The organism is Prevotella sp. ICM33, from assembly GCF_000517825.1.
Classification (GTDB): Bacteria; Bacteroidota; Bacteroidia; order Bacteroidales; family Bacteroidaceae; genus Prevotella; species Prevotella melaninogenica.
In genome coordinates, this window is the sequence record NZ_JACD01000055.1 from 1 (window position 1) to 57,671 (window position 57,671).

The 57,671-nt window shown below is 41.2% G+C and carries 47 protein-coding genes and 1 pseudogene (1 of these 48 running past the window's edge); 37 read left to right on the forward strand and 11 right to left on the reverse strand.

Features of this window, described 5'->3' with window-relative positions; translation table 11 throughout:
- Positions 1-228: 228 nt before the first annotated feature.
- Positions 229-588 (forward strand): hypothetical protein, encoded by a 360-nt coding sequence (locus HMPREF1505_RS06560; RefSeq protein WP_036923815.1) that lies wholly within the window; start codon positions 229-231, stop codon positions 586-588.
- A gap of 20 nt (positions 589-608) precedes the next feature.
- Here the strand turns inward: HMPREF1505_RS06560 and HMPREF1505_RS06565 are convergent, their stop codons facing one another.
- The 4 genes from HMPREF1505_RS06565 to HMPREF1505_RS06580 all read right to left on the reverse strand — a co-directional run bounded on the left by HMPREF1505_RS06565 (position 609) and on the right by HMPREF1505_RS06580 (position 4,985).
- Positions 609-1,121 carry a hypothetical protein gene (locus HMPREF1505_RS06565; RefSeq protein WP_036923816.1) on the reverse strand — a complete coding sequence of 171 codons (513 nt, stop codon included), beginning with the start codon at positions 1,119-1,121 and terminating at the stop codon, positions 609-611.
- A 9-nt stretch (positions 1,122-1,130) separates the two neighbouring features.
- The gene (locus tag HMPREF1505_RS06570; protein WP_231480362.1) at positions 1,131-1,673 is read right to left on the reverse strand and encodes a hypothetical protein; all 543 of its coding nucleotides are present in this window, start codon (positions 1,671-1,673) and stop codon (positions 1,131-1,133) included.
- A 171-nt stretch (positions 1,674-1,844) separates the two neighbouring features.
- The gene (locus HMPREF1505_RS06575; RefSeq protein ID WP_036923818.1) at positions 1,845-2,105 is read right to left on the reverse strand and encodes a SemiSWEET family transporter; all 261 of its coding nucleotides are present in this window, start codon (positions 2,103-2,105) and stop codon (positions 1,845-1,847) included.
- A gap of 189 nt (positions 2,106-2,294) precedes the next feature.
- Positions 2,295-4,985 carry a 3'-5' exonuclease gene (locus HMPREF1505_RS06580; protein WP_036923819.1) on the reverse strand — a complete coding sequence of 897 codons (2,691 nt, stop codon included), beginning with the start codon at positions 4,983-4,985 and terminating at the stop codon, positions 2,295-2,297.
- A gap of 191 nt (positions 4,986-5,176) precedes the next feature.
- Here HMPREF1505_RS06580 and HMPREF1505_RS06585 point away from each other — a divergent pair, with 191 nt between their 5' ends.
- Positions 5,177-5,668 carry a 3'-5' exonuclease gene (locus HMPREF1505_RS06585; protein WP_036923820.1) on the forward strand — a complete coding sequence of 164 codons (492 nt, stop codon included), beginning with the start codon at positions 5,177-5,179 and terminating at the stop codon, positions 5,666-5,668.
- 658 nt (positions 5,669-6,326) lie between these two features.
- On the opposite strand, the gene pheS is transcribed toward HMPREF1505_RS06585, so the two are convergent.
- On the reverse strand, positions 6,327-7,364 hold the full coding sequence (gene pheS / locus HMPREF1505_RS06590; protein WP_036923821.1) for a phenylalanine--tRNA ligase subunit alpha: 1,038 nt from the start codon (positions 7,362-7,364) through the stop codon (positions 6,327-6,329).
- A gap of 141 nt (positions 7,365-7,505) precedes the next feature.
- Here pheS and HMPREF1505_RS06595 point away from each other — a divergent pair, with 141 nt between their 5' ends.
- The 31 genes and pseudogenes from HMPREF1505_RS06595 to HMPREF1505_RS06750 all read left to right on the forward strand — a co-directional run bounded on the left by HMPREF1505_RS06595 (position 7,506) and on the right by HMPREF1505_RS06750 (position 42,726).
- Positions 7,506-8,363 carry a DUF4348 domain-containing protein gene (locus HMPREF1505_RS06595; RefSeq protein WP_036923822.1) on the forward strand — a complete coding sequence of 286 codons (858 nt, stop codon included), beginning with the start codon at positions 7,506-7,508 and terminating at the stop codon, positions 8,361-8,363.
- A gap of 141 nt (positions 8,364-8,504) precedes the next feature.
- Entirely contained in the window at positions 8,505-9,524 is a 1,020-nt protein-coding gene (murB, locus tag HMPREF1505_RS06600) for a UDP-N-acetylmuramate dehydrogenase (protein WP_255326827.1), read from the forward strand.
- Positions 9,525-9,714: 190 nt separating this feature from the next.
- On the forward strand, positions 9,715-10,545 hold the full coding sequence (locus HMPREF1505_RS06605) for an MBL fold metallo-hydrolase (protein WP_231480363.1): 831 nt from the start codon (positions 9,715-9,717) through the stop codon (positions 10,543-10,545).
- Between the two features lie 801 nt (positions 10,546-11,346).
- Positions 11,347-12,597, forward strand: coding sequence for a GTPase HflX (hflX, locus tag HMPREF1505_RS06610; protein ID WP_004360339.1), 1,251 nt, complete (start codon positions 11,347-11,349; stop codon positions 12,595-12,597).
- Between the two features lie 120 nt (positions 12,598-12,717).
- Positions 12,718-14,571: a DUF4954 family protein gene (locus tag HMPREF1505_RS06615; RefSeq protein WP_036923824.1), complete on the forward strand. Its 1,854-nt coding sequence runs from the start codon at positions 12,718-12,720 to the stop codon at positions 14,569-14,571.
- A 47-nt stretch (positions 14,572-14,618) separates the two neighbouring features.
- Positions 14,619-17,549, forward strand: coding sequence for a pitrilysin family protein (locus HMPREF1505_RS06620; RefSeq protein ID WP_036923826.1), 2,931 nt, complete (start codon positions 14,619-14,621; stop codon positions 17,547-17,549).
- Between the two features lie 96 nt (positions 17,550-17,645).
- Positions 17,646-19,292, forward strand: coding sequence for a fumarate hydratase (locus tag HMPREF1505_RS06625; RefSeq protein ID WP_013265368.1), 1,647 nt, complete (start codon positions 17,646-17,648; stop codon positions 19,290-19,292).
- Positions 19,293-19,902: 610 nt separating this feature from the next.
- Positions 19,903-20,664 carry a GLPGLI family protein gene (locus tag HMPREF1505_RS06630; RefSeq protein ID WP_231480364.1) on the forward strand — a complete coding sequence of 254 codons (762 nt, stop codon included), beginning with the start codon at positions 19,903-19,905 and terminating at the stop codon, positions 20,662-20,664.
- A 10-nt stretch (positions 20,665-20,674) separates the two neighbouring features.
- Positions 20,675-23,227, forward strand: coding sequence for a carboxypeptidase-like regulatory domain-containing protein (locus HMPREF1505_RS06635; protein ID WP_036923828.1), 2,553 nt, complete (start codon positions 20,675-20,677; stop codon positions 23,225-23,227).
- A 49-nt stretch (positions 23,228-23,276) separates the two neighbouring features.
- Positions 23,277-24,011, forward strand: coding sequence for a PH domain-containing protein (locus HMPREF1505_RS13335; protein WP_197017506.1), 735 nt, complete (start codon positions 23,277-23,279; stop codon positions 24,009-24,011).
- Between the two features lie 257 nt (positions 24,012-24,268).
- Complete coding sequence (locus tag HMPREF1505_RS06645; protein ID WP_036923829.1) at positions 24,269-25,015, forward strand: cell division ATP-binding protein FtsE; 747 nt, start codon at positions 24,269-24,271, stop codon at positions 25,013-25,015.
- A gap of 46 nt (positions 25,016-25,061) precedes the next feature.
- Positions 25,062-26,378, forward strand: coding sequence for an aspartate kinase (locus tag HMPREF1505_RS06650; RefSeq protein ID WP_036923898.1), 1,317 nt, complete (start codon positions 25,062-25,064; stop codon positions 26,376-26,378).
- 146 nt (positions 26,379-26,524) lie between these two features.
- The gene (lysA, locus tag HMPREF1505_RS06655) at positions 26,525-27,682 is read left to right on the forward strand and encodes a diaminopimelate decarboxylase (protein ID WP_036923830.1); all 1,158 of its coding nucleotides are present in this window, start codon (positions 26,525-26,527) and stop codon (positions 27,680-27,682) included.
- A 19-nt stretch (positions 27,683-27,701) separates the two neighbouring features.
- The gene (locus HMPREF1505_RS06660; protein ID WP_036923832.1) at positions 27,702-28,940 is read left to right on the forward strand and encodes a glycosyltransferase; all 1,239 of its coding nucleotides are present in this window, start codon (positions 27,702-27,704) and stop codon (positions 28,938-28,940) included.
- Entirely contained in the window at positions 28,941-30,098 is a 1,158-nt protein-coding gene (locus HMPREF1505_RS06665; protein ID WP_036923833.1) for a glycosyltransferase family 4 protein, read from the forward strand.
- A gap of 3 nt (positions 30,099-30,101) precedes the next feature.
- Positions 30,102-32,114 carry a fructose-bisphosphatase class III gene (locus tag HMPREF1505_RS06670; RefSeq protein WP_036923834.1) on the forward strand — a complete coding sequence of 671 codons (2,013 nt, stop codon included), beginning with the start codon at positions 30,102-30,104 and terminating at the stop codon, positions 32,112-32,114.
- A gap of 1,058 nt (positions 32,115-33,172) precedes the next feature.
- On the forward strand, positions 33,173-33,769 hold the full coding sequence (locus HMPREF1505_RS06675; protein ID WP_231480365.1) for a hypothetical protein: 597 nt from the start codon (positions 33,173-33,175) through the stop codon (positions 33,767-33,769).
- 54 nt (positions 33,770-33,823) lie between these two features.
- Positions 33,824-34,504 carry a hypothetical protein gene (locus HMPREF1505_RS06680; protein ID WP_036923837.1) on the forward strand — a complete coding sequence of 227 codons (681 nt, stop codon included), beginning with the start codon at positions 33,824-33,826 and terminating at the stop codon, positions 34,502-34,504.
- 141 nt (positions 34,505-34,645) lie between these two features.
- Positions 34,646-35,245 carry a hypothetical protein gene (locus HMPREF1505_RS06685; RefSeq protein WP_369758971.1) on the forward strand — a complete coding sequence of 200 codons (600 nt, stop codon included), beginning with the start codon at positions 34,646-34,648 and terminating at the stop codon, positions 35,243-35,245.
- 27 nt (positions 35,246-35,272) lie between these two features.
- A complete protein-coding gene (locus HMPREF1505_RS06690) occupies positions 35,273-35,524 on the forward strand; it encodes a hypothetical protein (RefSeq protein WP_036923840.1) in 252 nt (83 codons plus the stop codon).
- 13 nt (positions 35,525-35,537) lie between these two features.
- A complete protein-coding gene (locus HMPREF1505_RS06695) occupies positions 35,538-36,155 on the forward strand; it encodes a hypothetical protein (protein WP_036923841.1) in 618 nt (205 codons plus the stop codon).
- A 243-nt stretch (positions 36,156-36,398) separates the two neighbouring features.
- Entirely contained in the window at positions 36,399-37,025 is a 627-nt protein-coding gene (locus HMPREF1505_RS06700; RefSeq protein WP_036923842.1) for a hypothetical protein, read from the forward strand.
- Between the two features lie 67 nt (positions 37,026-37,092).
- Entirely contained in the window at positions 37,093-37,341 is a 249-nt protein-coding gene (locus tag HMPREF1505_RS06705; RefSeq protein ID WP_036923843.1) for a hypothetical protein, read from the forward strand.
- Positions 37,302-37,436, forward strand: a pseudogene (locus tag HMPREF1505_RS13505) (DUF4280 domain-containing protein); the annotation flags it as partial. The gene HMPREF1505_RS06705 and the pseudogene HMPREF1505_RS13505, both read left to right, overlap by 40 nt.
- A gap of 27 nt (positions 37,437-37,463) precedes the next feature.
- Positions 37,464-38,171, forward strand: a complete 708-nt coding sequence (locus HMPREF1505_RS06710; protein WP_036923844.1) for a hypothetical protein — start codon at positions 37,464-37,466, stop codon at positions 38,169-38,171.
- A gap of 79 nt (positions 38,172-38,250) precedes the next feature.
- The gene (locus tag HMPREF1505_RS06715) at positions 38,251-38,901 is read left to right on the forward strand and encodes a hypothetical protein (RefSeq protein WP_036923846.1); all 651 of its coding nucleotides are present in this window, start codon (positions 38,251-38,253) and stop codon (positions 38,899-38,901) included.
- Positions 38,902-38,925: 24 nt separating this feature from the next.
- On the forward strand, positions 38,926-39,762 hold the full coding sequence (locus HMPREF1505_RS06720) for a hypothetical protein (protein ID WP_036923849.1): 837 nt from the start codon (positions 38,926-38,928) through the stop codon (positions 39,760-39,762).
- 121 nt (positions 39,763-39,883) lie between these two features.
- A complete protein-coding gene (locus tag HMPREF1505_RS06725) occupies positions 39,884-40,438 on the forward strand; it encodes a hypothetical protein (protein ID WP_231480366.1) in 555 nt (184 codons plus the stop codon).
- Positions 40,439-40,506: 68 nt separating this feature from the next.
- On the forward strand, positions 40,507-40,728 hold the full coding sequence (locus tag HMPREF1505_RS06730) for a DUF4280 domain-containing protein (protein WP_231480367.1): 222 nt from the start codon (positions 40,507-40,509) through the stop codon (positions 40,726-40,728).
- Positions 40,729-41,393: 665 nt separating this feature from the next.
- Positions 41,394-41,639, forward strand: a complete 246-nt coding sequence (locus HMPREF1505_RS06740; RefSeq protein WP_036923852.1) for a hypothetical protein — start codon at positions 41,394-41,396, stop codon at positions 41,637-41,639.
- 178 nt (positions 41,640-41,817) lie between these two features.
- Positions 41,818-42,726 (forward strand): Abi family protein, encoded by a 909-nt coding sequence (locus HMPREF1505_RS06750; RefSeq protein ID WP_036923857.1) that lies wholly within the window; start codon positions 41,818-41,820, stop codon positions 42,724-42,726.
- A 326-nt stretch (positions 42,727-43,052) separates the two neighbouring features.
- On the opposite strand, the gene nqrF is transcribed toward HMPREF1505_RS06750, so the two are convergent.
- From nqrF to HMPREF1505_RS06780, 6 genes are all read right to left on the reverse strand, one after another.
- The gene (gene nqrF, locus HMPREF1505_RS06755) at positions 43,053-44,321 is read right to left on the reverse strand and encodes an NADH:ubiquinone reductase (Na(+)-transporting) subunit F (RefSeq protein WP_036923860.1); all 1,269 of its coding nucleotides are present in this window, start codon (positions 44,319-44,321) and stop codon (positions 43,053-43,055) included.
- A gap of 7 nt (positions 44,322-44,328) precedes the next feature.
- Positions 44,329-44,955 (reverse strand): NADH:ubiquinone reductase (Na(+)-transporting) subunit E, encoded by a 627-nt coding sequence (nqrE, locus tag HMPREF1505_RS06760; protein WP_004360385.1) that lies wholly within the window; start codon positions 44,953-44,955, stop codon positions 44,329-44,331.
- Positions 44,956-44,957: 2 nt separating this feature from the next.
- Positions 44,958-45,587 (reverse strand): NADH:ubiquinone reductase (Na(+)-transporting) subunit D, encoded by a 630-nt coding sequence (locus HMPREF1505_RS06765; protein WP_004360386.1) that lies wholly within the window; start codon positions 45,585-45,587, stop codon positions 44,958-44,960.
- Positions 45,588-45,614: 27 nt separating this feature from the next.
- Positions 45,615-46,328, reverse strand: coding sequence for an NADH:ubiquinone reductase (Na(+)-transporting) subunit C (gene nqrC / locus HMPREF1505_RS06770; RefSeq protein WP_036923901.1), 714 nt, complete (start codon positions 46,326-46,328; stop codon positions 45,615-45,617).
- A gap of 13 nt (positions 46,329-46,341) precedes the next feature.
- Positions 46,342-47,493 carry an NADH:ubiquinone reductase (Na(+)-transporting) subunit B gene (locus HMPREF1505_RS06775; RefSeq protein ID WP_036923861.1) on the reverse strand — a complete coding sequence of 384 codons (1,152 nt, stop codon included), beginning with the start codon at positions 47,491-47,493 and terminating at the stop codon, positions 46,342-46,344.
- 127 nt (positions 47,494-47,620) lie between these two features.
- Complete coding sequence (locus tag HMPREF1505_RS06780; RefSeq protein ID WP_036923863.1) at positions 47,621-48,970, reverse strand: Na(+)-translocating NADH-quinone reductase subunit A; 1,350 nt, start codon at positions 48,968-48,970, stop codon at positions 47,621-47,623.
- A 201-nt stretch (positions 48,971-49,171) separates the two neighbouring features.
- Between HMPREF1505_RS06780 and HMPREF1505_RS06785 the strand changes: the two genes are divergently transcribed.
- From HMPREF1505_RS06785 to HMPREF1505_RS06805, 4 genes are all read left to right on the forward strand, one after another.
- On the forward strand, positions 49,172-53,644 hold the full coding sequence (locus HMPREF1505_RS06785) for a translocation/assembly module TamB domain-containing protein (RefSeq protein WP_036923865.1): 4,473 nt from the start codon (positions 49,172-49,174) through the stop codon (positions 53,642-53,644).
- 108 nt (positions 53,645-53,752) lie between these two features.
- Positions 53,753-55,537 carry a 30S ribosomal protein S1 gene (rpsA, locus tag HMPREF1505_RS06790; RefSeq protein ID WP_036923867.1) on the forward strand — a complete coding sequence of 595 codons (1,785 nt, stop codon included), beginning with the start codon at positions 53,753-53,755 and terminating at the stop codon, positions 55,535-55,537.
- A gap of 283 nt (positions 55,538-55,820) precedes the next feature.
- Entirely contained in the window at positions 55,821-57,173 is a 1,353-nt protein-coding gene (locus HMPREF1505_RS06795) for a TIGR00341 family protein (RefSeq protein ID WP_036923869.1), read from the forward strand.
- Between the two features lie 401 nt (positions 57,174-57,574).
- A protein-coding gene (locus HMPREF1505_RS06805; protein WP_036923872.1) for a YtxH domain-containing protein crosses the window boundary here: on the forward strand, positions 57,575-57,671 show its 5' portion. Its footprint extends 209 nt past the window's final position; only the first 97 of its 306 coding nucleotides appear in the window; it begins with the start codon at positions 57,575-57,577; its stop codon lies beyond the right edge, outside the window.

Genomic DNA, 57,671 nt, shown 5'->3' on the forward strand with positions numbered 1-57,671 from the left:
ACTCCGTGTGCCTATTATATAAGACTTTTAGTTTATCACTCCATATTTCGGAAGAACCGTATTTTACGACTTTTGTAATCATCAAGAGAAAACAATTCTACTAAGCAATTTTATGGTGGTAATGGCGTTTATTACATAAAAGGGGTATAGACTAAAATTCTGTTTTGGTCAGCCTTTTAGGACATATGCACTTATTCGTGATTGTTGATATTGGTAAATTCGTGAGGTATGAGATACTACTTACTTTCTATTCTCTTGTCAGTTTTGCTCGTTGCTTGCAGCAGGAACGATGGACCCGTTTATCCCAAAGAATTTATAGGGAACTGGGCAGGTGTGGAAAAGACAGACATTGGTATGTATCCAATCCTTGAAGTGACGGATTCTACCGTTGCATACGACCCAGGCATAGGCGATACTTGCAGGTGGTTTAATAGTTATCACTTTGTGAACGACTCTCTTTTTTTAGTCTATGAGGAAGAAGATACCAACCGTTGTAAAGTCATAGAGTTACACGATAGTATACTGATTATCAAAGGCTTGCCATGGAACGAGGAGAAAGCAGTTAGCTTTGTACGACAAAAAAGATAAGTAACGTGTCTAAAATCGTCCTATTCATTTACGATAACTCCTTTATCTAAGTTTATTGTAAGCCTCTTACGTTCCTTGCTAAGGTCCTTCAGAAACTTGAATTTCACCCTATAGTCTTCACGAGTAATCCCTGCAACCCCCTTTTGATAGATGACGCTATAATATGAGAACAAAGCTACATCCGCCATTAAAACACCCTCTTTCTTATAACCTAAGTATTGCTGAAAATAGGAGTCAAAGGGAAGAAACTCATCTTGATGCCCATGAATATACTTCCTTACGACAGCCTTTGCGAGTTCAAACTCCTTGTCACTCAGTTGTTTCGGCACCTCTGTTCGCCTCTTATCAAACAGCGAGTCACCATTAGCCGTTACTGCCTTCTCAGAAACAACATTGTATATTTTCTGTCCTTCTTCGTCCTTTACGTAGACTGACACCGTGTCGTATGGAGAATGAACAGCCTCTGCCTTCCTCGTCCTCGTCGTACAAGAGAGCAGAAAGAAGCAAGAAAAGAGTATTAGAACCGTCTTCATACGTCACAATTACTTACTCTTCAAGGGAATATCCCCTACAAATATCCAAACCGAACCAGTCTTCTCATTCGCACTTTTCATTAATGGCGAGAAGATACTGTCAGCATTTTCTCTTGCGATAGGATACCGCTTATTCATAAACCAAACGGCATCCTTCGTGCGATAAAGATTCATTTTGATATAGGGTTTATCCGAAACATAATAGCCACCATATTCTTTCAAATCCTCATAATTGGGGAAGTCTTGCACCAAGATACCCTCTGTCAGTCCCTGACCTGTTATGGTATGCGAGAGGACTCCATCGGTATATACCCATCCATGCAACAGTGTAAAGAACTTATTTCCGATACCTATTGGAGCCGTGTTGAAGTCGTAATCTCCACATTCCATGATGACTATGTCGTCCTTGAACTCCTTTAGATATTCCCTCTGGTCAGGGAAACGACCTGCTGCGACTCCCGAATCCTTCTGCCCACCAGCCGTCTTTGTCTTGCAAGCAGTCAGTAGAAAGGAGAGAAAGAGCAGTGTTAGTACTGTTTGATATCGTTTCATATGCATCGTTGTTGTTCGTTTGTAGTGTTCTAAAATAGGTGCTATTAGCTACGCCAAAGATAGTAAAAGTTTTGCATACGACAATGTAATTCTACTGATTTTCAGCCATAAAAGAAAAATCCTCTTCACCCGAAAGAATGAAGAGGACGCACATTTTATATTGTTTTGAACTTACAATGCAGTGAAAGCAGCTACAAAACCGAAGATGATACCCGGTGTGTTAGCAATTGCTACTGGCCAATCGCGCTTCTCCTTGAACAAACCGTAAGCAACCCACAAGGTACAGTTTACACCTGCCATAAATGGCTGAATAAAAGATCCTTTGTTGCCTGCGAGGTTACTTTGTATCTGTGGCAGGTAGAAAACATACATTAAAACTGCTGTCACCATACCAACCCATCCCATTGCAGAGAAGAACTTTTCTTTTGTCATATTATCCTGATTTTATTTGTTTATGAATACAAGAAAGATTTAGTTTATATCTTTTCTTTAGCTATCTAACATTTCATTTTAACGCTACAAAGATACAAATCATTTCTTTTTTAAACAAATGATAGACAAAATATATCGTTTCATCTATTACTTTCTTATCTTATATCAGTTATTTGATATAGCTGAATCCTAATTAAAATACTTTTGAATACTATCCATTAGGGGTGTCAAATCACGATTGAAAACCCTTCCGTGGCGGTCAACCCTCTGCAGAGCATAGGCGATGAAAAGCCTACGTTTAGCACGTGACATGGCTACATAGAACTTACGAGCATCTTCTTCGTCTTGCTGTTTCGTCTTGTTATAGGCGTTCGGGTAGCGCCCATCGGCTGCATCAAAGATGATAACATTATCAAACTCCAGTCCCTTTGCCTTGTGAACGGTCGTCACATAGATACGCTCAAGAATACTCTTACTATTGCAGAAGTCGGCTTCTTTCAGCGTATTAATATCCATTACATACTGCGAGAGCTGTGGTGCAAGGGCATTAGCGACCGTCTCATCCGTCAGCATGTCTATGCGGAGATAACGGAGGATATAGTCTAATCGGGGAATGTCATTGATTAAACCATCGGAATGAAAGGCGTTATAAGCAGCGGAGAGCTCGCTGACAAGGGCTGGCTCATGGTCGGTTGATAGCTTATAGAGTCGGTTGACAGCCTCTCGATAGCATTCGCCATAATTGCTACGGAGCACATTGGCAAAGGGTTTCACCTTCGGATGACGGATGAAAGCCTCTTGTTGTGCTTGCTTCTCACGTGCTTTCTCAGCACAGAGGCGTACAAGACTGACCGTTGCCTTCACATCATCAATCGCCTGATGACTATTAACACCCGCCAACTGGAAGGTTTCAAGCAGGCTTTCCAACTTATAAGAATGAAGGCTCGGAGCCAATAGTCTTATCAGTTTGAGCGAGTCGAAGCAACGAATATCATGTGCCTGCATCGTGTCATTGCAGTAACGTTGCAGATTATTGTCCACTATGTTGTAATCATAGTTGGCGTTATGACCAAGGATAGGACTGGTCCCAACGTAGGCAAGGAAACGTCGTAAGGCATCAGAGGGAGAGAGTAATTCGCCAGTAGACATCTTCTCATGATAGATAGCATACATCGGATTCTCCTTATCACCGAGCATTGGTAGAATCGGTTTATCGGTCTCTATGTAGAGGTCAAGCGGTTCGCCAACCACTTCCCCACCCTTGATTCGGATGGCAGCAATCTCTATAATATCATCTTGAAAGACATTCAAGCCTGTTGTTTCAGTATCGAATACAACAATTTCTTCCTCGTTGTAGGCACGAAGAAACTCTGCTGTGTAACAGCTTTCGGGATAGAGAAGGAAGTCGGATGGCGACAGTGCCAACTGCTTTAGCTTCCAATTAAATCGGCGAGCAAGGGCATGAGAAGGGAAGGCACGCACCCCTTTCATGATACGTGTCCACGCTATAGAATTATGTTCATTAGAGAGTACACTCAAATGTGCCAACAATAGCTTGACATCTGGTGTATCGAAGAGGTCGCGACCAGACACCTTAAAGTGAGTCAGCCCTGCTTCCGTCATAGCTTCACTGATACGATCAGCATCCGAATTAGCACTAACGATGACGGCTGTACGCTCCTCCTTATTCTGCTCGTAAAGGGAGAGTGCCTCAGTGGTAATATCCTTGTGTTCGGCTTCTATCGTACTACTATGTATGATTCTCAAGTCTCCCGACGTAGCCTTAGTGTCATTATCGGAAAGAGGGAGTAGTTCGCGGTCTATCTTCAGTTGCTTTTCTGCGTAGTCATTAAAGACGTCAAGTAGATATTTTGGTGAACGGTGGTTACGCTGCAGATGATGAATATTACCCTTACAGCGCATCTTCAAGAGGGTTAGTGTCTCCACTTTCGCCCCCATAAAAGAGAAGATAGCCTGCTGTTCGTCGCCTAAGTACATCACCATCGGGTTGTCTTCTGCTGTCAGTAAGTCGATAATAGCAAGCTGCATACCATTAAGATCCTGCACTTCATCGACCTGTATCCATGGATAACGCTTGCAGGTAGGGTCAGAACGATAGATATCATAAGTATAGAGCAGTAAGTCTTCGAAGTCAAAGAGGTGATTCTCCTCCTTGTATCGGGCATAACAATTAGCGTAATACATCTTCCAAAGGAGTACACGAATCCTATCTGCTGTCTTTCCGTCAAGCCCGGGTGCATTCGCCTCATCCATGTATTCCTGTGCATGATGATAGATATTCACTACTGCCTGCTCGTCGTATTCAATCTTTTGTGAGGCACAGATATGCTTTACAGCTTCTCGATCATCATCCGTGAAACTCTCTGGATGAAGGTAATACTTCCATGGATGCTGGTGTTCCATCTGATAGATGAAATGCTGAAAGAAGATAATCGTCTGATAACCTTTGTATCGATTGAAGTCTCTTGTTACTCCTTCTTCGTCCTCATTGCGATAATCAGCGATAATACTCACCGCCTCTTCGTCGTCAATAATGGCAGAATCGGCTGGTATACGTCCCTGCTCAAAGAGGAACTTAGAACAAAAACGATGCACATTACCCACCATCAGTTCAGAGAAATCACCTCCCACCACCTTTTGAATACGGTTGGTCATCTCTCTTGCAGCACGATTCGTGAACGTAAGACAAAGCATATCCTCATACTTCACACCCCTTTCTCGTGCGTATCTTATCCTCTCTGCGAGGATATGTGTCTTACCACAGCCCGGTGATGCAAGCACAAGATGATATCCCTGACTTGCCTCAACAACTGGAACTTGATATTTATCTAAACTTGGTGTGTAATTATTTGCTTCCATAGAAAGTATTTTTATAGCAGTAGATGCTCCTCCTGCAAAAGTAAGAAAAAGATTGGAAATAACTCGTTATCAAGTTAAAAGAATAGAAATAAAGTTGTAACTTTGCATATAGCAACCTTACGTTATACAACATTGAGCCTCATCTATAAAATTAACAAACGATAGATGGCTCAACCATTTAATATAAAACTATGCAGGACTTTGCAGCGATTGACTTTGAAACAGCAAACTTTGAGCGGTGTAGTGTATGCTCGGTGGGCGTGGTGATAGTAAGAGGAGGAGAGATTGTCGATAGCTTCTATTCTCTTATACAGCCCGAACCGAATCATTATCATTGGCGGTGTACGCAGGTGCATGGACTTACATGTGCAGATACTGACGGTGCACCCGTATTCTGTGAAGTATGGAAGCAGATAGAACCAATGATTGAAGGCTTACCACTTGTAGCCCATAACGCATCTTTCGACAAATCATGTCTGAAGGCATCCTTCTATACCTACCAAATGGATTACCCTGATTATGAATTCCTTGATACACTGAAGGCTGCACGACACCACTTCCCTCACCTCCCCGACCATCAGTTACATACGGTTTCTTCTGCCTGTGGTTATGAACTAACCGACCACCATCACGCCCTCGCTGATGCGGAAGCTTGTGCGTGGATAGCACGAGAAATATTGTAGGGTGATGGGTGATAGGTGTTGGATGTTAGGTGATGATGATCACTTGGGTGGTAGGTGGTGGATGTTAGGTGGTGATGATATGCTACGTGAGAGGTGTTGGTGATAACTATGATGGGCTTTTTCGAGGGGGGTTGTCATCATAGTCTTTATATAAAGTCACCATTATATTTATATAAAGTCATCATCGTCTTTATATAAAGAGGATGTCAAGAATAAGGCTCGCACCCCTCTTCAACGAACGTACAGAGCCCCCGCACGTGTTGTGTTAAGGCTCCGCACATATAGTGTTAAGGCTTAATAGTAATCTTATTAGACAATGACTACATAAAAGAACATTGTTGATACGAATGGTATATGCTGTTAGAAAGAAGTTAGAATAGCCTTAGGAAGTGGGAGACATCTGATAGTTTTGGGGTTATCCATTATCAGAAACGAATCATTGAGCAGAATATATAGAAACGAAAATGGGTGTTGATGAATAGCGTAAAACATCATCAACACCCATTACTTATTATCAAAATTCTATAAAGTCTTTACTTTTACAGCGTATAACTCAAAGATGTCAAGTATAGAAAGGGCAAATCATCAACACCCATTATTCATCAACCAACACCTAAGTGCCCATCAACACCTAACACTTAACACCTTTCACCCAACACTACGCTCCCTCAAACTCGCGAAGGAAGCGAGTATCGTTCTCAGAGAAGAGGCGGAGATCGCTTACACGATATTTGAGGTTAGCAATACGCTCAACACCCATACCGAAGGCATAACCTGTATATACGCTTGAATCAATACCACAAGCCTCAAGGTCGTGTGGATCAACCATACCACAACCAAGAATCTCAACCCATCCAGTGTGCTTACAGAAACCGCAGCCCTCACCGCCACAGATGTTACAGCTGATATCCATCTCTGCACTTGGCTCAGTGAATGGGAAATAGCTTGGACGAAGACGAATCTTTGTATCTGCACCAAACATCTCACGAGCAAAGGTGAGAAGCACCTGCTTTAGGTCGGTAAAGCTAACATTCTTATCAACATAAAGACCCTCTACCTGATGGAAGAAGCAGTGTGCACGAGCCGAGATAGCCTCATTACGATATACACGACCTGGGCAAAGCACACGGATTGGAGGTTCGTGTGTAGACATATAGTGTGCCTCATCATTAGAAGTGTGGCTACGGAGAAGAACGTTCTTCGTAACGTCCATTGTGCTGCTGCGCTCAATGAAGAAGGTATCTTGCATATCACGTGCAGGATGATCAGCAGCAAAGTTCAACATAGTAAACACGTGCTGGTCGTCATCAATCTCTGGACCCTGATAGAGAGTGAAACCCATACAAGCAAAGATATCAATAATCTCGTTCTTTACAAGAGTCAACGGATGACGTGTACCGAGGTTAATAGGATAAGCAGTACGTGTCAAGTCGATATCATCATTCTGTGCCTCACTTGTTTCAAGCTGGTCCTTGAGTTCGTTAATCTTATCCTGTGCACTCTGCTTAAGTTCATTAATCTTCATGCCGACAACCTTCTTCTGTTCGGCTGCCACATTACGAAACTCGCCCATCAACGCATTGATTTCACCCTTCTTACTAAGGTATTTCAGACGGAGTTGCTCCACATCATCAGCACTCTTAGCCGTGAGTGCGCTCACTTCCTTGAGAAGTTCTTCTATCTTGTCTAATAACATAGTTCTTGATTATTTTCCTGCAAAGGTACAATTTATAATCGTAACGGAGAAATTACCCTAATATAAATTTATAAAAATCCTATCTTATTAGAAATAAATATTGTACATTTGCAGGAAATTTGAGATGAATAAAAAGAGAGTATGAAAAAAGCTTTTTTACTTATTGTGTGTGTTTGTGTAGCTATGGTAGCTGTTACTACAGGTTGCACAAGCAAGAAAGTTGATGGCGATGACAGTACAACTACTGATTCTACGGCAGCAGAAGACACTGACACTGTAGATAGCGTTGACTCTGCCACGGAGGTGATTGCTGCTACTCCTATGCCAAAGGCTGCAGACCAATTGTTTGATGACTTCTTCTTTAACTTTATTGCTAATAAGAAGTTGCAGATGAATCGTATTAAGTTCCCACTCCCTGTAGTCAATGGTACAAAGACTACGGAGCTGACTCGTGGAAACTGGAAGATGGATTATTTCTTCCGCAAACAGGGCTATTACACGCTTATCTTTGATAATGAGAAACAGATGAAGTTCTCTAAGTCTACCGACTTGGATAGTGTCATCGTTGAGAAGATACATTTAAAGAGAGGTACGATAGAGCAGTATTGGTTCGATCATCAGGATGGTAGCTGGAAGTTGAATCAGATTCGTAACATCACATTCAAGGATAGTTATAACGCATCTTTCTATACCTTCCTGTCACACTTCTTCGCCAATGGTGGTAAAGGGGCTGTGAAGACTCCATTAGCTTATACTGGTCCAGATCCTAATGGTGAGGAGACTAACGTGGTCAACACCACTATCCCTGCCGAAGAATGGTCATCATTCTTACCAGAACTTCCACACGAAATGATTTATAACATCCTTTATGGTCAGAAGTATTCAGACACAGATCGCAGGATTGTTACCTTCCGTGGGTTGTCTAATGGCGCTGAAACGCAGCTCATCTTTAAGCAGAATGGTAAGAGTTGGCGCTTAGAGAAGGTTGTAGCTTATTAACGAACAGACCCCTGCCTACCTTGGTAGTGGGTCTTTCTTTATTAAGAAGCACCTGCTATTCATGTTATTGTTATGGATTATCTGATTCATAAAGAATAACACCTTTCTATAAATAGGAACAAAGGGAAACGCAAAAACAATATCAGAAACATGAAAATAGAACATAACTATAGTCTACTAAAGCATAATACCTTCGGCATTGACGCCAAATGTCAGCGTTTTGTTGAATACGAATCAGCAGAGGAAGCACAGGAACTTGTGCGCTCCTTGAAGGAAGAGGACTATCCACTACTGATTCTCGGTGGGGGTAGTAACCTTCTACTCACTGGTGATTTCAAGGGAACCGTACTCCACTCTGGCATCTCCTTTATCGAGCAAATCGACGAAGAACGTGTACGTTGTGGCTCAGCTTACGTATGGGATGACTTTGTAGACTATTGTGTTTCTCACGATCTCTATGGTGCAGAAAACCTTTCTATCATTCCGGGTGAGTGTGGTGCGAGTGCTGTACAAAATATCGGAGCCTATGGTGTGGAAGCTAAAGACCTAATTGATGAGGTTGAAGCGGTGGAGATTGCCACTGGTGAAGTGCATCATTTCAAGAATGCTGATTGCGAATACAGCTATCGACAGAGTAAGTTTAAGCATGAATGGCGCAATAAGTATCTTATCACATCGGTGACCTATCGTCTTTCTAAGACTTATCAACCTAAACTCGATTATGGTAATATTCGTGCAGCATTGGCTGAACAAGGCATAGAGAATCCTACGGCAGCAGAACTTCGTCAGACGATTACTGACATCCGTAACGCGAAACTTCCTGACCCAAAGAAGATTGGCAATGCGGGTAGTTTCTTTATGAATCCTATTGTTCCTAAGGCTAAATACGAGGAGTTGGCAGTGCAATATGAACGGATGCCCCACTATACTATTGATGCTGACCATGAAAAGATTCCAGCTGGTTGGATGATTGAACAATGCGGTTGGAAGGGTAAGGCATTAGGTCCTGCAGGCGTTTACGATAAGCAGGCTTTGGTTTTGGTGAACCTTGGTGGTGCAACAGGTGCTGATGTAGTCAGGCTCTACCAGACTATTCAGCATGATGTGAAGGAGAAGTTTGGAATTGAGATACATCCAGAGGTGAATACTTTTCCCAATTAAAGCCTCCCCCAGCCCCTCCGAAGGGAGGGGAGTGCTAAACAAAAGTAACTACTTCTTTAGGTTGTGGTATGGTTTAATATTAAGACTTATCCTAACAACTGCAACATCCAACCATAAACACTCGTTATAAATAAGCTTTTAATTAAGAAATGCTTATAAAGCATCAAACCAACTTTTAAGAACATTCCCTTTGAAGCAAGAAGAACTCATAAACAACGAGCATTCCGTTAGGCACTCCCCTCCTTTGGAGGGGTTGGGGGAGGTCTTCACCTTCCTCGGTACTGGCACCTCCAATGGCGTCCCTGTACTTGGCTGTAGCTGTGATGTTTGTAAGAGTAAGGACCCACGCGACAACCGATTACGCACCTCTGCTTTATTGGAAACGGCAAAGACGCGTATTGTCATTGACAGCAGTCCTGACTTTCGCCAACAAATGTTGCCACAACCTTTCCGTAAGATTGATGGCTTATTGATTACACATATCCACTATGATCATGTAGGAGGGATTGACGACGTGCGCCCTTATTGCGCCTTGGGGGATATAGAAGTGTATGCCAACGAGAACACTTGTGACGGCTTACGTCATAATTTCCCTTATTGTTTCACAGACAATCCTTATCCAGGAGTTCCCAAACTGAACCTTCATAGTATTCAACCGCATGTAAAGTTTACGATTGGTGACATCGAAGTGATGCCTATCTCTGTGATGCATGGCGGACTACCCATCCTCGGTTATCGCTTTGGGAAACTCGCTTATATAACGGATATGAAAACTATTAAGGATGAGGAACTCCCTTATCTTGAAGGTGTTGAGACACTGGTTGTAAATGCTTTGCGCTGGGAACGTGAGCACCACTCCCATCAGTTGATATCTGAAGCCATTGATTTCAGCCGAAAGATAGGAGCAAAACGCACTTATTTAACCCATCTCACCCATAAGATTGGCTTACATGAAGAGGCACAAAAACTCCTTCCAAATGATGTTTTCTTTGCCTACGATGGTTTGAAGATTCACGTTTAATCTTAGTCGTATTAATGAACATATAACTACAAAACAAGTTTGTTTTTAGTTTCCTGTCACTTTTAACATTTAAGGTTATATCATTGTATGATAGCCTGTTAAGTATCTAAAAAGAGTGACAACAGTGACAGGAAAAGTAAACTTTAATATCTTTTTCTCTCCCCTTACCCAAAACCCAAACCAGTAATTAGTGTCCCCTGAGTAAGATACACCCAAAGATAAAGAAATTTATTTACAAAACATTCGAAGAAAAGGTAGAAAAATGGGGTAAACATGAGATATTTTAACACCTATGTAAGTTACTTGTTTTCAAACAGTTGTAAAGAAGCAATCCAAAAGGTGCTTAATAAGGGTTCAAAAGGGCGTTAGTAAGACCTCAAAAGGGCATCTTTTGCAAGTCAAAAGGGCGTTATTTGCAAGCGATTTGGTGGTCTCTAAAAAATCAATATGTGAAAAAATCGGACAAAAAGGAGTCTTCAGAAGTTTGGATTGACAAGCTATGTCTTTTGTGTTTAGGATATTAGAAATATCCCATAGAGCAAATCTATGTTTCTTGCTGCAAATTTAGAGTTGCACTGTGTGCCTTATTATAATAGCTTTTTACCACTCCATATTTCAAAGAAGCAGAATTATACATATTGTGGGGGCATGAGATTTGGGTTAAAGGACATAAAAACAGCGTTTTTCATTAGCATTTTTCAGATTTTATGAGTAACTTTGCCATGTGGCAGTGTATACCTGTTCGAACAATAGGGAAGTACACTTTTCAACACAAAAATAAGCAATAATAGAAATTACTGAATGAAAGAATTTATCATATCTGACGTCAAGGCGGAAACAGCCATCCTTGTGGGTCTTATTACAAAGGACCAGAACGAGGACAAGACGAAGGAATATCTTGACGAATTAGAGTTCCTCGCTGACACTGCTGGTGCTATCACTGTGAAGCGATTCACACAGAGAGTGACAGGTCCAAGTGCTGTTACCTATGTCGGCAAGGGTAAACTTGAAGAAATAAGAGATTACATCAAGATGAAAGAAGACGAGGAGGAGCCTATCGGTATGGTCATCTTCGACGACGAGTTGTCGGCAAAGCAAATGCGCAATATCGAACAGGAACTCGGTGTGAAGATATTAGACCGCACCTCTCTCATCCTCGACATCTTTGCTATGCGCGCCCAGACAGCCAACGCAAAGACACAGGTAGAGTTGGCACAGTACCGCTATATGCTTCCACGTCTGCAACGTCTGTGGACTCACTTGGAGCGTCAGGGTGGTGGTTCAGGCTCTGGTGGCGGTAAAGGTTCGGTAGGTTTGCGTGGTCCAGGTGAGACCCAGTTGGAGATGGACCGCCGTATCATCTTGCAGCGTATGACCCTTTTGAAGCAAAGACTTGCTGAGATTGACAAGCAGAAGGTGACACAACGTAAGAACCGTGGCCGTATGATTCGTGTTGCCTTGGTGGGTTACACGAACGTGGGTAAGTCAACCACCATGAACCTCTTGGCTAAGAGTGAGGTATTTGCAGAGAACAAACTCTTCGCAACACTCGACACAACCGTGCGCAAAGTGGTTGTAGACAATCTTCCGTTCCTGTTAGCTGACACCGTTGGATTTATCCGTAAGTTGCCAACCGACTTGGTTGATTCGTTTAAGTCAACACTCGATGAGGTGCGCGAAGCCGACCTTCTCTTGCACGTTGTGGACATTTCACATCCTGACTTTGAGGAACAAATACAGGTAGTCAACCAGACTCTGTCTGAACTTGGTTGTGCTGACAAGCCTTCGATGATTATCTTCAACAAGATTGATAACTATCATTGGGTGGAGAAAGAGGAAGACGACCTCACACCAGCAACCAAAGAGAATATCACCTTGGACGAACTGAAGAAGACATGGATGGCTAAGGAGCATGACAACTGTCTCTTTATTTCAGCCAAGGAAAAGGAGAATATCGACGAGTTCAGAGAGGTGCTTTACAAGAAAGTACGCGAACTCCACGTGCAGAAGTATCCTTACAATGACTTCCTTTACAATATCGAAGAGGAATAAAGACTATTGGGCATATTTGCCTTATTGGGCTTATTAGGCTAATAAGACTAATGGGGCTAATAAGCCTAATAAACCCAATAAGCCCAATAAGGCTAATAACAACAACTAAAAGAAAAGTTTATGCAATATCGTTCCCTTACCTTTGAAGAGATTGAGATACTCGAGAGCAATAGCTGCTGGGCAGAAGATTGGAGCCGAGTAGAGGTTGCGGAGGACGGATTTCAAGCGAAATTCTTCCACCGTGTCATGTTCTATGGTGACGTACAGTTGGGAAGTGTCCAGAAAGAAGTCGAGATAACAAAAGGCTTCGTCAAGCATTCTGGTATCAATGATGCAACCCTACGTAATGTGACCGTTGGTAACGACTGCCTTATTGAGAAGGTGGGGAATTATATTAATAACTATACTATCGGTGACGACTGCCTCATCTCTAACATCTCTGTCATGGAGACTACGGAGGGAGCTACATACGGAGAAGGTAACCTTATCTCGGTATTGAATGAGGTAGGCGACGGCAATGTGATCTTCTTCCACGACCTTAATAGCCAGTTTGCAGCCTTTATGGTGAAGCATTTCAACGACAAAGACCTCAAGAATGCTATCCGAAGACTGGTAAAAGAGGAGATTGCTCGTACCAATCCAGAACGTGGAACGATTGGCAACAATGTGAAGATTGTCAACACAAGGGAGATTACCAACACGGTTATTCAGGACGATTGTGAGATTTCTGGTGCAAGTCGTTTGAGCGATTGTACCATTCTCAGCTCTGAATATGCCAGCGTTTACATCGGTACAGGTGTCATCTGTGAGAACTCTATCATATCAGATGGGTCAAGTATCGTGAACAGTGTGAAGATGCAAGACTGCTTCGTGGGTGAAGCTTGTCAGATAAGCAATGGCTTCACAGCCTCACAGAGCGTCTTCTTTGCCAATTCCTTTATGTCAAACGGTGAGGCGTGCGCTGCTTTCTGCGGTCCGTTCTGTGCCTCACATCATAAGAGTTCACTGCTCATTGGTGGTATGTTCTCTTTCTATAACGCAGGTTCTGGAACCAACTTCTCTAACCATGCCTATAAGATGGGACCAATGCACTGGGGCATCTTGGAGCGTGGAACGAAGACTGCCAGTGGTAGTTATCTGCTCATGCCAGCAACGATCGGCACGTTCTCTGTATGTTTCGGTAAGCTGATGCACCACCCTAACACGACTGCCCTACCCTTCTCTTACCTCATTGCAGAGGCTGATAAGATGTATCTCGTGCCCGGTCGTAACATCACAACGGTTGGTCTTTATCGTGATATACGCAAGTGGCCAAAGCGTGATATGCGTCCACAGCAGACGCAGAAGAGTATTGTCAACTTCGATTGGCTATCACCTTACTCTGTTGGAGAGATTCTGCAGGGAAAGAAGATACTTGAGAATCTGCGACAGGCAAGTGGTGACAATGTTTCATCTTATAACTATCATGAATACGTTATCAATGCTACCAGTCTGCGAAAAGGTATCAAATATTATGACATTGCACTGCGCATCTACATGGGAGCGGTACTGAAACGTGCACACAAATGGGGCTTCTTTGGTAAGCCACAGACCGAAGTAGGACTCGGACGATGGGACGACCTCTCTGGTCTTCTGCTCCCTGTATCAGAAGAGCGACGCCTCATAGAGGATATCAAGAGCGGTAGCCTTGAAACCATAGAAGAGGTGGTTAACCGCTTCCGAGAGATTAACGAAAACTATCGTATCTATCAATGGGTATGGACCTATCGCATGATTCTGGAATACTACGGCATTAATGAGATTTCTCCCGAGGACGATGCACGCATCAAACAGGATTATATCGAGGCACGGCGTGCATGGATTGCAGAGATTAAAAAGGATGCCGAGAAGGAGTTTGAGATGGGCGATGTAGACAGAGAGGTCTTTGAATCGTTCGTTAATAGCCTTGATCATGAGGTTGATTTTGAGAATTAATCATTACATTCTCTACCCAATTATAACAATAAACAAATACTGATTGTATGAAAAAACATTTCCTTAACAGTACCCTCATGCAGGGGCTAAGCTTAGGACTATTGTTCCTATTTGCATCTGTGACGGCTTATGCGCAGCGTTACAGCTATGAGAGCATACCGAATGACCCGATGCAGACACGTATCTACACACTGAAAAACGGTCTGAAAATCTATCTTTCTGTCAACAAAGAGAAGCCACGTGTACAGACATATATCGCTGTGCGCACGGGTTCTCGCAATGACCCAAAGGAGACAACAGGTCTTGCACACTACTTAGAGCACCTTATGTTTAAGGGTACTACCCACTTTGGTTCATCTAATGTAGAGGCTGAACGCCCTTACCTCGACTCTATAGAGGCTCGTTTTGAGCAGTATCGTCATATCACTGACCCAGCTGCACGCAAGCAATGGTACCACCAGATTGACTCTATCTCACAACTTGCAGCTCGTTATAACATTCCAAACGAGTATGACAAGATGATGACTGCCATCGGTAGTGAGGGTACAAACGCTTATACTTCTAATGATGTAACTTGCTATGTAGAGAATATTCCATCTAATGAGATTGACACTTGGGCAAGAGTTCAGGGTGATCGTTTCCAGAATATGGTTATCCGTGGCTTCCATACAGAGTTGGAGGCGGTGTATGAAGAGTATAACATCGGTCTTTCAAGCGACTGGCGTAAAGTCTATGCAGCCCTCTTTGCAAAGCTCTTCCCTACCCACCCATACGGTACACAGACCACTATCGGACTTGGTGAGCACCTGAAGAATCCTTCAATCACCAACATCAAGAACTATTTTAACAAATACTACGTACCAAACAACATCGCTATCTGTCTTTCAGGCGACCTCGACCCAGACAAGACAGTAGCTTCGATTGAGAAGTATTTTGGCAATTGGAAGCCAAGCGCCCACATCGACGTCCCACAGTTCCCAGCTCAACCAGCCCTCACAGCACCCGTTGATACGACTGTTGTTGGTAAGGAAGCTCCTATGCTCTTCATGGGGTGGCGCGCTGAACCAAGCAATTCTCTGCAGCTGGACACATTAGAGATTGTAGCACAACTCTTGTCTAACGGACAAGCAGGACTCTTCGACCTCGACCTCAGCCAGAAGCTGAAAGTACAAGAGATAGAGGCTGGAGTGACCGATATGAACGACTACTCCGTCTTTTATGTCTATGGACAGCCAAAGAGTGGACAGACTTTGCAGGAGGTGCGCAGCCTTGCTTTATCTGAAATTGAGAAACTCAAGAAGGGTAACTTCTCTGATGATCTCTTGCCATCTATCATTAACAACTACAAGCGTTACTATTATACGCAGTTAGATAACAACCAGTTCCGTGCAAAGCAGTATGTGGATGCCTTCATCAACCACAAAGACTGGAAGCAGGAGGTGGATAAACTCAATCGTATTTCAAAGTTAACAAAGGCAGAGATAGTAAAGTTTGCTAATCAATTCTTCCGTAACGACTTCGCTTGTGTCTACAAGGAGCAAGGTAACGACACTACTATTAAGAAGGTTGAGAAGCCTACTATCACTCCAATCCCAACCAACAACGACAAGCAGAGTGACTTCCTCAAGGAGATTGTAAACACCAAGACAACTCCTATCCAGCCACAGTTTGTTAACTACAAGCGTGACCTTACCAAGGCAACAACACAGAAGGGTCTTCCTGTTCTTTATAAGCAGGACAAAACAAACGACCTCTTTACACTTTGCTTCGTAGTTCCTTACGGTGACGAACATAACCCAATGCTCAGCTATGCAGCTGGTTATCTTGATTACTTAGGTACTAATAAGCTCAGCAACGAGCAGATTAAGCAGCAGTTCTATAAGTTAGCTTGCGACTATAGCATCTCTGAAAGAAACGAAGTTTCATACATTACGTTAAGTGGTCTCAACTCTAACCTGCCTCAGGCACTTGCTCTGTTGAACAACTTACTCAACAATGCAAAGGTTGACAAGGAGGCTTACGACCTCTATGTAGAGCAGATTCTAAAGTCACGCAGCGATAACAAAGCCAACCAAAAGGCTAACTTCGCTGCCCTCAGAGATTATGCTACCTACGGAAAGTACAACCCTACTCGCAATATTCCAAGCGAACAGGTCTTGAAATCAAAGAATCCACAGGAACTCCTTAACCTCCTGAAGAACCTGAAGAACTATAAGATGACAGTGCTTTACTACGGTCCTTCAAGCCTGAAAGAGGTTGACCAGCTTGTCAGCAAGACTATCCAGACACCAAAGAAGTTCGCTGCAGTGCCTACTATCAAGCGTTATACCGAGGAGACAACACCTAAGAACGAGGTTCTCATTGCACCTTACGATGCGAAGAACATCTATATGGTTCAGCTCCATAACCAGAACCAGAAGTGGTCTGCCGACCGTGCCCCTATCATCGCCCTCTTCAATGAATACTTCGGAGGTGGTATGAATGCCATCGTCTTCCAAGAGTTGCGTGAGGCACGTGGTTTGGCTTATTCGGCTTCAGCCGTCTATGCATCTCCTTATCGTTTAGGAGGTAATGAGAGCTTCTACACCTACATCATCACACAGAACGATAAGATGATGGACTGTATAACAGAGTTCAACAAACTTCTCAACAACGTACCTGTACGCCAGAGTGGCTTTGACCTTGCCAAGCAAAGCTTGATGAAGAGCCTTGCTTCTGCTCGTACAACTAAGTACGCTATCCTCACCTCTTATCTTGCAGCACAGCGTTTAGGTCTTGACTGCTCATTGAGTGAAAAGATTTACAACGCTCTTCCAAGTCTGCAACTACAGGATGTTATCAACTTCGAGAAGGAGTATATTGCTAACAAGACCTTCAAGTATATCATCCTTGGTAACGAGAAAGAACTTGACCTCAAGGCATTAGAAAAGATTGCACCTATCAAGAGAGTGACAACAGAAGAAATCTTCGGCTATTAATAAACAGTAAGAAAAGAATACAAAAACATATTATAAACAAATAGAAAAAGCCCTGTCTGCCCTACCGATAAAGGGCAGACAGGTAAACAAAACATTATGGCAGAATTCAAGTATGCACCAATGTTCCAATTGGGCAAAGATGACACCGAGTATCGTCTGGTATCAAAGGAAGGTATCAGCGTTGGTGAGTTTGAAGGTAAAGAGATTCTGAAGGTAAGCAAAGAAGCACTTACTTTATTAGCACAGGAGGCTTTCCACGATTGTGAGTTCATGCTCCGTCGTGCACACAATGAGCAAGTTGCAAAGATTCTGACCGACCCAGAAGCATCAGAGAACGACAAGTATGTGGCACTCCAGTTCCTCCGCAATGCTGAGACAGCTGTGAAGGGTGTACTGCCTTTCTGCCAGGACACGGGTACTGCTATCATTCACGGTGAGAAGGGTCAGCAGGTATGGACTGGTTTTGAGGACGAGGAGGCACTCTCTCGTGGTGTCTTCAACACCTTTACACAAGAGAATCTCCGCTACTCACAGAACGCTCCGCTCAATATGTACGATGAGGTGAATACCAAGTGTAACCTCCCTGCACAGATTGACATCGAGGCTGTTGAGGGCGCTGAATATCGTTTCGTAATGGTAGCAAAGGGTGGTGGCTCTGCTAATAAGACCTACTTCTACCCTATGACCAAAGCTACTATCCAGAACGAGGGAACACTCATTCCTTTCCTCGTTGAGAAAATGAAGAGCCTTGGTACTGCTGCTTGTCCTCCTTATCACATCTGTTTCGTGATTGGTGGTACTTCTGCAGAGAAGAACCTCCTCACCGTTAAGCTCGGAAGTATCAAGTATTACGACAATCTTCCTACTACTGGCGACGAGACAGGACGTGCTTTCCGCGACATCGATCTCGAGGAGAAGCTCCTCAAAGAGGCTCATAAGATTGGTCTCGGTGCACAGTTTGGTGGTAAGTATCTTGCTCACGACATCCGCATCATCCGTCTGCCACGTCACGGTGCAAGCTGCCCTATCGGTATGGGTGTAAGCTGTTCTGCTGACCGTAACATCAAAGCGAAGATCAATAAGGACGGTATTTGGTTGGAGAAGATGGACACCAACCCAAGCGAGTTGATTCCAGAGGAGTACCGCAAGCCAGGAGAAGGTGCGAAGGGCATAGAAATCGACCTCGATAAGGGTATGGATGCTGTTCGTGCTGAACTGACAAAGTATCCTGTTTCAACACGTGTCAACCTCAAGGGTACCATCATCGTTGCTCGTGACATTGCTCACGCTAAGCTCAAGGCACGTTTGGATGCTGGCGAGGAATTGCCTGATTACATCAAGAATTACCCTGTCCTCTATGCAGGACCAGCCAAGACTCCAGAGGGATACCCATGTGGATCAATGGGACCAACCACTGCCAACCGTATGGACCCATACGTTGACGAGTTCCAGGAGCATGGTGGTTCACTCGTGATGATTGCTAAAGGTAACCGTACACAGGCTGTGACAGATGCCTGCCAAAAGCATGGTGGTTTCTACCTCGGTACTATCGGTGGTGTGGCTGCCGTTCTCTCACAGAGCAGCATCAAGAGTATTGAGTGCGTAGAGTATCCAGAATTGGGTATGGAAGCCGTTTGGAAGATTACCGTTGAGGACTTCCCTGCCTTCATCCTCGTTGACGATAAGGGTCATGATTTCTTCAAAGAGCTAAAGCCTTGGACGGGCTGCAGCTGTGAGAAGTAAGTTCTCCCAGCACATAAATCAGCTATACCAACGATACTATCAAGCGTAAATCGCAGGAAAGGATATCCCTTTTCCTAATGAAACATTGGTATAGCCTCATCTTACAAAGCGGTATAAGACGAACTTTTACAACGTCTTTATACCGCTTTTTCTTTTGCTCTTTTCTAAAAAACAAAGCCTCATCGGTTGCGAAAAATATTGACACATAATCGTCAGATTTCTCCCCCAAAAAGCCAATAATCACTTACATTTACCACCCTTGTAACCAACTCATAACCAAACACTTGCAAAACACGAAAGTAAAAGGTGCTTACTTGGACTCCAAAAGGGCGTTAGTAACACTCCAATTAACGCCCTTTTGAAAGCTAAAAGGGCATCTTTTAGAAGCCAAAAGAGCATCAATAAAAAAGCACTTTGTGAATTTATTTTACATTGTCCACGAAAGCTATAAACACAACTACTATCCCCCTCACATAATACGCAGCAAATTATTGAGCCAAATAGTTGCGCCGTATTGAATATTATTATATATTTGCGATATCTTAATCAATGAGCCCTATAAAGAAAAGAAACCAATCTGCAGAGGACTATCCCTAAACACGTTAAATTAATGATCATGAAATTATACGCTTTCTGTATCACATTCATGTTGTCACTGCTTAGTTGCTTTGGACAAGAGACACATATCATTGAACCGAGCATACTCGAAATCAGTTATCACACAAAGTATCTTAACAGTTATGATGACTATGCACTTAGGATAGGGAAAAATGTAAGTGAATACTTTAGCTATCATACTTTGCGCTTCGATTCCTTAGGGAGCAACCCTGAGACAGCTCTGGCGATAATTAATGAAAAGATAAAAGCTGCTCGCAATAATAATAAGACTACCCATAAGGTAGAAAGTCCTAATCATGGTGACTATCTTTATAGAAATCTTGAAGAAGGCAAAATGACAACCTACACACAGGTATGGGACTCTCATTATAAGATAACAGAAGACATACCCACACCGGAATGGGTTATTCACGAAGACAGTACACGAAATGTCATAGGCTTTAATTGCACGATGGCGACCACACATTTCCGTGGACGAGACTGGAAGGTGTGGTTTAGTGAGGAGATTCCTTTACCGCTCGGTCCGTGGAAATTAGGTGGACTACCCGGTTTAATCTTAGCTGCACATTGCGATGGCTATTTAGACATAATTGCAAGTAACATTAAAAGAGAACAATTGTCACCTGTCAAGTTTTATAATTTCTGGGAGAAAAAGTATAAGGATATAGACCGACTTTCTTATTTAAAAAAGGCTTCAGACCCTACGATCTATCCAAAGAATACAACCTTTTTCCCAAAAATGGAGTTAGAATAAGACATTACTGATGAAGAAATATATTATCTTATGTTTGCTTATCCTACTTGTACAGTCAATAAGTGCACAGAGGATTGTGGAAGGTGTCGTTACTGACGTTGGAGGACACCCTGTGTCTGCAGCTATTATCAAGACTGTAGATGCAACCACAAAAAAGACATTACATTTCTGTCAGACAGATACTAAGGGGAAGTTTACCATTACAGCACAAGAAGGTAATATTCTATCTATTTCAGCAATAAGCTATAAAAAGCAGGAACTAAAGGTTACAATGGATATGCCTACACAGCATATCACATTAGAGGAAGATACGAAAACGTTATCGGAGATAACTGTAAAGGCAAAACCAATTAAGATAAAAGGTGATACGATTCAATATCTACTCACTACCTATAAAAAAGAAGGAGACCGAACATTGGCTGACGTTCTTGCACGTGTCCCTGGCTTTGAGGTGAATAAAGAGAATGGCGAGATACAATACGAAGGTAAGTCTATCAGCAACTTCTATATAGAAGGTATGAATCTGATGGGAGGAAAATATGGCTTGGCAACAAAGTCATTGCCTCAAGAGGATGTCGCAACAGTAGAAGTAATGAAGCATCATCAACCTATCCGTGTATTAGATGATTTTACTTATTCTGACGATAATGCTATCAATATTAAGATGAAACAAGGAGCCAAGGCACGCTGGATGACGACCTATAGCGGTGGCATAGGACTAAAGAGTCATGGAGGATTGTGGAATTATGAAACCTTTGCCATGCGCCTGAAGCCTTCTTTTCAGACAATTCTCACCTATAAGACAAATAATATAGGCAAGAATATAAGGAGAGAGACGGACAAACTTTTAAGTTTTGATGAGCTACAAAGTCCTTTGTCAGCTATGCTCGCCCTTCCTTCTCCATCGCCTTTATTGCTCAAGGGGCGTTCGCTTTTCAACCGCTCACATGCTGTTAGTTTGAATGCGCTACAGCGTATAGATGAAAATTCTCAGGTAAGCGTGCAGATTACATTTGTCAATGACCGCAATGAGGCTACCTCTTTGCGCCATTCAGACTTTTATACAAATAGCGGTATAAAGACAATAGAAAACAGAAAACAGTATTTGGAGAAAAGTAATGACCTCTTTGCAAAGATAAAATACGAGAATAACGCTAAAAATCATTATCTTAAAAATGAGCTTTCTGGTGACTTTTCTTGGAACAAACAATGGCTGAATGAACAGGGGACTCATCCTCATAAGATGGTGGGTAATCTTCCGATTTATACATTAAAAGATAATTTCAGTATAATGAAGAAATATGGCAAACGCCTTGTTACTCTGCAATCAAAGAATATAATGGATATACGTCCGCAACAACTATATGTCGATTCGCTGGTGCAGTCTATTAATCAACATTACTATGAAACGAATACGGACATAAGAGGAAGTTTTAGAATAGGTAGATTTATTCTATCAGGACAAATAGGAGTAAATGCAGGAGAACACCGCTTCACTTCTGATTTAGTGGGCGTTCCAGATAGCGTAGGGCTGCTTATGGGTAAAAGTAGTTTTACCTTTGCAAGTTTCTATGCCAATCCGAGCATTGAATATATGGTGAAGGACCTTGATTTCACATTATCTGGCGATATGTCGTACAACCATTATAAGTATAGTTTAGATAATGGTCAGTCTAAAGTTTTATTCTCCCCTAACTTCCATATCAGATGGAACGCTACAGCAACATGGACATTCTCGGCTGATGCATCCATTAATACAATGCAGATTAATGCTGCCCAATTTTATCCAACTTTGGTACTGCAAGATTATCAATATATGAATAAAGGTCTGGCAGGCTATAATTTAAACAAAGAGAAAAGCGTAGGAATAGGAGTTGTTTATAGCGATGCTCTGAAAGGCACTTCTATACGATTACGCATAACAAAGTCGTTTGGAACCTCTCCTTATACATCAACCCAAGATTTTGTGGGCAACTATATCGTAGAATCACTGACACAAGGAGAAACAAAATACAATAGCTGGGGTATGTTCCTAATGGGTTCACAAGGCATAGGCTTCTTAAAAGGAAAGCTAAATGTAAAGGCTTTATATAATGCCATGAATAGTTATATGGTTCAGAATAGCCAACGAATGCCTTACGACACAAAGAACTTAAGACTTACCTCTGATCTTGATATTGGTTTAATAAAGGGTGTCGATATAAAATATAAACTTACTTATGGCTTTCATCAGATGAAGATGCCTGCTTTCGGAAAAACGTCTAATCGAAATAGTTGGAAGCATGAGGGAAGCCTTAGACTACCTCTTTGTAAGGTTTTAAGTTTGGAAACTTTGACGGAATACTATCATAACGAGATAGCACAAAAGAAGTTTAAGGATATGTTCTTTCAAGACTTCACTTTGATATTTAAAGCCAAACACTTCGACCTGAGTCTTGCGTGGAATAACGTCTTTAATAATAAGAGCTATAGCTATGGACTTAACAATACGCTTTCAAGTAGTTTTAGCAATCAAGACATTAGAGGTAGAGAGCTGATGCTTAGTTTCTATTATAAACCTTGATAACTAAGTTGTTTGATACTGCATAAATAAAATTAAGATAAGTTGAGATATGATAGACACCATTATAATACTGCTGATGAGCTTACCGCTGATTGTTCTCGGAAGCACTATTGGACCAGATTCTTCTATCAATTTTGGATCAAGAATACCGAAAGCGAAACTTAAAAGCGAGGAAGGACTTAAACGATTGAGGAGAATAAAGATAGCACTAATATTAGCAGGTAGCTTCATCCTTGTCGGTGGTTTCGCTTGCCTTGCCTTTCATTGGGAAGATTATCAACTTGTCGTCATACTCATTCCAGAAATCGCAGCTATCGTTTACATGCTGTTACAGCTGTACAAGATAGAGAAGAAGGGGAAGGGCTTGCTCGTACTCATGCTCTCTATCATTGTGATTTTAGGTATGATTCCCCTCATCGGGACCCTTCCAATCACAGGCAGCGATAATAATACGACGATTAGAAATGACACGTTGTTTATTGAAGGGTTATACGCTAAGGAAATACCGATAGCAAGTATTACACAAGTAGACGGCAACGCAACGGTGCCAGACATAAAGATGAGAACAAACGGAATGTCACTTGGCGAAATTAATGTGGGGCATTTCAAGACAAAAGAAGGGAAGAATGTGCTATTATACTTACATTCAGACGATACGAATGTGACACATATCAAGACAAAAAACAACGAAGACATCTACATTAACTTCAAAGATTCAGCCCTGTCGGTTGACTTCCCAAATAAGTTGAGAGCCGTATATCGCCAACCAACCAAAGGTAAGTAACGGCGTTACCTAAAACTCTCTGATGAGAAAGTATTCAGCGATTTAGAGCCTCGAACAGTAGGGGTTCTATCAGCTTTCACAGCCATATTGGTTTGTGAAAGTCGTTCTTGTACAATCATAATAAAGTGTAAATGCGTTAAACCTCTTATTTCCTGCATCTATTACAGTGTTTTTTAGTATCTTTGCAGAATAAATCCTTGCCAATAGGCAATGGACATAAGTATCAATTGACAATAATAAATCATACAGAGATAATCATGTTAATAGACTACAAGAAGGTAAACATATATCAAGATGAACGCTTAATTCTGAAAGATGTTGACTTTCAGGCAGAAACAGGAGAGTTTATCTATCTCATCGGCCGTGTTGGTTCGGGCAAGAGTTCGCTATTGAAAACCATCTATGGCGAATTGGATATTGACAGCGAAGATGCTGAGAAGGCTGTTGTTCTCGACGAGAGTATGCCTAACATTAAGCGTAGTCGTATCCCTGCACTCCGCAAACAGATGGGTATTATCTTCCAAGATTTCCAACTCTTGCATGACCGCTCTGTAGCAAAGAACCTCAAATTTGTCTTGCAGGCAACAGGTTGGACCAGCAAACAAAAGATTGAACGACGCATTGAAGAAGTGTTGGCACAGGTGGGTATGACCGACAAGAAGAACAAGATGCCAAGTGAACTCTCTGGCGGTGAGCAGCAGCGTATTGCCATTGCACGTGCCTTGCTGAACACTCCTAAGATTATTATTGCCGATGAGCCTACGGGTAATCTTGACCCAGAGACGGCTGCGAACATCGTTAGCATTCTCAAAGACTCATGCCAAGCAGGCACAACGGTTATCATGTCTACCCATAACATCAACCTCATTGACCAGTTCCCTGGTAAGGTTTATCGCTGTCATGAGGGCGAACTTCACCAACTCACCGACAAGAAAGAAGTTTGCGAATTAGCAGAAGAGACGGCTCCAGTAGAGACGATTGACGAGCCAGAACAAAACGATTAAGCGCATAGAACTCAGCATAAATCCACATTTAGAAAGATTGAAGATGATGAAAGTAATGAAATTTGGAGGTACATCCGTTGGTTCACCAGAACGTATGAAGGGTGTAGCTTCCTTGATAACAAAGTCAGGAGAACCTACATTTATCGTGCTCTCCGCAATGAGTGGAACGACAAACACACTGATAGAAATATCTGATTACCTCTATCGCAAGAATCCAGAGGGAGCAAACGAACTTATCAACAACCTCGAACAGAAATATCTTGGGCACGTTGAGGAACTTTACTCTACTGAGGAATACAAGCAGAAGACACGCCAGTTCTTGAATGAAGAATTCAACTACTTGCGCACCTTCACAAAGGATTTGTTCACTTCGTTTGAGGAAAAGAGCATCGTTGCACAGGGTGAAATCCTCTCAACCAACATGGTTGTAAACTATCTGCAGGAGCAGGGAATCAAAGCAACATTACTTTCTGCACTCGACTTCATGCGCACTGATAAGAATGCGGAGCCAGACAGTCAGTATATCAAAGAGCATCTGACAGCCATCATGGAAGCAAATCAGGGCTATCAGATCTATATCACACAGGGCTTCATCTGCCGTAATGCCTATGGTGAGGTAGACAACTTGCAGCGTGGTGGTTCTGACTATACCGCTTCACTTGTGGGTGCAGCTATCAACGCAGAGGAGATTCAGATATGGACAGATATCGACGGAATGCACAACAATGACCCACGTGTCGTTGAGAAGACAGAGGCTGTACACCAACTGAACTTCGAAGAAGCATCGGAGTTAGCTTACTTCGGTGCGAAGATTCTCCACCCTACTTGCGTTCAACCAGCTAAGTATGCGGGTATTCCTGTTCGTCTAAAGAACACGATGGACCCAGATGCAGAGGGTACTATCATCGATAACACATTGGTGAGAAGAAAGATTAAGGCTGTTGCAGCTAAAGACAATATCACTGCTATCAAGATTAAGTCAAGTCGTATGTTAGGTGCATCAGGCTTCTTACGTAAGGTTTTTGAAATCTTCGAGAGCTATCAGACTTCTATTGACATGATTACTACCAGTGAGGTGGGTGTATCAATGACCATCGAGAACAATAGCCATTTGGCTGAGATTGTTGATGAGTTGAAGAAGTATGGCACCGTAACCGTTGACACAGAGATGTGTATTGTCTGCGTTGTTGGCGACCTTGATTGGAGCAACGTTGGCTTTGAGACATTGGCAACTGACGCAATGAAGGATATCCCTGTACGTATGATTAGCTATGGCGGAAGCAACTTTAACATTTCTTTCTTGATTCGCGAGGAGGATAAGAAGCGTGCCTTACAGTCATTGTCAACCGTCCTCTTTAACTAAAGAAAGAACTGATAAATTTCACAATAAGTATTTATTGTAGGCACAAACGCCCTCGTCTGGTCATCACTGGGAGCAGACAATTGGACATGCGAGGGCGTAGATTTCCTCTACAACTCAGATAAACACCACTTCAGGAGACAAAACACATGGTACAGAAATTCCCTATAGATAAGTTCAAGAAGATTGAAACTCCGTTTTATTATTATGACTGTGACCTCTTGAGAGAGACACTACAGGCGATTAATAAAGAGTTGAAAAAGTATGAAAACTTCATCGTCCACTATGCTGTTAAAGCCAATGCGAACGCTAAGGTACTGAATGTTATCCAGCAGACAGGTATGGGAGCTGACTGTGTGAGTGGTGGTGAGATACAGCGTTGCTTAGACTGTGGCTTCCCAGCAGACAAGATTGTCTATGCAGGTGTGGGTAAAGCAGACTGGGAAATCAACCTCGGATTAGACCATGACATCTTCTGTTTCAACGTAGAGAGTGTGGCTGAGTTAGAGGTTATCAATGAGTTGGCAGCGAAAAAGGGTAAGACGGCAAACGTATGTTTCCGTATCAACCCTGACGTGGGAGCACATACACACGAGAAGATTACCACCGGATTAGCTGAGAATAAGTTTGGTATTGCCATGCAAGACATGCTACCTACCATCCTTGAAGCAAGCAGGATGCCGAACATTCACTTTATCGGTTTACACTTCCACATCGGTTCACAGCTGCTCGAAATGACTGATTTCCGTCATCTCTGCAGCCGTATCAACGAGATACAAGACGGTTTAGAGCAGGAGAATATAAAGATTAAGAATATCAATGTTGGTGGTGGATTGGGTATCGATTACGACAATCCTGACAACCATCCAATCCCTGATTTCAAGTCTTATTTCTATACCTTCGCACGCTATCTGAAACTAAGAGAAGGACAGAAACTCCACTTCGAATTGGGTCGTGCAGTAGTAGGACAGATGGGAAGTCTCATCACTCGCACCCTTTATGTGAAGCAAGGAACAGAAAAACAGTTTGCGATTGTCGATGCAGGAATGACCGACTTGATTCGTCCTGCTCTCTATCAGGCAAGCCATAAGATAGAAAATCTATCAAGCGATGGCGCTTTACACGCTTATGATGTGGTAGGACCGATTTGCGAATCGAGTGATGTCTTTGCAAAAGGAATCGAACTCAACACCGTTCATCGAGGCGACTTGATTGCGATGCGCTCTGCTGGAGCATACGGAGAAATCATGGCTTCGCAATATAACTGTAGGAAACTGCCTGTAGGCTATACCTCAGACGAACTATAATCCATAACGAAACGAATAAATGTTCACTTTTGATAATACGACCATCATCATCTCAGTAGTGTTGCTTTTAGTAGCATTGCTGACTTCTTTTCTCAATCCTTTCTTCCGAAAAGTAAGGATTGCAGAGTATGGTCTGCCAACTTCCACATCCGAAAGTGAAGAAATAAGTAAGGAAGATGAGCCTGTAGAGGAGGAGAAGGAAGCAATAACGGAGCTAAGTGTCACTGAAGAGCAACTCCCTACTTACCCTCCTATCACGATTATCTTCACTCCCCATGACAATGCACAGGAGCTTGCAAAGAACCTCCCACTCTATCTGAATCAGGACTATACAGCAGACTTTCAGGTGATTGTTGTGGCGCCACAGAATGATCATGAGACGAGTGATGTATTGAAACGCTTTGCATCTAACTCACATCTATACACCACCTTCATCCCTGAATCATCACGTTATATGAGCAAGAAGAAGCTTGCTATTACGCTTGGAGTGAAGGCAGCGAAGTACGATTGGGTGATAATGGCAGACATCTGTTGCTATCCAACGGGTGACAATTGGCTGCAAGCTATAGCCCGAAACTGTAAAGAAGGGAAAGATCTCGTGGTAGGCTACACTCGTTATGAGGACGAAACGCCTGCTTATCGACACTTCGAAAGACATTATTTGGCACGCTATTTTATGCGTGAATATCAGCATAATAAGTCCTATGCGTGTCCGTTTAATGCTTTAGCTTTCCGCAAAAGTCGTTTCTTAAGTGAGGAAGGATTCCGCGGAAACCTCAAATATATACGTGGAGAATACGACTTCATGGTAAACAAATATGCAAGTGGTAACAACCTTGTGTTTGAAAACTCGTTTGAGGGAACACTCATAGAAGAGGCACCAACAGAGAAGGTTTGGCTCGGCAAACACCTTTTCTATATGGAGAATCGCCAACACTTGCAACGTACATCACAGCATCGTTTCCTCCCGTATGTCGACCAAACGGCACTACATGGTAATTACTTCTTGCAGTGTATTGCACTTGCAGTCTCTCTCCTATTAGGTATGTGGACCATTTCTGTTGCTGCAGGATTATCCCTAATCATCTCTATCATTCTACACTTAGTTATTGGAAAGAAAGCACTGAGACGTTTCGATATAGAGATTCCAGCATGGAAGATTATCCCATACGAGATTGCTATCGCATGGAAGCACCTTGGTTATAAGTTGAAATACCATCGTGCAGACAAGTATGACTTCATATCTCACAAACTATAAATGCGCATCATCCATTACATAGACAGTATAAAGGCAGGCAATCTGCTTTCTGATTACCTTCTACGACTCACCACAGCACAGAAAGAATATGCTGATGTCAAGACGATTACACAACAAGGGGATTTCAAAAAGCTCCTTGCTGACTTCCAACCTGACATCGTTCATATTCATACCTGCTGGGAATATCAAGCTGCCACACACGCTAATTGGGCTACTAAGAAGCAGTGTGCAGTAGTGTTCTCACCGCATTGGGAACTCAATGAGAGAGCAAGAATGACCGAACAGAAGTATACTAAGACTGTGAAGACACTGCTCTATCAAGCGAAGATGGTGAGAGGAGTGGATGCGCTCCTTGTGAGTAGCGAGCAAGAAAGGCAAGACATTCTAAAGTTAGGATGGACCAAACGCATTGATATCGTACAAGACAGCGTTCTTAATAGTTCGTTGAGCGACGACGACATGGCGCTGCAAACGATTTCTTTCTATCGTAAAGTACTTGACACACGCTATCAATTCGCCATGACAGCAATGGAGAAAGATGCAATTCCAAGTCTGTTACACGTTGGCTTAGCACAAGAGACAACCCACAACCTCTTGCCCAGCGACCAACTTCTGAACCTCCGAAGTCTGAACCCAGAACAATGGCGAAGAATCTTCCTCTATGCTGATGACGAGGGAATAAGAGAGATTGTAGACAACTGTATCAGCCGTCTACAACTCAATGCACCCACGATTGACACTGCTGCCATACAGCGATTCCCACTCTTGTCACCAAAGGAAACAACCTCGGTTGACACAGATAAGCTGATAGGAAACCAGCCCATGACGCGACAGCGACTCAGTGACTACTCCAATGAGGAAGATGCTATCATCAAGAAGATAGCAACCATCATTGCAAACACTCGACAGATAGAGCGAAAGAAGAAACTTTCCCTACGTCTGTTGGCTGATTTATACACAGTTATAAAGTATAATGACTATGACGAAGACCGACTTGCAGACGCGCTCCGCCACCTTCGTCTCTATCGCTATTCATGTCGTATGATACAGCTCCTTGCCGAGAAGGTGCTTCTTAAAGAGGGATTCATGCCTGTCCCTCCACGTGATGATAGGAAAACAAAGGGCATCAAAAGAAATAATTTCGTACAAAGACATTAACGCATGACACAGAAGAAATACGATTTAAAAAAGGATGAACGCTACTTACGACTATTAGCAAAGTCGTTCCCAAATATTGCTGACGCTGCAACTGAGATTATCAACCTTGAGGCTATCGCACACCTCCCAAAAGGTACTGAACACTTTCTTGCCGACATTCATGGCGAGTATCAAGCGTTCCAACACGTGCTTAAAAATGCCTCTGGTAACATTAAGAGAAAGGTTAATGAGCTCTTTGGTGAAAGACTAAGAAACATAGAAAAGCAAGAACTTTGTACTCTGATTTATTATCCAGAACAGAAACTGGAGCTCGTAAAGAAAGAGGAAAAAGACATCAAAGACTGGTATCATATCACCATACACCGACTGATAGAGGTTTGTCGTGATGTGTCCAGCAAATATACACGCTCAAAGGTTCGGAAGTCTTTGCCGGATGATTTCTCTTATATTATCCAAGAATTACTGCACGAACATGCAGACGACAAAGACAAGACCGACTATGTGAGTGCTATCATCAAGACGATTATCTCTACTGGACGAGCTGATGACTTCATCATTGCGATCTGTGAGGTTATCCAACGATTAGTCATCGACCAGCTGCATATCTTAGGTGATGTGTACGATCGTGGACCGGGTGCTCACATCGTTATGGACACCTTGAAGAACTATCACAACTGGGATATCACATGGGGAAACCATGATATCTTGTGGATGGGTGCATGTGCTGGTAACGATGCTTGTATCTGTAATGTTATTCGCATAGCCCTGCGTTATGCGAACATGGCTACCATTGAGGATGGATATGGCATCAACCTTATTCAGTTGGCTACCTTTGCAATGGACGTATATGGTGATGACCCATGCGAGGAGTTCATGCCAAAGATATCGAAAGACAATCCACTCGACGAACGTAGCAAGACGCTGACAGCACAGATGCACAAGGCTATCAGTATCCTTCAGTTTAAGATTGAATCACAGATGATCAGTCGTCATCCGCTTTGGAAGATGAACGACCGTCGTTTGCTCAAAGCTATCGACTATAAGAAGGGTACGATTACCCTTGATGGTAAGGAATATAAGATGTGTTCATGCAACTTCCCAACCATCGACCCAAAGAATCCAGAACAACTTACTGAGGCTGAACAGGCACTCATCGATCGTCTTCATCAGTCGTTTACCGGCAGTGAGAAGTTGCGCAGTCATATTCGTTCTCTGCTTCGCCACGGCTGTATGTATAACGTCTTCAACCATAATCTCCTTTATCATGCCTCTATCCCACTCACAAAAGAGGGCAAACTGAAAGAGGTTGAGATTGGTCCAGGTGTGAAGTTGAAGGGTAAGGAACTGCTTTATCAGACAGGTATGAAGATTCGCTCTGCCTTCCAGACAAACAATGAAATGCAGACAGAAGAAGAACGTCAAGATGCTATCGACTTCTTCCTCTTCCTATGGTGTGGACCTGATAGTCCGCTCTTCGACAAGGCAAAGATGGCTACTTTCGAACGCTACTTCATTGAAGAAAAGGAAACTCATCATGAGGAGAAGGGCTACTACTTTGGTATGCGCGACAATGAGGAGATTGCCGATATGATTTTAGATGAGTTTGATGTGCCACAGCCTAACCGTCACATCATCAACGGTCACGTCCCTGTTCATGTTGTCAAGGGTGAGAATCCTATCAAGGCAAACGGCAAACTGATGGTGATTGATGGTGGTTTCTCTCAAGCCTACCACAAGGAAACAGGTATTGCTGGTTACACCCTCGTTTATCACTCACGTGGTTTCCAGCTCGTACAGCACGAGCCTTTCACATCAACAGAAGATGCTATCAAGCGAGGGACAGACATCGTTTCAACCATTCAGATTGTTGAGATGAACCAACAGCGCCTACGCGTGGAAGACACCGACAAGGGTACAGAACTCCGTCTGCAGATTGAAGCCCTCAAAGAACTCCTCTATGCTTACCGCTGCGGCTTCCTCACCGAGCATGAACGTAAGACTCCACCAAAGGTATAAACAATGTCCTTTGAACATCTTGTCCTTTGAACATTGAGATTTGAACATTGAACTTTATGATTAGAACCTCTTGTCCTTTGAACATTGAGATTTGAACTTTGAACTTTATGATTAGAACTTCTTGTCCTTTGAACATTGAGATTTGAACTTTGAACTTTATGATTAGAACTTCGAACAACTACGAATGGCACTAATGACACGAATACTTATTGCTAAGTGATTTGTGCAATTCGCGTAATTCGTAGTCCCTTTGAATTTGAGATTTGAACTTTGAACTTGATGATTAGAACTACGAACATTGAACGACTACGAATGGCACTAATGACACGAATACTTTTGCTAAGTGATTCGTGCAATTTGCGTAATTCGTAGTCCCTTTGAATTTGAGGCTTGAACTTTAAATCTTAATGTTTGCTATATTGAAATATAATTACAAAATAGTCAAATAAAAGTCAGGTAAAGAGTCAGAAAGCCTGTGATTTTTATACCTTCATAAGTTATTTGATATCAGCGTGTTACTGAGATGCTTTTCAAAAGGTGCTTAATTAGCCTTCAAAAGGGCGTTAGTAAGGGGCTTAAAGGGCATCTTTTGCAAGCCAATTAGGCGTCTTTCCGAAGCCAATTAAGCATTAATAGATTTTTAAGTGTTAGAAAAATATTTACAGCACATTACGCATAGACAAGTTCTTTATTGTTCATTCTTTGCTTTCACTATGTATTAAAACAACCTACTCACAAAAGAATATTAGGCAGAGAGAGATTGATTACAAAATGTTAAAGCCATTATATTTTATGTCTCTCTGTTGTGTATCTGAAATTATCTTCCTACATTTACATCCTAAAGCAAAAAATAAACATCATTCATTTCTATCTAAGAGTAAAACGACTTTCCACCTACAAATTACAATATAAAAAGTAATGGTACAGTATCAGATAAGTTAAGAATTATACAAGATAAATATTAAATAAGATACAGAATGAAACTATATACTTTGTGTTTATTGCTCTTAATAACTTCACTGTCATGTATTGCACAAAAGAACAAGAAAACAACAACAATGAAGACAACTGAAAGATTCGATGTACAATATTATAAAAGTATAATCAAAGAGAAAAACAGCTATGAAGGTGCTACATCTGCTCAATATGTAGAGAGGAATGGTACTGAGACCTATGTGTCATTTAACGATGATGGATTTGTCTTACAAGAAATCAAGCCATTTACTTATGAAATGATCGTTAGGAACTATTATAAGAATTGTATTATTAAATCCAAAGGGAAATTCCTTTGCCATTCAAGTGTCAAAATTGGTATTTGGCGCGAGTATGACAATCAGGGTAACCTTATAAAAGAAACCGACGAGGACAAGAAGTTTGAGAAGCTGCGCCTGAAACCTATAAATATCCTGCGCTGGCTTGAGCATGAGGGGTATATAGACAGGAAAACAGGAAAGGGGCAGGAGAAATTCTTGAAAGAGGGCGATGAGCCTAATATTGACATCTACTTCTGGCTGTCGACTCGTGCTGACGGCTCAAAGACTATCCCTGCGGGTTGGTCTATCGATATTACAGAACACGGAATGTGCACTACCCATAGTTTCAATGCGGAAACGGGTGTATACTTGGGAAAGGCAACACAGGTCGTATATGAATAAGGTATAGCCTCCTTAACCTTAGAACTATAAATAGATAATGACAAGAATAAAAGTATGAAACATCTCATTCTAATATTACTAACTGCGTTGTACTGTACTTGCTGCAATGCGCAAAAAGACAAGGAGGCAACAACAATGAAGACAACTGACAGATTCGATGTACAATATTATAAAAGCAAAATCAAGGAAGTAAATGGTAAAGATGGAGACAATAGCTTTGCCATTTATGTGGATAGAGATAGTACACAGGTTAAGGTGTATTTTGATAAGGATTATGATGCTTTGGTAACAATTCCTCCTTTTACTTACTACAAAGAAGTAAGAATATTCCATAAAAACGGAGTTCTCATGGAGTCGGGAAAACGCTTTTTCTGTTCATCTATCGATATTGGCATTTGGCGCGAGTATGACAATCAAGGCAACCTTATAAAAGAAACCGATGAGGATAAGAAGTTTGAGAAGCTGCGCCTGAAACCTATAAACATCCTGCGCTGGCTTGAGCATGAAGGGTATATAGACAGGAAAACTGGAAAAGGTCAGGAGAAGTTCGTAAAAGAGGGCGATGAGCCTAATATTGACATCTACTTTTGGCTGTCGACTCGTGCTGAAGGGTCAAAGACTATCCCTGCGGGTTGGTCTATCGATATTACAGAACATGGAATGCGCACTACACATAGTTTCAATGCGGAAACGGGTGAATACTTGGGAAAGACAACACAGGTCTTATATGAATAAGGCATAGTCTCGTCAATCTTAGAACTATAAGTAGAAACAGATAATGACAAGAATAAAAGTATGAAACATCTCATTCTAATATTACTAACTGCGTTGTACTGTACTTGCTGTAATGCGCAAAAAGACAAGGAGGCAACAACAATGAAGACAACTGAAAGATTCGATGTACAATATTACAAAAAAAAAATCAAAGAGAAAAATACCTATGAGAGTGCTACATCTGCTCAATATGTAGAGAGGAATGGTACTGAGACCTATGTGTCATTTAACGAGGATGGCTTTGTCTTACAAGAAATCAAGCCATTTACTTATGAGATGATAGTTAAGAACTATTATAAGAATTGTATTCTCAAATCCAAAGGGAAATTGCTTTGCCATTCAAGTGTCAAAATTGGCATTTGGCGCGAGTATGACAATCAAGGCAACCTTATAAAAGAAACCGATGAGGACAAGAAGTTTGAGAACCTGCGCCTGAAACCAATAAATATCCTGCGCTGGCTTGAGCATGAGGGGTATATAGACAGGAAAACGGGAAAGGGTCAGGAGAAGTTCGTGAAACAAGGGGATGAGCCAAGTATTCGCATAAGTTTTGGCAAGATAAGTGCGCCCAATGCTAAATTTGAAAAAGATTCTATTCTTTGGACGATTACCATAACCGATAAAGGCGGTGATTTAACTTATACATGGAATGCCAAGAATGGAGAACTACTCAGCAAAGAGATATTACAAGCCATAGAATAAAAAGGTTGAATGAACTAAACAGAGTTTATGTCTAAAATTATAACTCACGGAGCAACAATGTATTGTTCCCTTGGCACAGAGAAACCCAACCTAACTGTGACGAGCCAGACATTCCGTAGGATAGCTGATGCTCTTGTTGGTACAGAAGGTGATAATAAAGGGATGGTAATATCCCAAGTTTTGGAATTTGCAAATGCAGTTCCCCGAATCCTCGGTGTACTCCCCAGCCACAAGGCTGGCAGCAAACAACACAGAAAGACAATATCAATGAACTGCTAATAAAATTATAAAAATGATAAGACGAATAATTACATTATTTACATTACTTGTGGTAATAAGTAGCTGTAAGGCACAAGGTAATAATAATATCAAACAGAACAAAACTTCGGAAAGGACAACCGAGAAATTTGATACATCTACCTATTATATGGAAAGGCAAGGACTTGAATATCAATTTGAGCATTACTTGCGAGGTAAAGTGAGGCAGTTTGGAGGAGACAATGGGTCTAATTATATAGAATATTCTAAAAAAGAGAAAGATTTGTTTGGTACTTATAAGGAGTATTACAATAGAACAGCAACTCTTAAATTAGTAGGAAAATATTATTATAATGATTTTGATTGTGGTATTTGGAAAGAGTATGATGAGAATGGTTATTTAATAGATGAATACGACCAAGATGCCCCTTATAAAAACTATCCATGGGAAAAAGTGGAGAAGCTTGTCAAAGAAGAATTGAAACTGGATTTGTTTGATAATAAAGTCTTTATTCATCGCTATGTGAGCAAACATAGTAAAATTCCTATATGGCGAATTCGGTGGCAAGTTGGTATTAAGGTATATACAATTAAAATAAATGCTAATACCGGCAAGATAATTAATCAAGTAGAAGGGGAGGTAGAGAAATAGAACGGGATAGTTTACAGCGTCTTATTGTAAAGAAGTTGTTTCAAGAAAATAACAGTGCTGCCTTTAGGGCTTGATGATTCAAGCTGTACATATGGATTATTCAGATGTGTATGAAACCCCAATACCGGTAGTGGCTACATGGCAGTCCCAATGGGATATTCTTCATGAGAACTTACCGACGGTAGCACAGAAAAAGGGTAAAAACAAAAATAGAGCAGACAATAACGAAAAGGTAATAAATAGATGGTAAGACAAATAATGATTTCACTGGCAATGCTTATGATAATAAGCAGTTGCAAAGCACAGAACACAGGTAGCAATGATTTTAAAAAGAATAAGAAAATAGAAAGAACAACCGAGAAATTTGATTCATGGACATATTACACACAAAGACAAGGAAGTGAGTATGTTTTTGAAGATTACTTACGAGGGAAAGTACGTCAGTTTGGAGGAGACAATGGGTCTGAGTTTGTTGAATATGCAAGGAAAGATAACGAATTATACGGTTCTTACAAAGAATTCTATAATAAAACTAAGACACTCAAAAAAATCGGACAATACTATTATAATAAATTTAGTATTGGTATTTGGAAGCTATACAATGAAGATGGCTATTTAATAGAAACGATAGACAAAGATTTTCCTTATAAAAACTATCCATGGGAGAAAGTTGAAAGATTTATAACGGAAGAATTAAAGTTGAATTTGTTTGATAAAGATGTTGAAGTGAATCGTTATATTGATGAAGAAGTTAATCTTCCAATTTGGTATATTACATGGAAATCTGATAGTACAGAAGTATTTTCTATAAAAATAAATGCTCTTACTGGTAAAGTTATATCAAAGGAAATAAATGAGGTGAGAGAATAATAAATTCAAATAATGATAAAATTAACAGAAGATTAGAAGAACGATACAAAACCTATAATAAAGTAGAATGGTAAAAATCGTAACTGGTGACGCTATTATGTGTTGTACTTTAGGAACTGGGCAAACTAAGTTGACAGTTCTTAGTCAAAGTTTCCGAAGTATTTTAGGAGCATTCGTAGCGACGGAGGAAGATGAAATTGGTTTAGATAATTCTCCAATTTTGGAGTTTGCAAATGTAGTTCTCCGAATCCTCCTTGTCTTCCCCAGCCACAAGGCAGGCAGCAAACTACTCAGAAAAACAGTATCAATGGAATGAAAAAACTGACGGAACAGTCATTCTTTATGTGTACTAAAGGAGGAAGAATATCATTCATTGATACAGGAAGTAATTCTTTTGTTGAAAGCGAATAACACGTTCACAATATATTAGGAACAAATATGAAAAAACTAATATTTTTATTAATTGCTGTAATTGCATTAAGCAATTGCTCAGCTCAAACAACTAATAATAAGTTGAATATTAAAAAAAGAGAAAAGATTACGAATAATAGAAAATTTGATATTGAGGAATATCGAAAAGTAATAAAGAAGAATCCATTTGCAGATCGAATGCTTCGTACTGATAAAAATGGTATGGTAATAGAAATGAAGACCGAATATGACAAAAGCGAAATAATAGGTTATCACGAAGACTGCTCATATCCTCATTCTCCATATACTTATAGCTATGAATATAACACTGAGGGTTATTTGATAAAATCATGGGCAACATTTTATGGTAATATGCGGGTTGGTAAAATGATAGAATACGATGCGAATGGATTTAAAATAAAGGAAACAGACTTTGATGCTCCTTATAAGTTTAGTGTTACCGACCTTGTAAACAAAATGCAAAAAGATTACCATATAGACTTGATGGATAAACAAAATGTCTTTAGTATAAATCGATTTGACCATAAGGATTTACGAACAGCTTACTATGAAGTAATAGTTTACGGCAACAGCTGTGCACAGAAGATCTTCTACTACTTGGATGGTACTACGGGTGATTTGCTGTTTAAAACAAGTCGTATCTTTGGAGATGAGGGTATGAAAGGACAGGAACTCCCTTTTGATGAATATCTCCGTAAAAAAGAGGGGAAATAAGTATGTACGACTATAAAATAAAGCGCAACTGTTTATTCTACTGGCAATGGAAAAAATAAATCTAAACATCAGATAAGATATGAGAAAAATTATTATCTTTTTATTATTATTTATTGCTTCGCAATCATGTGTTGCACAAAAAGATAAGACAATGAAAACAAATGACAGATTTGATTATGAATATTATAAAAAAAAGATTGGGAAAGATAAGATAGATAATCAAGTGTATAAAGAGTCTGATAGCACTTTAGTGCAGATTCTCATCTCCCATGACGAAAACAGTGTTTATATGATAGAACCTATGAGTTTTGTTATGTATATAAGAAATTATTATAAGCATAATAATAGGTTAAAGAGAGAAGGACATTTCTTTTTGTATTCCAGTGTACGTGTTGGTACATGGCGTGAATACGATGATAAAGGAAATTTGATAAAGGAAACCGATGAAAATGCAAAGTTTAAGAATCTTGCCATGAAGCCTAAGGATGTGATTCTTTGGATGCAAAGGCAAGGATGGATAAACATTGTTACAGGGGAAGGGCAACAGACGACTTTCTCTAATACTCCATTTGATATTTATTTCGTACCCAGAAATAAAAATAATTTTAAAGGGAATACACATGCCAAATGGTACATTATGAAATCAGAGATGTATGGAACAGAGGATTTTATTCTCGACGCAGAAACTCGAGAACTTATTCATCACGGTAAGACATTAAGTATAGAATAATATTCTTTTGTCTATAAAAAGTAAATGTCAAATCGGATACAGGATGGAAACTATCAGTATTCTGAGTTTGAGACATTAGAAAGCAGCATTATTCGCCAAAGAAACTGTTATGAAAGGAAAACTATTTTATGGTTAAAAAATGAGGAGAATAAGGCTAAAAGTTACGAATATACGTATTTTACTCCTATAATGACCATAATGAATGGAGTGGTAGCAAATTTGAATGCTGTAATAAAGTTCAACCCAGGGAAAAAAGACAGACCTAAAATGATAAAACTGGAATTTGGAAAAGATTGTAAGGATTTGAGTGTTTCCCCTTCTACTCTTCCAATAAAAGAAGATGAAATACCTATACCTATAACTATAACGTGTTCTGGAGAATTTGATAAGGAACAAGTGCTGTTGGTTAAGGCTGACGAAAAAGAATGTGGTAAAATACGGATATTGCCCAATGGAAAGCAACACCAGAAAGAGATAAAGGTTGTCACAATTAAAGTAAGAACAAGATTGAATGAAAATAGAGGTTCCAAACTTGGTAAAATTTCTACAGGCGGTCCTGATCTTTTTGTCAACACCCTTAAACAAGCTCTTATTACCGTACCCGAAGGGGTAGAATACATAGAAGAACTGGATTGCACAGATGAAGAGTTTACCAATGCATATAAAAACCTATTCAAACAAAAAAGGCGAAATATGCTTGACTATAGTCACCATGTGGGTATAGAACGCAATAGTCTTTTTTATTTGCAGTGGATGTATATAAATCCTTATATTGTGTCAGGCAAACCAGAGTCAGACACAAAGAGGAGAGGTAAGGAAGAAGTATTAAAATATAAAAGTGTAGGTAAAAAAGAAGAATGATAATTGTTTTTAATCACAATCAAAGAAGATTGTAAAATATTATAGTCAGATGAGAAAGTATATCTTATTTTTTTTAGTATTAACAGCGATGCTTTCATGCGCCGCACAAAATTCAAATAATATGAAGAAAGTAGAAAAATTTAATTATGATTATTACCATAATAAGTTAAAACCCAATCAACGTTTCAAAGAGTATAGTGAGGCGGATGGAACTTTTGTTAAAATTAGTGTCGAAGTAGATGGCTTTTTTGTAGAAAAGATTCCACCTCGTTCATTTACCCAAAATATAATAGTTTATTATAAGAATGGTATCTTAAAAGAAGAAGGTGAGTTCTTTTTCTGTTCAGATGTAAAAATTGGGAAATGGCGTAAATATGATAAAGAAGGAAAACTTATTAGAGAAGAGAACGAGGATAAAAAATTTGAAGGGCTAAGGATAAAACCTAAAGAATTACTCCGTTGGTTGGAAAGCCAAGGCTGGATAGACTTGTGGAACGGCAAGGGGCAGCAAAGTAGTTTTTCCAATACTCCATTTCGTATCAGGTTCTCTCCCCATGGCAAAGACCATGCTAAATGGTATGTCAGCCGTGTAACAATGTCTGGTACAGAGGAATTTGTTATAGATGCGGAAACAGGAAAGGTTATAAGTCATGAGAAAGTCTTAAATGTTGAATAGCAATGCCTAAGATCATAACGCATGGTGCAACTCTGCACTGTACTCTTGGAGTAAAGGAATCCAACCTAATGGTGACAAGCCAAACATTTCATAGGATAGCTAATACTCTTGTTGTTACAGAAGGTGATAATAAAGGGATAGTAAATATCCCAAGTTTTGGGGTCTACAAATGTAGTTCCCCAAATCCTCCGTGCCCCCCCCCAGCCACGAGTCTGGCAGCAAACTACTCAGAAAGACAGTATCAATGGGATGAAAAAGCTGAAGGAGCAGTCATTCTGTATGTATGCTAAAGGAGGAAGAATATCATTCGTTGATACAGGAAGTAATACTGGTTTTTAAACTTAACCATTGATGTCTGAACTTTAAATCTTAATGTTTGCTATCTTGAAATATAATTACAAAATAGACAAATAAAAGTCAGGTAAAGAGCCAGAAAGCCTGTGATTTTTACGCCTTCATAAGTTATTTGATATCAGCGTATTACTGAATTGCTTTTCAAAAGGTGCTTAATTAGCCTTCAAAAGGGCGTTAGTAAGGGTCTTAAAGGGCATCTTTTGCAAGTCAATTAGGCGTCTTTTCAAAGCCAAAAGAGCATCAACGAATTTTCAACTAACGAATTTTCTTTACAGAACCTAAACACTAAACAAGAATGATACATAGAAACAATAGGGACTTATTACAGTTTTACGACTATTATCGGGCTATATAAATAAAATTAATTATCTTTGCCTTAAAAGAAAATTCAGTTTTGATAAATACGAAAGGAAGAATTTTTGCTTAATGGTAAATACATGGCTACAGAATATAAAGAAGTCTTATGTAAAAGTTTTCCAGAAATAAAAGGTCAAAAATTGGAAGGACGTGGTTCACAATTTATAACTAATAGCCAAATAAAAGTTGACCGACTCATTCATTTGGAAACTGGGGAGATAATTCAATTTAGTCACAGATATTTATGAAAAAAAATAAAATAAAAAAGGAGTTTCTAAACAAACTGGAGTTTTTCTATAGAAATTTGGGTAGCATTTGGTCTGTAGAAGACTTTACAAACAATAGAGATGTTCAGAGTCTCTTAAAAGATTATTTATTGGTTCTTGAAGAAAAGGGTATCGTAGAAATTATCGAAGGTAACAAGTTTAAAATAACGAATTTGCCATCGAGTATAATGTCTTGTCAGTTTAATAGCGGAACTAAAGAATGATAAACCCAAATCGGTCATTAGACCACAATGTTTCAGAATTTCTTGTTTTTGTGTTGTTTCCTAACATCTTTTTTCCTAAAAGCTTGTATTATCCAAGTAATATTTGTATATTTGCAATGCTAGAACCCGCCAAGCCTCTCAACGATGCTCAAATGTGCGGGTCGTTTTTTAATATTATATGACAAACACAATACCTTTCGGCAAAAGCTATACATCACCCCACGACCTTGTTTCTTTACTACAATTAAGAGGTCTTTATATTCCCGATGCTTTGAAGGCAGAACACTACTTAGAGCATATCGGTTATTATCGTCTGTCTGCTTATATGCACCCATTGCTTGAGATACCAAAAGAACATCATTTGTACAAACGAGGTGCAACATTTAGCAAAGTAATGATGCTATATCGGTTTGACAAGAAGTTACGTCTTTTGCTATTCAACGAACTTGAAAAGATAGAAGTTGCTGTTCGCAGTGCAATTGTCAACATAGGCAGTTCTATTACAGGAAATCCTTTCTGGATGACAGATTCTGCAAACTTTGTCAACTCGGCTAAGTTTCATAAAACAATGAACTTAATAAATCAGGAGCTTTACAAATCAAAAGAGGACTTCATCATCCATTTTAAGAAAACATATTCAGACCCATACCCACCAGCATGGATTGTTTCAGAGGTACTTCCATTTGGAATCATCACAAACATATACAACAACATCAAGGACAAGAAAATCAAGAAAAAGATCTCCCAATCATTTGGACTACAAATAGCACCTTTCGAATCTTGGTTGACCATTGTAACTCTGACAAGAAATACATGTTGCCACCACTCACGTGTGTGGAACAAGCAAAATACAATCCGTCCAATGTCCCCTAAAAAGATGACTCATCCATGGATTACACTTCAAACGGATTCACTTCGTGTATACTATAATATATGTATCATCAAGTATTTCTTGAATATCATCTCTCCAAACAATGATTTGTTCCAAAAGATAAAGACGCTTTTTGCGAATTATCCTGAGATAGATTTGAATGCACTTGGCTTCCCACAAGAATGGGAAAACGAACCACTTTGGAGACAACCATAATATAGTCAAAGTCTGCTATATGCATCATCAATAACAATTAACAGACTTCACTATTTTATATAGATTTGCCTACATAGACCATTAACGAGCCAAAATCGACATTTACTCATCAGTTCTATATCTTCATTGCATTGGGAAAGTTGTTCTATACCTTATATGCTTGGGTACATTTTGATATCATTGATTCGTTTCGAAATGTCATATTCTAATAATCATTTTTACACCCTTGTACCCTTTTACCCTTCCAAATAACTATTTACTTTTCTACCTATAAAAAAGCGAGGAGCCCAATAAGGTTCCTCGCTTTATATGAATAGGATATTGAATTATCCAAAGTTATCGTACATGATTGCATCCTGATCAACACCGATGCTGTCAAGATAATCTGTAACTGTCTTGATAAGCATTGGAGGTCCACAGAGATAATACTCACAATCCTCTGGTGCCTCGTGATCCTTTAGATACTCATCACGGATGCAGTTTACTGCAAAACCAGTGTAATACTTCACACCAGCCTCATCAGCCTTAGGGTCTGGACGGTCGAGAGAGAGGTGGAAATGGAAGTTAGGATATTCCTTCTCAAGCTCCCAGAAGTCCTCAAGGAAGAATGCCTCACTGAGTGAACGCGCACCATAGAAGAAGTGCATCTCACGATCGCGAGTGTGGAGGGTCTTTGTCATGTGCATAATCTGCGCACGCAAAGGAGCCATACCAGCACCACCACCAATCCAAATCATCTCCTTACCAGAAGTGAAGTTTGGATGGAAGTCGCCATAAGGACCGCTCATCATCACCTTATCACCCTCCTTAAGAGAGAAGATGTAAGTAGAACCGATACCAGTTGGTACGTTCTGGAAACCAACCTGCGGACGTGGCAGGAATGGAGGTGTTGCAATACGAACAGTTAATGTGATGATATCACCCTCAGCTGGATAGTTCGCCATAGAGTAAGCACGAACAGTTGGCTCTGGATTCTTTCCCTTCAGAGAAAGGAGGTTAAACTGCTTCCAAGGACCGAGGTATTCCTCACCGATATCGTTCTTATCGAAGTCCTTATCATAGTCGATACAGTCGTAGGCAGGGATAGAAATCTGTGCATAAGAGCCAGGGATGAAGTCCATGTGTTCGCCTGGAGGCAAGGCAACCTTGAACTCCTTGATAAAGCTTGACACGTTCTTGTTAGAGATAACAGTACACTCCCACTCCTTAACGCCCATGACAGACTCAGGAACCTTGAGTGACATATCACCCTTCACCTTACATTGACATCCGAGACGCCAATGATCTTTAATTTCCTTACGGCTAAAGTGAGGACGCTCTGAATCGAGAATCTCACCGCCACCTTCTACTACCTGCAACTTACACTGGCCACAGCTACCCTTACCACCACAAGCAGAAGGGAGGAACACACCGTTCTCATTCAGCGTAGACAGAACTGAGCTACCCTGATCAACGGTCATATCCTTATCACCGTTAATTGTTATCTTTACCTTTCCGCTTGGACTGAGATACTTCTTAGACACAAGCAGGAGAATCACCAACACAAGGATGGTGATAAGGAATACCACAATACTTATTGTTATGAATTGTCCCATTGTTTACTTAGATTTTAAGACCTGAGAAGCACATCATTGCCATTGCCATCAGTCCTACTGTAATAAATGTGATGCCAAGACCCTGCAAAGGCTTTGGTACATCAGAATATTCCATCTTCTCACGAATAGCACCCATTGCCACGATAGCCAATGTCCAGCCAAGACCAGAACCTGTACCATAGACAAGTGCGTCCCATACAGTACCAATATACTGTGTGCTTGCTGGGTCAAGACCGATACGCTGCTGCATAAAGAGTGAAGCACCCATGATAGCACAGTTAACGGCAATCAGCGGAAGGAAGATACCCAACGCACCATAAAGTGAAGGTGAGAACTTCTCAACAGCCATCTCCACAATCTGTACGATACCAGCAATGACAGCGATAAAGAGAATGAAACTAAGATAAGTAAGGTCAACACCCTCTGCAAGACAGTCTGGACCGAGGACCTTAGTCAGCAAAAGATAGTTGATTGGTGTGGTAACAAGCAATACGAATGTTACGGCCACTCCAAGACCCAATGAAGTCTTTACGCTCTTAGACACCGCAAGGTATGAACACATACCGAGGAAGAACGCAAATATCATATTGTCCACAAAGATGGACCGGAAGAATAAACTAATAAGATGTTCCATAATTACTTCTTGTCTTCTTTATAGAAATATGCACGATGAACCCAAATAACACAACCGAGAAGGATGAGTGCCATTGCTGGCATTGACATCATTCCGTTGTCCATATAACCTGCATCATAGAGGCTTTGTGGGAGAATCTTGAAACCGAGCAATGAGCCACGACCAAAGAACTCACGAACAGCACCTACAACAACAAGTATCATAGCGTAACCCAAACCGTTGCCAACACCATCAAGGAAACTTGGCCAAGGCTTGTTTGTCATAGCAAAAGCCTCAAGACGTCCCATAAGGATACAGTTGGTAATGATAAGTCCTACGTAAACAGAAAGCTCTACACTCACGTCGTAAGCTACAGCCTTGAGAATCTGACTAACAACTGTTACCAGAGCAGCAACAACCACCAACTGTACGATAATACGAATACGGTTAGGGATTGTGTTACGGATAAGTGAAATAATAACATTAGAGAATGCCGTGATAATGGTAACGGCAAGTCCCATAACAATCGCCGGCTTCAGCTGTGAAGTTACGGCAAGGGCAGAACAGATACCGAGCACCTGGACCATAATTGGGTTGTCCAGATTCAGCGGATTGCTGAACACCTCTCTATTTTGTTTTGAGAATAAATCCATATTCTTATTGTTCTAAAGATTAGAATATTATTTGCTGTTCAGGAATTTAACGTAAGGCTGAAGTCCACCCTTGTCTGCATGGAACATCTCTGTTACACCATTACTGGTAAGTGTTGCACCTGTTACGGCATCTACCTGCGTAGATGGGTCTTTGATCTTCTTTTCAACAGCAAGTGCTATCTTCTGAGTATCGTTTCCACTAAAGAGATGCTTACCCTTGAACAAATCCTGCCATGCCTTGTTGTCTTTGATTTCAGCACCGAGACCAGCAGTCTCACTCTCGTGGTTAAAGTAAGCACCAAAGACGGTTCTCTTATCACCATTGATAGCGATGAAACCATTGATAGGTCCCCAAAGACCGTTACCATAAACAGGGATAACATACTTATCCTCGCCGTTTACCTTGCAACGGAACAAAGCGAGTTTGCCTTCCTTGGCATCCTTACTATTCAACTTAAAGCCGGCATCAACGCCACCCTGCTTTCCAGCCTCAACGACCTTACCATCTGCATTGATGATATCATCTGCTATGATAATCTGCTTCCAAAGCTTAACAGCCTCCTCATTGCTCATATCACGATTCTGATTGAGTGCAAAGAGAATCTGCTTCTGCTGATCAAGCTGTACATTAGCATCCTGCATTGGCTTCAATGCTTGGAACACGAAAGCAAGCAAAAAGGCTACAATCAGCACGAGGATGGCAGAATAGATAATTGTATAAGAATTACTATTTGTTTTCATTTCTTCGTCCTCCTTATTTAGCACGCTTTGCGCGCTTGCTGATGTTTGACTGAACTACACAGTAGTCGATGAGTGGGGCGAACATATTGCCAAAGAGGATAGCAAGCATCATACCCTCTGGATAACCTGGGTTCAATACACGGATGATGATAGCCATCGCACCAATGAAGAAACCATATACCCACTTACCTGTCTCTGTACGTGCTGAGGTTACTGGGTCGGTTGCCATGAATACTGCACCGAAGCAGAAACCACCTAAAACAAGGTGTTCATACCACTGAATTGGTGTTGCACCAGTTGAATGGAAGATAAGTCCCATCACAGTACCACCGAGGAATACGCTCAACATTGTCTTCCAGCTGGCGATGTTTGTCCAAAGAAGGATTACAGCACCGATAGCGATAGCGATAACAGATGTCTCACCCACAGAACCTGGGATAAGACCTAATACCATATCACATACAGATGCGTTCACACTTGTTCCCTGTGCAATCTCACCCAATGGGGTTGCCATAGTGAAACCATCAGGCAAGGTATAGCCGAGACCTAAGATAGAATCCTTTGCTACCCAGATGCTATCACCCGTCATCTTACTTGGATAAGAGAAGAAGAGGAAGGCACGTGCAGCCAAGGCAACGTTAAAGATATTCATACCTGTTCCACCGAAGATTTCCTTCGTGAAGATAACAGCAAAGGCTACTGCAAGCACAAGAATCCAAAGTGGTGTGGTCACAGGAATAATCAATGGAATCAGAATACCTGATACAAGATAACCTTCCTGAATCTCCTCACCCTTCCACTGTGCCCAAGCAAACTCAATACCTAAGCCGACAATGTAAGAAACAAGAATCTTTGGCAACAGAGCAAGCATACCATATAGGAACATTCCCCAGCAGGTAGCATCAGCCAACTTACCAGCTGCTAAAGCGTTCTGATAGCCGATATTGTACATACCGAAGAGCATCGCTGGTACCAATGAAAGTACCACCAAACTCATAATTCGCTTCGAGTCAATAGCGTCATGGATAGAAGTACCGCTCTTTGATGTCTCGTTAGGAACATAAAGGAACGTCTCGAAACCATCGTAGACACTCTTGAAAGCGTGAAGCTTTCCGCCCTCCTCAAAGTTTGGGCGTATCTTATCGAGATAATTTCTTAAACTCATAATACTTTTATTATAGGGTTCTTAAAGTCTAAAGTTTCTGTTTCTTGAATCATTACCATAGCATGATAAAACCCTAAGAAACTTATTCTGAAACTATAGTTAAAGTTATTGTGGGCTCATAAGACCCCTATGCATTCTCTTTTCTAAGGATATCCAAGCCCTCACGCACAATCTTCTGCAAAGGTAACTTAGAACTATCAACAAACTCAGCGAGTGCAAAGTCTTCTGGACTTACCTCATAAATACCCAACTGCTCTTGGCTGTCAATATTGCCAGAGATAATTGACTTGATGAGGTACTCACTGTAGATATCCATTGGTAACACTCTGTCGTACTCGCCACTCATAATCATGTGACGCTCTCCACCCTTGATACGTGCATCGAGATTGTACGCCTTCTTGCCCTGCAACCAAGTGAAGTAGCTGCGAGAAGTGGAGAAGTCTTTGAAACGAGGGAGCATCCAACCGAAGATTTCGTGCACATCATCACCCTCTGGAATCAATGTTACCTCTGAAGTATGTGCACCAAGCACTGATTCTTCATTAGCGATGACACCAGTGAGAGGATTACCATTGAGGATGCGAACGTTGCAACCGTCAGCGATGTTGTCTGCAAGAATCTGCTTCAATGGAGTACCAACGAGGGCATCAACATAACCAGTCTGCTTTACCATACTACCTGCAATGGCTACACGACGAGTGAGGTTTACCTTACCGGTGTTAAACAAGCGACCAAAGAAGATAACAGCTGTTGGGTCAACAGTCCATACCACTTCGCCCTTATTGACTGGGTCGATATGATTTACCTGTACACCAACATTACCTGCTGGACAAGGACCATCGAAAATAGTTACTTCCGCATCCTTTGCACCAGTCAACGCTGAAGCCGACTGCTTAGCACCAATACCCAAATAAACCTTTGCGATCTTAGCGAGAGCTGTCAAACCAGTCTGAAAGTCTTTCTCCTGACCATTCAACTCAAACTCGAAGTCACCCTGCAAAGGTTTATCACGAAGTGCAGACACGAAAATTGCCTTTGGTTCTGTGTCTGGACGTGTAGCAACAGCATAAGGCAGCTGGTTGATATAACCAAACAATCCCGCCTGCAGCAATGAAGCCTTGACATCATCAGCGGATAAGCCCGCCACGTCCTTCACGCCGAAGTCAGCATATTCCTGCTGCGCATCGGCAGCAATCTTCACACGCAACACCTTACGTCTTTCTCCGCGCTCAACAGCTGTGACGGTACCGCTCACAGGAGAAGCGAAGCTAACTTCAGTGCACCCTTTGTCAACAAACAATGGGTCACCAGCTCGGACATGATCACCTTCACGAACGGTTACCTTAGGTGTCAATCCTGGGAAGTCATCTGGAACCAAAGCGTATTCCGTAGATGATTTCACAGGTAACATCTGTTCCTGCGCGCGTCCTGTAAGGTTAATGTCTAAGCCCTTTCGTAACTTAATTACATTTGCCATAACAATGATAAAGCGATTTTTATATTATTTCATCTTAATATTTTCAACCCTGAATAAGCTTCACAAAACATAAGGTAAACAATCCTTTGCTTGCCGAGCGTAGCTTATTTTCTGCAAATGTAGCAAATTTTAAGCAGATTTGGCACATTTAGATATAATAATTTCAGTATAAAATGGTTTTTTTGTAGTTTTGTAGACGCATTGAAGAAACTTAGAACAATTATACGATGGGTTATATGGACCATAGCGGGTCTTTACATAACCACAATCGTACTGCTGCACATACCAGCAGTACAGGGTTTTCTTGCCCAAAAAGTAAGCGACGTAGCGGGCAATAAATTGGGTACAGAAGTGCACGTAGGACGTATTGATTTAGGCTTTATCAATCGCTTCGTATTAGACGATATTCTCATCTATGACCAAAGTCACAAGAAGATGTTATCGGCATCACGAGTAGGAGCAAGGGTCGATATCTGGCATCTCTTACGTACAGGTGAGATTAATATTTCCTCTGCACAACTTTTTGGTTTACGGGCAGAACTATACAAAACGAGTAAGGATGCCAAACCTAACTTCCAATTTGTGTTGGATTCATTGGCCTCTAAGGACACGACAAGTCACACTCCTTTACACTTGTCCATTAATAGTCTTGTGATTCGACATGGCAACATTAAATACGATTGTTTAGATGCACCTACCACGCCTAACAGACTGAATCTGAACCATATAAACGTAAATGATATCTCGTCTTACCTCATTCTTAACAAGTTGGATGACACGAGTGTGTGGGCTGATCTTAGGACATTGGCTTTCAAAGAAGCATCAGGCTTAGAGGTGAAGCAGTTGGCTTTTGAATTAAAAGCTAATCAACAGCAAGCCGCATTACGTGACTTTATCTTCGATGGAACTAACAGTAAGATTGCGCTAAAGGAGTTACTTACAACCTACACATTCAATAACAAGAAGTTGGATCTCAACACTTTACGCTACACCATCAAGGACTTCAAAGCTGCAATAAAGCCTTCCGACTTTGCCCCTATCCTACCCGATTTAAAGCCATTGACGACCAGTTATACAGCTACAGTTGATGCAGAAGGTACAAGTCAATCTGTATTGGTAAAACATCTTAACGTCTCTGACCAGACTCTTTCGACTCAAATTAAGGCGAAAGGATGGGTAAAAAACATCCAAAAGAGTCCTATTTGGGACTTCACTTTCAGCCCACTGAAGGTTAGCAAAAACACCCTTCAATCCATCACCAAGGTTACACATAAGCCCCTCCCTAAACCATTGAGTAACATTGGTAGTATCTACTATCGTGGTACTTTCGCCCATAACATGGGGAAATATACAGCAAAGGGACTGCTAAACACAGATGCTGGTAACGTTCAGTTGGCTACTAATATTCACGGAAAGAACATCCAAGGAACGGTTAGTACTACCGAATTGAATCTTGCGAAAGTACTTGACAACAACGACTTTGGTAGGTTAAGCACGAATATCAAGGTGGAAGGCAACACCGACCTATCCTATATTGCCGCAAAGGGTGACGTTTACTCCTTCTATTATAAGGGCTATACCTATAAGAATATTCACCTTGACGGAATCTATAAAAACGATATTTTCACAGGTAAGGCAGCGATAAACGACCCTAATGGAAAGCTGAATATCGACGGAAAAGCTGCCAACATAATGGCTTTCATGCAACACAAAGGAAAACTGTCTACCGATATCTCAATCATTGCTGATGCCGTCAACTTACACAGACTTCAGCTAACAGAGGCGTTGGGTAACAGAACAATCTCCTTTACTTCTAAGATTAAAGGACAGGGTGCGAGCTTGAATGATATCATAGGAAACCTCGATGTCAGCAACTTTGCTATGCTTGGGGAAGGTCAGAACATTATCCTTAACCAGGTAAGTATCAAGACTAACAACGGACTCTTAGGTAAGTCGCTTGACGCAGAGACTGACTTTGGTGAGCTACATCTTGCTGGACAGTATGATTATAATCAATTGCCACAAAGCATAAGACGTATCTTAGGACATTATATCCCAAGTCTTTTCTCACCAACTCCACGCTTTAACATGGGAATTGGCAAGGCAAACTACGCCTTCACTTTGCGCCTAAATGGTACGAAGTTTATCAATAGTCTGCTGAATACTAATATTGTTTCTTCACATGCTATAAGGCTTGCAGGACTTGTAAGAGAACGCCAGAACGAAATTGACTTACACGTCAATGCGCCCGACGTAACCTACTCAGGACAGCAGATTAAGAATCTTATCTTGAACATTAAGAGTGAGCCACAAGGCTTGCAGACTACTATTTCTGGTGAACGAAAGGGAGAAGCCGGACCACATGTCCTTATCAACGCACAGGGATTGATTGCAAACAATACCGTTACTTCCAACATTTCTTTCCGCATACCGGGACTTTCTCCTATATACGGAAATGTCAACAGCATTGCCTCTTTCTCTCGTCGTCATGGCGACTTAGAGACTCGCTTGCACCTCAACCCATCAGAAATCAACTTTGATTCCATTGCGTTACAAGTGCAACCTTCCGATATCTCTTATCATCGGAACAATCTGACCATCGACCACTTTGAGCTTTCCAACCACGACCAGCATATCATTGCTAATGGTCAGACGTCTGGAAATCAAAGCGATTCTATACTTGTAAGATTCAAGGATGTCAACGTTCCATATATTCTTAACCTTGTTGACTTCCACAGCGTTAAGTTTGCTGGTACGGCTTCTGGTACAGCTTCTATCAAATCGTTCTTCCATCACCCACAGATGCAAGCGAAACTTGAGGTGCAAGACTTCAAATTTGAAGATGGAGATATGGGTACGCTCTTTGCGGAGGCAAACTATAATGACAAAGAAGGTAAGATTAATATCGACGCCTATGCTGACCCTGGTGATGGCACACGAACAGACATCCAAGGCTATGTAGACATTAAGAAAAGCTATATCAACCTTCCTATCTTTGCCAATAACACACATCTCTACTTCCTAAAGAGCTTCTGTGGCTCTTTCATGGACAAGATTCAAGTGCAAGGAAACGGCTGGTGTAAAGTCGTCGGACCCCTTAGTGCCATCAATCTTGAAGGTGACATGCAAGTGCATGGAAGCGTATATGTAAAGCCAACAGGTGTTACCTATAAGATGCGTGACGCACGTGTTCGCATCATTCCAAACGAAATTATCTTTGGAAACGACACTATTACTGACCCACAAGGACATATCGGTATCGTTACAGGTGGATTACATCACAAGAATCTTAGCCACCTCACTTTCGACATCAATATCCTCGCACGAAACCTCTTAGCTTATAACTTCCCTAAGAAACAAGGGAAAGACTCGTTCTGGGGTGTGGTATATGGAACTGGCAAATGTAATATAAAAGGTGAACCGGGTTCAACAACAATGAACATTGATATGGAACCGGAAAAGAACACCTATATAACTTATGATGCCTCTTCAACCAATGATGCAAGTACAAGTAACTTCATTCGTTGGATTAACGTACCAAAGGATAGCACTGGAGTTCTAATCCCTGAGGCTGCAGACACACTCAGTTTTGCGGCAAAACCAGCTCCTAAGAAGGCATCGGATATCGTCAAATTCAGAGACATACCGAGCGACCTACACATCAACTTCCTCGTACATTCAAATCCGAATCTTACGCTTGGCGTCTTACTTGATGATGCCACTGGCGACAACATCCGTCTGAATGGTTCGGGTATGATTCGTGCGTCCTATTATAATAAGGGAGCCTTCCAACTCTTTGGAAACTATAACGTAGACTACGGACAGTATAACCTCACGATTCAGAATATTATCAAGAAGCAATTTATCTTCCAGCCGGGTTCAACGATTGCCTTCGGTGGCGATCCGTTCAATGCTGCGTTGAATCTAAAAGCTAACTATATCATCAATTCTGTTCCTTTGGGCGACCTTGGAATGGGTAAGTCCTTCACATCCAATAACACAAAGGTTAACTGCTTGCTGAACATCGAAGGAACGCCAGGCGCACCGACTGTCTCTTTCGGTCTCGACCTCCCAACGCTCTCGCCTGATGCACAACAGATGATACGCTCTATTCTCAACTCTGAGCAAGAGCTTAACCAGCAAGTACTCTATCTTTTAGCTGTCGGACGCTTCTATCCACAGAGTAAGAATAACAATCCAGCACGAGACAGTGAATCGCCAAGTCGTGCATCTCTTGCTATGCAGAGTCTACTCTCTGGTACAATTTCACAACAAATCAACACCGTATTGTCCAATGTTGTAAAGGATAACAACTGGAACTTCGGTGCCAATATTGCGACAGGTAATGAAGGTTTCGACAATGCAGAATACGAAGGACTACTCTCAGGAAGCATGCTTAACAACCGTCTGCTCTTCAACGGACAGTTTGGTTATCGAGACAATGTAGCCAAGGATAAATCGTCTTTCATAGGCGACTTCGACATCCGTTACCTCCTCTTCCCAAGCGGTAACGTAGCCTTCCGTGTCTATAACCAAACCAACGACCGTTACTTCACACGTAACTCTCTGACAACTCAGGGTATAGGTTTGATTCTGAAGAAAGACTTCAACAGATTGAGTGATATTTTCGGAAGTAGAAAGAAAAAAACAAAAAAACAGAAGCAAAAGCACTAATATACAGAATATTATTCGTAACTTTGCACCCGATTTGGGCGAACTACGCCCATATTACAGATAATATAAAGTCGAACTTTATTAATTAAATTATTTTTTAAACACTTTATGACAAATTTCAAAGACGTCCAGAATGTACAGCCTTTAGCTGACTTCAACTGGGATGAGTTCGAGAACGGCGCACACGCTGAGGCAAGTAAGAGCGATCTTACTAAGGCTTATGACGAAACTCTTAACAAGATCCAGGAGCACCAGGTAGTTGAAGGTACTGTTATTTCAGTTGACAAGAAGGAAGTAGTTGTTAACATCGGCTACAAGAGCGATGGTATCATCCCTGCTTCTGAATTCCGTTACAACCCAGAGCTCAAGGCTGGTGACAAGGTAGAGGTTTATGTTGAGAACCAGGAGGACAAGCGCGGTCAGCTCGTTCTTTCTCACAAGAAGGCTCGCCTCCAGAAGAGTTGGGAGAATATCAACAAGGCACTGGAGAACGACGAGGTTATCCAGGGTTACATCAAGAGCCGCACTAAGGGTGGTATGATTGTTGACGTATTCGGTATCGAGGCATTCCTTCCAGGCAGCCAGATTGACGTTCACCCTATACGCGACTACGACGTATTCGTTGGTAAGACAATGGAGTTCAAGGTTGTTAAGATCAACCAGGAGTTCCGTAACGTAGTCGTTTCACACAAGGCACTCATCGAGGCTGAGCTCGAGGCACAGCGTAAGGAGATTATCTCTCACCTTGAGAAGGGTCAGATCCTCGAGGGTACTGTTAAAAACATCACATCTTACGGTGTATTCGTTGACCTCGGTGGTGTTGACGGACTCGTACATATCACTGACCTCTCTTGGGGCCGCGTAAGCGATCCACATGAGGTTGTTGCTCTCGACCAGAAGATTAACGTTGTTATCCTCGACTTCGATGAGGAGAAGAAGCGTATCGCTCTCGGTCTCAAGCAGCTCACTCAGCACCCTTGGGATTCTTTGGATCCTAACCTCAAGGTTGGCGACCACGTTAAGGGTAAGGTAGTTGTTATGGCTGACTACGGTGCATTCGTAGAGATTCAGCCAGGCGTAGAGGGCTTGATCCACGTTTCAGAGATGAGCTGGAGCCAGCACTTGCGTTCTGCACAGGAGTTCATGAAGGTTGGTGACGAGGTTGAGGCAGTTATCCTCACACTCGACCGCGACGAGCGTAAGATGTCTCTCGGTATCAAGCAGCTCAAGGAAGACCCATGGGAGGCTATCGAGGTTAAGTATCCAGTAGGCTCTAAGCACACTGCAAAGGTTCGCAACTTCACTAACTTCGGTATCTTCGTAGAGCTTGAGGAAGGTGTTGACGGTCTTATCCACATCAGCGACCTCTCTTGGACTAAGAAGGTTAAGCACCCATCTGAGTTCACTTCACAGGGTTCTGAGATTGAGGTTGTTGTTCTCGAAATCGATAAGGAGAATCGTCGCTTGAGCCTTGGTCACAAGCAGCTCGAGTCTAATCCTTGGGATGAGTACGAGGCAATCTACACTCCAGGTTCAATCCACGAGGGTAAGATTACCGAGTCTATGGACAAGGGTGCTGTTATCACTCTCAACGAGGGTGGTGAGGGCTTCGCTACTCCAAAGCACCTTGTTAAGCAGGACGGCACACAGGCACAGCTTGGTGAGGTTCTCCCATTCATGGTAATCGAGTTCGTTAAGGACACTAAGCGTATCATCCTTTCTCACTCTCGTACATTCGAGGAGGTTAAGGAAGAGCCACGTCGCCAGCGTCCAGCAGCTCAGAACAAGCCAAAGAATGACGCAGCTGCTATCAACAACGTTGCTGCTGGTACATCTCTCGGTGACCTCGGTGTTCTCGCTGACTTGAAGAAGAAGATGGAGGGTGGCAAGTAATTTGCACACTAAAATCTAACATAAATAAAAAGAGTATCAAATTTCTTGGTACTCTTTTTTTTATTCTCTTAGCTCTTTGTTGATCAGAACACCTATTCATATATAGGACTATCGTAATTGCATATCGGCTGTACACTACAACGGAGCCTTATCTTTACCAATCTTGTTCTTATGTGAAACGAAAAGAATGTACGCTCACAAACACCAGCCCACTCCCTAATAGTTAATCAAGAAACTGCTTGAAACTTTCCATTAAATTTAGTATCTTTGCAAAAAAAACGAAATGCAGGAAAATAACAATCAAACTTTATGGCAGATAATTAAGAGTTATTTCAATGTCTTACCTGACAAAGACGGCGAAAAATATGTTATCAAACAAATAACTAATGGTATCAACTTTCAAGGTTCTAATCTCTGGATACTTATCTTTGCCGTATTTATTGCATCCTTAGGCTTAAATGTCAATTCAACAGCAGTAATTATTGGTGCTATGCTCATCTCTCCACTGATGGGACCAATCATCGGTATGGGATTAGCTCTTGGAATTGCTGACTTGGACTTGTTCAAACAGTCCATAAAAAACTATTTGGTAAGTACATTCATTAGCGTTGTTACTGCAACAATCTACTTTACACTTTCACCGATTACGGATGCTCAATCCGAACTTTTAGCACGCACATCGCCTACCCTTTATGACGTATTGATAGCTCTTTTTGGTGGTGCTGCTGGATTCTTAGCTATGTCAACAAAAAGAAGAAACAACGTGGTGCCAGGTGTTGCCATTGCCACAGCCTTAATGCCACCACTTTGTACAGCAGGTTATGGACTGGCCGTACAAAACACATCCTACTTCTTTGGGGCATTTTACCTTTATTTCATCAATACTGTTTTCATTGCTTTTACAACCTGTCTTGGTGTACGCTTTCTGCATTTTCATAGAAAGCAGTTTATCAATCGTGAAAAAATGAGACGAGTAAATCTTTACATCGTTAGCATTCTCATTATCACAATTATCCCTGCAAGCTACATGACATGGAACATCATTAAGCAAAGTGTATTTGAAAATAACATAGAGAATTTCGTTACAAAGGAACTTAATTATAGCGGAACAAACATTCTCTCACACCAATACGACCTAAAAACCAAGACCCTCCATGTGGTAGCGGTGGGCAATCCGATATCAACTGATTCGATAGCTAAAGCACAAAAAGCGATGACTAATTATCAGCTTGATGGCTACGCACTAAAGGTGATACAAGGATCTAACTCTGACAGCTTATTACTCCTACAGCACAAGAATAAAGGTCAGTTGATGGTAGGAGAAAAAAATACGGCTGAATGGCAAGAACTTGCATATAACAACGATGTGCTAAAGAAGGAACTAACTTCTTATACACGTTATCCAGTACTTGCTAACGACATGCGAGAAGAACTTAAAGTCGTATGCCCCTCAGCAAAGAGTATTATACTGTCAAAAGCATCTGAGTCTTTCGTTGATTCTGCTTCAATTAAAAGTCATATCGTGGCTATAGTCAAAACAAACAAGACACTTGCCAAAGACAATAGAAAGCAGCTATATGACTGGCTCAAAGTGAAAGTCAAATCTGACAGCCTTGAACTTATCGTCATACCATAGTAGTAGTATCATACGACATAAAGAAGTGCCAAGCCTCCACGGGGCTTGGCACTTTTTTATACATAAACAAAAACACTAAAATTAAGCGTAGAAGATAGTTATATAGACTTGACTTTTTCTGTAAAATTGTATAGCTACCAAGCAAACAATGCTTTTTAAAGGCTCTGATAACCTGATAGTAATTTTTTGTTAATATACAAAACATTATCATAAGATAAACAGTTTGAATGTTATTTTTTGTATTATTCAACTGCAATCCTCGCATAAGATTTGCTATTATCAATATTTTTTCGTATCTTTATATCAGAGTTTAGTTAGCTTATGTGACAAAGGTTACCAAAACAAGCATACTTTTACTACATAAGCCCTGTATTTTATAACATAATTAAAACAGAAAAACTATGTCAAAAATTGGAAGCATTTTATTAGGAGTAGCAGCTGGAACAGTTGCAGGTATAGGTGTACTTTTTGTACTTGACAAAGATAAAACCTTATGTA

What these genes read in the sequence shown, in the direction of transcription:
- HMPREF1505_RS06585 (WP_036923820.1), top strand. Translation starts at nt 5,177, where the DNA reads ATGCAGGACTTTGCAGCGATTGACTTTGAAACAGCAAACTTTGAGCGG.
- HMPREF1505_RS06645 (WP_036923829.1), top strand. Translation starts at nt 24,269, where the DNA reads ATGTTAATAGACTACAAGAAGGTAAACATATATCAAGATGAACGCTTA.
- HMPREF1505_RS06685 (WP_369758971.1), top strand. Translation starts at nt 34,646, where the DNA reads ATGAAGACAACTGAAAGATTCGATGTACAATATTACAAAAAAAAAATC.
- HMPREF1505_RS06675 (WP_231480365.1), top strand. Translation starts at nt 33,173, where the DNA reads ATGAAGACAACTGAAAGATTCGATGTACAATATTATAAAAGTATAATC.
- HMPREF1505_RS06680 (WP_036923837.1), top strand. Translation starts at nt 33,824, where the DNA reads ATGAAACATCTCATTCTAATATTACTAACTGCGTTGTACTGTACTTGC.
- hflX (WP_004360339.1), top strand. Translation starts at nt 11,347, where the DNA reads ATGAAAGAATTTATCATATCTGACGTCAAGGCGGAAACAGCCATCCTT.
- HMPREF1505_RS06615 (WP_036923824.1), top strand. Translation starts at nt 12,718, where the DNA reads ATGCAATATCGTTCCCTTACCTTTGAAGAGATTGAGATACTCGAGAGC.
- HMPREF1505_RS06765 (WP_004360386.1), bottom strand. Translation starts at nt 45,587, where the DNA reads ATGGATTTATTCTCAAAACAAAATAGAGAGGTGTTCAGCAATCCGCTG.
- HMPREF1505_RS06720 (WP_036923849.1), top strand. Translation starts at nt 38,926, where the DNA reads ATGTCAAATCGGATACAGGATGGAAACTATCAGTATTCTGAGTTTGAG.
- nqrC (WP_036923901.1), bottom strand. Translation starts at nt 46,328, where the DNA reads ATGAAAACAAATAGTAATTCTTATACAATTATCTATTCTGCCATCCTC.
- HMPREF1505_RS06625 (WP_013265368.1), top strand. Translation starts at nt 17,646, where the DNA reads ATGGCAGAATTCAAGTATGCACCAATGTTCCAATTGGGCAAAGATGAC.
- HMPREF1505_RS06560 (WP_036923815.1), top strand. Translation starts at nt 229, where the DNA reads ATGAGATACTACTTACTTTCTATTCTCTTGTCAGTTTTGCTCGTTGCT.
- HMPREF1505_RS06570 (WP_231480362.1), bottom strand. Translation starts at nt 1,673, where the DNA reads ATGAAACGATATCAAACAGTACTAACACTGCTCTTTCTCTCCTTTCTA.
- HMPREF1505_RS06705 (WP_036923843.1), top strand. Translation starts at nt 37,093, where the DNA reads ATGGTAAAAATCGTAACTGGTGACGCTATTATGTGTTGTACTTTAGGA.
- HMPREF1505_RS06775 (WP_036923861.1), bottom strand. Translation starts at nt 47,493, where the DNA reads ATGAGTTTAAGAAATTATCTCGATAAGATACGCCCAAACTTTGAGGAG.
- HMPREF1505_RS06710 (WP_036923844.1), top strand. Translation starts at nt 37,464, where the DNA reads ATGAAAAAACTAATATTTTTATTAATTGCTGTAATTGCATTAAGCAAT.
- pheS (WP_036923821.1), bottom strand. Translation starts at nt 7,364, where the DNA reads ATGTTATTAGACAAGATAGAAGAACTTCTCAAGGAAGTGAGCGCACTC.
- HMPREF1505_RS13335 (WP_197017506.1), top strand. Translation starts at nt 23,277, where the DNA reads ATGATAGACACCATTATAATACTGCTGATGAGCTTACCGCTGATTGTT.
- HMPREF1505_RS06695 (WP_036923841.1), top strand. Translation starts at nt 35,538, where the DNA reads ATGATAAGACGAATAATTACATTATTTACATTACTTGTGGTAATAAGT.
- HMPREF1505_RS06725 (WP_231480366.1), top strand. Translation starts at nt 39,884, where the DNA reads ATGAAGAAAGTAGAAAAATTTAATTATGATTATTACCATAATAAGTTA.
- HMPREF1505_RS06650 (WP_036923898.1), top strand. Translation starts at nt 25,062, where the DNA reads ATGAAAGTAATGAAATTTGGAGGTACATCCGTTGGTTCACCAGAACGT.
- HMPREF1505_RS06700 (WP_036923842.1), top strand. Translation starts at nt 36,399, where the DNA reads ATGGTAAGACAAATAATGATTTCACTGGCAATGCTTATGATAATAAGC.
- HMPREF1505_RS06635 (WP_036923828.1), top strand. Translation starts at nt 20,675, where the DNA reads ATGAAGAAATATATTATCTTATGTTTGCTTATCCTACTTGTACAGTCA.
- HMPREF1505_RS06690 (WP_036923840.1), top strand. Translation starts at nt 35,273, where the DNA reads ATGTCTAAAATTATAACTCACGGAGCAACAATGTATTGTTCCCTTGGC.
- HMPREF1505_RS06795 (WP_036923869.1), top strand. Translation starts at nt 55,821, where the DNA reads ATGCAGGAAAATAACAATCAAACTTTATGGCAGATAATTAAGAGTTAT.
- nqrF (WP_036923860.1), bottom strand. Translation starts at nt 44,321, where the DNA reads ATGGGACAATTCATAACAATAAGTATTGTGGTATTCCTTATCACCATC.
- HMPREF1505_RS06665 (WP_036923833.1), top strand. Translation starts at nt 28,941, where the DNA reads ATGCGCATCATCCATTACATAGACAGTATAAAGGCAGGCAATCTGCTT.
- HMPREF1505_RS06575 (WP_036923818.1), bottom strand. Translation starts at nt 2,105, where the DNA reads ATGACAAAAGAAAAGTTCTTCTCTGCAATGGGATGGGTTGGTATGGTG.
- HMPREF1505_RS06595 (WP_036923822.1), top strand. Translation starts at nt 7,506, where the DNA reads ATGAAAAAAGCTTTTTTACTTATTGTGTGTGTTTGTGTAGCTATGGTA.
- rpsA (WP_036923867.1), top strand. Translation starts at nt 53,753, where the DNA reads ATGACAAATTTCAAAGACGTCCAGAATGTACAGCCTTTAGCTGACTTC.
- HMPREF1505_RS06630 (WP_231480364.1), top strand. Translation starts at nt 19,903, where the DNA reads ATGATCATGAAATTATACGCTTTCTGTATCACATTCATGTTGTCACTG.
- lysA (WP_036923830.1), top strand. Translation starts at nt 26,525, where the DNA reads ATGGTACAGAAATTCCCTATAGATAAGTTCAAGAAGATTGAAACTCCG.
- HMPREF1505_RS06565 (WP_036923816.1), bottom strand. Translation starts at nt 1,121, where the DNA reads ATGAAGACGGTTCTAATACTCTTTTCTTGCTTCTTTCTGCTCTCTTGT.
- HMPREF1505_RS06780 (WP_036923863.1), bottom strand. Translation starts at nt 48,970, where the DNA reads ATGGCAAATGTAATTAAGTTACGAAAGGGCTTAGACATTAACCTTACA.
- HMPREF1505_RS06670 (WP_036923834.1), top strand. Translation starts at nt 30,102, where the DNA reads ATGACACAGAAGAAATACGATTTAAAAAAGGATGAACGCTACTTACGA.
- HMPREF1505_RS06660 (WP_036923832.1), top strand. Translation starts at nt 27,702, where the DNA reads ATGTTCACTTTTGATAATACGACCATCATCATCTCAGTAGTGTTGCTT.
- HMPREF1505_RS06750 (WP_036923857.1), top strand. Translation starts at nt 41,818, where the DNA reads ATGACAAACACAATACCTTTCGGCAAAAGCTATACATCACCCCACGAC.
- nqrE (WP_004360385.1), bottom strand. Translation starts at nt 44,955, where the DNA reads ATGGAACATCTTATTAGTTTATTCTTCCGGTCCATCTTTGTGGACAAT.
- HMPREF1505_RS06730 (WP_231480367.1), top strand. Translation starts at nt 40,507, where the DNA reads ATGGTGACAAGCCAAACATTTCATAGGATAGCTAATACTCTTGTTGTT.
- HMPREF1505_RS06715 (WP_036923846.1), top strand. Translation starts at nt 38,251, where the DNA reads ATGAGAAAAATTATTATCTTTTTATTATTATTTATTGCTTCGCAATCA.
- HMPREF1505_RS06740 (WP_036923852.1), top strand. Translation starts at nt 41,394, where the DNA reads ATGAAAAAAAATAAAATAAAAAAGGAGTTTCTAAACAAACTGGAGTTT.
- HMPREF1505_RS06580 (WP_036923819.1), bottom strand. Translation starts at nt 4,985, where the DNA reads ATGGAAGCAAATAATTACACACCAAGTTTAGATAAATATCAAGTTCCA.
- HMPREF1505_RS06620 (WP_036923826.1), top strand. Translation starts at nt 14,619, where the DNA reads ATGAAAAAACATTTCCTTAACAGTACCCTCATGCAGGGGCTAAGCTTA.